Origin of the sequence: Dawidia cretensis (assembly GCF_018598175.1) — a bacterium.
Taxonomy (GTDB): Bacteria; Bacteroidota; Bacteroidia; order Cytophagales; family Cyclobacteriaceae; genus Ohtaekwangia; species Ohtaekwangia cretensis.
The window spans coordinates 1-57671 of sequence record NZ_JAHESE010000009.1; the positions used below are offsets into that span (position 1 = coordinate 1).

Annotated in this window: 43 protein-coding genes, 2 tRNA genes and 1 pseudogene (1 of these 46 running past the window's edge); 16 read left to right on the forward strand and 30 right to left on the reverse strand. The window is 50.7% G+C overall.

Going from position 1 to position 57671, the window contains the following annotated elements; all coding sequences use genetic code 11:
• Positions 1-101 precede the first annotated feature (101 nt).
• The 3 genes from eat to eutC are packed head-to-tail and all read left to right on the forward strand — an operon-like array spanning position 102 to position 3593.
• The gene (gene eat / locus KK062_RS11180) at positions 102-1430 is read left to right on the forward strand and encodes an ethanolamine permease (protein WP_254084382.1); all 1329 of its coding nucleotides are present in this window, start codon (positions 102-104) and stop codon (positions 1428-1430) included.
• Complete coding sequence (locus KK062_RS11185; RefSeq protein WP_254084383.1) at positions 1417-2793, forward strand: ethanolamine ammonia-lyase subunit EutB; 1377 nt, start codon at positions 1417-1419, stop codon at positions 2791-2793. Before eat ends, KK062_RS11185 begins: the two co-directional genes overlap by 14 nt.
• The gene (eutC, locus tag KK062_RS11190) at positions 2790-3593 is read left to right on the forward strand and encodes an ethanolamine ammonia-lyase subunit EutC (protein WP_254084384.1); all 804 of its coding nucleotides are present in this window, start codon (positions 2790-2792) and stop codon (positions 3591-3593) included. Before KK062_RS11185 ends, eutC begins: the two co-directional genes overlap by 4 nt.
• Positions 3594-3595: 2 nt before the next feature.
• On the opposite strand, the gene KK062_RS11195 is transcribed toward eutC, so the two are convergent.
• The 8 genes from KK062_RS11195 to KK062_RS11230 all read right to left on the reverse strand — a co-directional run bounded on the left by KK062_RS11195 (position 3596) and on the right by KK062_RS11230 (position 20473).
• On the reverse strand, positions 3596-4423 hold the full coding sequence (locus KK062_RS11195; protein WP_254084385.1) for an SDR family oxidoreductase: 828 nt from the start codon (positions 4421-4423) through the stop codon (positions 3596-3598).
• 39 nt (positions 4424-4462) lie between these two features.
• Positions 4463-5515: a DUF6807 domain-containing protein gene (locus tag KK062_RS11200; protein ID WP_254084386.1), complete on the reverse strand. Its 1053-nt coding sequence runs from the start codon at positions 5513-5515 to the stop codon at positions 4463-4465.
• Positions 5516-5707: 192 nt separating this feature from the next.
• Positions 5708-7072 (reverse strand): hypothetical protein, encoded by a 1365-nt coding sequence (locus KK062_RS11205; RefSeq protein WP_254084387.1) that lies wholly within the window; start codon positions 7070-7072, stop codon positions 5708-5710.
• Positions 7073-7096: 24 nt separating this feature from the next.
• Complete coding sequence (locus KK062_RS11210; protein ID WP_254084388.1) at positions 7097-8683, reverse strand: RagB/SusD family nutrient uptake outer membrane protein; 1587 nt, start codon at positions 8681-8683, stop codon at positions 7097-7099.
• 12 nt (positions 8684-8695) lie between these two features.
• Complete coding sequence (locus tag KK062_RS11215) at positions 8696-11854, reverse strand: SusC/RagA family TonB-linked outer membrane protein (RefSeq protein WP_254084389.1); 3159 nt, start codon at positions 11852-11854, stop codon at positions 8696-8698.
• A 75-nt stretch (positions 11855-11929) separates the two neighbouring features.
• Positions 11930-14758, reverse strand: coding sequence for a TIM-barrel domain-containing protein (locus KK062_RS11220; protein ID WP_254084390.1), 2829 nt, complete (start codon positions 14756-14758; stop codon positions 11930-11932).
• Between the two features lie 731 nt (positions 14759-15489).
• Entirely contained in the window at positions 15490-19638 is a 4149-nt protein-coding gene (locus tag KK062_RS11225; protein WP_254084391.1) for a hybrid sensor histidine kinase/response regulator transcription factor, read from the reverse strand.
• A gap of 34 nt (positions 19639-19672) precedes the next feature.
• Positions 19673-20473, reverse strand: coding sequence for an RMD1 family protein (locus tag KK062_RS11230; protein ID WP_254084392.1), 801 nt, complete (start codon positions 20471-20473; stop codon positions 19673-19675).
• 122 nt (positions 20474-20595) lie between these two features.
• Here KK062_RS11230 and KK062_RS11235 point away from each other — a divergent pair, with 122 nt between their 5' ends.
• Positions 20596-21357, forward strand: a complete 762-nt coding sequence (locus KK062_RS11235; protein ID WP_254084393.1) for a S1/P1 nuclease — start codon at positions 20596-20598, stop codon at positions 21355-21357.
• Here KK062_RS11235 and KK062_RS11240 read toward each other — a convergent pair whose 3' ends face one another.
• On the reverse strand, positions 21358-21723 hold the full coding sequence (locus KK062_RS11240) for a winged helix-turn-helix transcriptional regulator (protein ID WP_254084394.1): 366 nt from the start codon (positions 21721-21723) through the stop codon (positions 21358-21360). It abuts the gene before it with no gap.
• 359 nt (positions 21724-22082) lie between these two features.
• Here KK062_RS11240 and KK062_RS11245 point away from each other — a divergent pair, with 359 nt between their 5' ends.
• From KK062_RS11245 to KK062_RS11255, 3 genes are all read left to right on the forward strand, one after another.
• On the forward strand, positions 22083-22982 hold the full coding sequence (locus KK062_RS11245; protein ID WP_254084395.1) for a helix-turn-helix domain-containing protein: 900 nt from the start codon (positions 22083-22085) through the stop codon (positions 22980-22982).
• A gap of 428 nt (positions 22983-23410) precedes the next feature.
• Positions 23411-23881, forward strand: coding sequence for a hypothetical protein (locus KK062_RS11250; protein ID WP_254084396.1), 471 nt, complete (start codon positions 23411-23413; stop codon positions 23879-23881).
• A 17-nt stretch (positions 23882-23898) separates the two neighbouring features.
• Entirely contained in the window at positions 23899-24153 is a 255-nt protein-coding gene (locus KK062_RS11255) for an Atu4866 domain-containing protein (RefSeq protein ID WP_254084397.1), read from the forward strand.
• A gap of 1 nt (position 24154) precedes the next feature.
• On the opposite strand, the gene KK062_RS11260 is transcribed toward KK062_RS11255, so the two are convergent.
• From KK062_RS11260 to KK062_RS11330, 16 genes and pseudogenes are all read right to left on the reverse strand, one after another.
• Positions 24155-24457 carry a DUF1330 domain-containing protein gene (locus tag KK062_RS11260; protein ID WP_254084398.1) on the reverse strand — a complete coding sequence of 101 codons (303 nt, stop codon included), beginning with the start codon at positions 24455-24457 and terminating at the stop codon, positions 24155-24157.
• Positions 24458-24474: 17 nt separating this feature from the next.
• Positions 24475-25320: a hypothetical protein gene (locus tag KK062_RS11265; protein ID WP_254084399.1), complete on the reverse strand. Its 846-nt coding sequence runs from the start codon at positions 25318-25320 to the stop codon at positions 24475-24477.
• Positions 25321-25371: 51 nt separating this feature from the next.
• Positions 25372-26784, reverse strand: a complete 1413-nt coding sequence (locus KK062_RS11270) for a T9SS type A sorting domain-containing protein (protein WP_254084400.1) — start codon at positions 26782-26784, stop codon at positions 25372-25374.
• Between the two features lie 24 nt (positions 26785-26808).
• The gene (locus KK062_RS11275) at positions 26809-28581 is read right to left on the reverse strand and encodes a phage tail-like protein (protein WP_254084401.1); all 1773 of its coding nucleotides are present in this window, start codon (positions 28579-28581) and stop codon (positions 26809-26811) included.
• A 155-nt stretch (positions 28582-28736) separates the two neighbouring features.
• Positions 28737-29888, reverse strand: a complete 1152-nt coding sequence (locus KK062_RS11280; protein WP_254084402.1) for a T9SS type A sorting domain-containing protein — start codon at positions 29886-29888, stop codon at positions 28737-28739.
• A 103-nt stretch (positions 29889-29991) separates the two neighbouring features.
• Complete coding sequence (locus KK062_RS11285) at positions 29992-31866, reverse strand: phage tail-like protein (RefSeq protein WP_254084403.1); 1875 nt, start codon at positions 31864-31866, stop codon at positions 29992-29994.
• Positions 31867-32121: 255 nt separating this feature from the next.
• Positions 32122-36300, reverse strand: a complete 4179-nt coding sequence (locus tag KK062_RS11290) for a hybrid sensor histidine kinase/response regulator (protein ID WP_254084404.1) — start codon at positions 36298-36300, stop codon at positions 32122-32124.
• Between the two features lie 53 nt (positions 36301-36353).
• Positions 36354-38132 carry a response regulator gene (locus tag KK062_RS11295; RefSeq protein WP_254084405.1) on the reverse strand — a complete coding sequence of 593 codons (1779 nt, stop codon included), beginning with the start codon at positions 38130-38132 and terminating at the stop codon, positions 36354-36356.
• Entirely contained in the window at positions 38129-38758 is a 630-nt protein-coding gene (locus KK062_RS11300; RefSeq protein ID WP_254084406.1) for a hypothetical protein, read from the reverse strand. The genes KK062_RS11295 and KK062_RS11300 overlap by 4 nt, the downstream gene beginning before the upstream one ends.
• Positions 38748-39296, reverse strand: coding sequence for a hypothetical protein (locus KK062_RS11305; protein WP_254084407.1), 549 nt, complete (start codon positions 39294-39296; stop codon positions 38748-38750). The genes KK062_RS11300 and KK062_RS11305 overlap by 11 nt, the downstream gene beginning before the upstream one ends.
• A 48-nt stretch (positions 39297-39344) precedes the next feature.
• Positions 39345-39656, reverse strand: a complete 312-nt coding sequence (locus KK062_RS11310; protein WP_254084408.1) for a hypothetical protein — start codon at positions 39654-39656, stop codon at positions 39345-39347.
• A gap of 257 nt (positions 39657-39913) precedes the next feature.
• Entirely contained in the window at positions 39914-40570 is a 657-nt protein-coding gene (locus KK062_RS11315; protein WP_254084409.1) for a response regulator transcription factor, read from the reverse strand.
• 52 nt (positions 40571-40622) lie between these two features.
• Positions 40623-41852, reverse strand: a complete 1230-nt coding sequence (locus KK062_RS11320; protein ID WP_254084410.1) for a PAS domain-containing sensor histidine kinase — start codon at positions 41850-41852, stop codon at positions 40623-40625.
• A 550-nt stretch (positions 41853-42402) separates the two neighbouring features.
• Positions 42403-42714, reverse strand: coding sequence for a hypothetical protein (locus KK062_RS11325; protein ID WP_254084411.1), 312 nt, complete (start codon positions 42712-42714; stop codon positions 42403-42405).
• A gap of 81 nt (positions 42715-42795) precedes the next feature.
• Positions 42796-43158: pseudogene (locus tag KK062_RS31045) on the reverse strand (PAS domain-containing protein); the annotation flags it as partial.
• Between the two features lie 347 nt (positions 43159-43505).
• Positions 43506-43579: transfer RNA gene (locus tag KK062_RS11330), tRNA-Asn, on the reverse strand.
• 193 nt (positions 43580-43772) lie between these two features.
• Between KK062_RS11330 and KK062_RS11335 the strand changes: the two genes are divergently transcribed.
• From KK062_RS11335 to creD, 5 genes are all read left to right on the forward strand, one after another.
• A complete protein-coding gene (locus KK062_RS11335; RefSeq protein ID WP_254084412.1) occupies positions 43773-44612 on the forward strand; it encodes an alpha/beta hydrolase in 840 nt (279 codons plus the stop codon).
• A gap of 111 nt (positions 44613-44723) precedes the next feature.
• Complete coding sequence (locus KK062_RS11340; RefSeq protein WP_254084413.1) at positions 44724-45347, forward strand: hypothetical protein; 624 nt, start codon at positions 44724-44726, stop codon at positions 45345-45347.
• 16 nt (positions 45348-45363) lie between these two features.
• Entirely contained in the window at positions 45364-45666 is a 303-nt protein-coding gene (locus KK062_RS11345; protein WP_254084414.1) for a winged helix-turn-helix domain-containing protein, read from the forward strand.
• Between the two features lie 50 nt (positions 45667-45716).
• Complete coding sequence (locus tag KK062_RS11350) at positions 45717-47135, forward strand: B12-binding domain-containing radical SAM protein (protein WP_254084415.1); 1419 nt, start codon at positions 45717-45719, stop codon at positions 47133-47135.
• A 19-nt stretch (positions 47136-47154) separates the two neighbouring features.
• Complete coding sequence (creD, locus tag KK062_RS11355; protein ID WP_254084416.1) at positions 47155-48621, forward strand: cell envelope integrity protein CreD; 1467 nt, start codon at positions 47155-47157, stop codon at positions 48619-48621.
• A gap of 80 nt (positions 48622-48701) precedes the next feature.
• Here creD and pruA read toward each other — a convergent pair whose 3' ends face one another.
• The 3 genes from pruA to KK062_RS11370 all read right to left on the reverse strand — a co-directional run bounded on the left by pruA (position 48702) and on the right by KK062_RS11370 (position 51555).
• Positions 48702-50333, reverse strand: coding sequence for an L-glutamate gamma-semialdehyde dehydrogenase (pruA, locus tag KK062_RS11360; protein ID WP_254084417.1), 1632 nt, complete (start codon positions 50331-50333; stop codon positions 48702-48704).
• A gap of 63 nt (positions 50334-50396) precedes the next feature.
• Complete coding sequence (locus tag KK062_RS11365) at positions 50397-51074, reverse strand: YjjG family noncanonical pyrimidine nucleotidase (RefSeq protein ID WP_254084418.1); 678 nt, start codon at positions 51072-51074, stop codon at positions 50397-50399.
• A 79-nt stretch (positions 51075-51153) separates the two neighbouring features.
• Positions 51154-51555 carry an ArsR/SmtB family transcription factor gene (locus tag KK062_RS11370; protein ID WP_254084419.1) on the reverse strand — a complete coding sequence of 134 codons (402 nt, stop codon included), beginning with the start codon at positions 51553-51555 and terminating at the stop codon, positions 51154-51156.
• Between the two features lie 87 nt (positions 51556-51642).
• Between KK062_RS11370 and KK062_RS11375 the strand changes: the two genes are divergently transcribed.
• The 4 genes from KK062_RS11375 to KK062_RS11390 all read left to right on the forward strand — a co-directional run bounded on the left by KK062_RS11375 (position 51643) and on the right by KK062_RS11390 (position 54135).
• On the forward strand, positions 51643-52284 hold the full coding sequence (locus tag KK062_RS11375; RefSeq protein WP_254084420.1) for a carboxypeptidase-like regulatory domain-containing protein: 642 nt from the start codon (positions 51643-51645) through the stop codon (positions 52282-52284).
• A 158-nt stretch (positions 52285-52442) separates the two neighbouring features.
• A tRNA-Pro gene (locus tag KK062_RS11380) sits at positions 52443-52517 on the forward strand.
• A 314-nt stretch (positions 52518-52831) separates the two neighbouring features.
• Positions 52832-53407 (forward strand): RNA polymerase sigma factor, encoded by a 576-nt coding sequence (locus KK062_RS11385; RefSeq protein ID WP_254084421.1) that lies wholly within the window; start codon positions 52832-52834, stop codon positions 53405-53407.
• 2 nt (positions 53408-53409) lie between these two features.
• Positions 53410-54135: a tetratricopeptide repeat protein gene (locus tag KK062_RS11390; RefSeq protein WP_254084422.1), complete on the forward strand. Its 726-nt coding sequence runs from the start codon at positions 53410-53412 to the stop codon at positions 54133-54135.
• A 13-nt stretch (positions 54136-54148) separates the two neighbouring features.
• Here KK062_RS11390 and KK062_RS11395 read toward each other — a convergent pair whose 3' ends face one another.
• Both KK062_RS11395 and KK062_RS11400 read right to left on the reverse strand, forming a co-directional pair.
• On the reverse strand, positions 54149-56773 hold the full coding sequence (locus KK062_RS11395; protein WP_254084423.1) for a CHAT domain-containing protein: 2625 nt from the start codon (positions 56771-56773) through the stop codon (positions 54149-54151).
• Between the two features lie 110 nt (positions 56774-56883).
• On the reverse strand, positions 56884-57671 hold the end of the coding sequence (locus KK062_RS11400) for a PKD domain-containing protein (protein ID WP_254084424.1). It continues 1186 nt past the right edge of the window; only the last 788 of its 1974 coding nucleotides appear in the window; its start codon lies beyond the right edge, outside the window — the gene reads right to left on this strand; its stop codon occupies positions 56884-56886.

Sequence of the window (57671 nt, forward strand, 5' to 3'; positions counted from 1 at the left end):
TTTTTTACACCGCGCCTGGCGCAAGTCTTCCGACCGAAGGGAGGGCGACTTGTGCCTGTCTAATGCCAGTCTTCAGACTGGCGCAGAAAATTATATAGCATATGAGTCAACCCGTACTCCAAAAAACACTAAGCGCTATCCACCTCTGGGCTATCTCCGTTGGCCTGGTCATCTCCGGCGAATACTTCGGGTGGAACTACGGCTGGGGCGCCGCAGGCACCGTGGGATTTCTACTCGTAACCTTAGTCGTCACCCTTCTATACATCACCTTCGTCTTCAGTTTCACCGAGCTCACCACCGCCATCCCAAACGCCGGTGGTCCCTTTGCCTATGCCCATAAAGCCTTTGGTCCTTGGGGCGGGCTTGTAGCGGGCTATGCTACCGTGGTGGAATTTGTATTTGCCACGCCTGCGATAGCCGCCGCGCTGGGCAGCTATGTTCACTTTTTATATCCCGCCATCACGCCGCTTGTCGCCGCGGTAGTTTGTTATATCGTATTCTCCTGCATCAACCTTCTCGGCATTAAAGAGTCGGCTACGTTCTCGCTTGTCGTAACACTGCTCGCCGTCGTAGAGCTCCTCATCTTTATGGGCATTGTAGCGCCCGCCTTTTCGTTTGAGAACTTTACGCGCCACGCATTTCCCATACAGTGGGGCGGGCTCTTCGCTGCATTGCCGTTTGCCATTTGGTTTTACCTGGCCATTGAAGGCGTCGCGATGGTGGCCGAAGAAGTAAAGGATCCGCAACGTCATATCCCGCGCGGCTATATCGCGGGTATTGTAACGCTGACGGTGCTGGCGCTGGGTGTCATGATCCTGACGGGCGGCATCGGCGACTGGCGTACACTTTCCACCATAGACTATCCCCTGCCAGAGGCCATTGGCCTGGTGCTGGGCAAGGATAATACTATTACCCGGCTCTTTGCAGGCATCGGACTGTTCGGGCTCATTGCTTCTTTTCATGGCATCATCATCAGCTACTCGCGTCAGCTGTTTGCGTTGGCGCGCGCGGGATTTTTACCGGGTGTACTGGCGACCGTGAACCGGCGATTTAAAACACCGCATGCGGCATTGCTGGCCGGCGGTAGTGCGGGAATGCTGATGTTGTTCTTTGCCGATACCGGGCAGATCATTATTCTCTCCGCGCTGGGCGCCGTGGTCATGTATATTATTAGTATGTTAAGTTTATTTCGGTTAAGGCGCATTGCGCCAGACCTTGTCCGGCCTTTTAAAACACCGTTCTATCCCATCTTCCCGGGCACTGCCCTGGTGTTGTCGGTGGTTAGCTTGTTGGCGATCGTGTATTACAATCCATTTATCAGTCTCTTGTTCCTGGGCGGCCTGATATTGACTATACTTGTATTCCGGGCCTCCGGTCGGGCACTTCGTATACCGGTAGAAACAGGCCCGCAGCACCATGAGCTATCGTGAAACGATCGGGCACACGACCTATACCTTCGCAGACCTGAAGGTACTGCTTGCCAGGGCTTCTCCTTTCCGTTCGGGCGATGCTTTGGCCGGCGTAGCGGCCGAACGGTATGAGGAACGCGTGGCGGCACAAATGTGCCTGGCCAATGTACCGCTGCAGAATTTTCTACAGGAGCCCATTATACCGTACGAAGAGGACGAGGTTACACGACTGATTATCGATACCCATGATGCCCCTGCGTTTCGTGCCATAAGCCATTTTACCGTAGGCCAGTTTCGGGATTGGCTCTTGTCGGATGAAGTAACCACGGCCGTATTACAACAGCTTGCGCCCGGACTTACACCGGAGATGGTGGCGGCCGTATCCAAGCTGATGCGCAACCAGGATCTGATCGTAGCAGCACGCAAGTGTGAAGTTGTGACCGCCTTTCGCAATACGATAGGCTTGAAGGGACGTCTGGCCACGCGCCTGCAACCCAATCATCCGACAGACGATCCGAAAGGCGTTGCCGCCAGCCTGATCGATGGGTTGTTGTATGGCAGTGGAGATGCCGTGATCGGTATAAATCCTGCTACGGATAATCCGCGGGCTGTACGGACCTTGCTCGAAATGCTCGACGAACTCATACGCCGTTTTGAGATCCCGACGCAATCCTGTATTCTTTGCCACCTCTCCACCACGCTGCGGCTCATGCAGCAACAAGCGCCCGTGGACCTGGTGTTTCAGTCTATAGGGGGCACGGAGAAAACAAACCGCAGCTTTGGCATAAGCCTGGCGATGTTGCAAGAAGGATATGAAGCGGCCCTGGCGTTGCAGCGCGGCACGGTAGGAAAGAACGTGATGTATTTTGAAACGGGCCAGGGGTCGTCGCTTTCGGCCAATGCGCATGGCGGGATAGACCAGCAGACATGCGAGGTGCGGGCATATGCTGTGGCACGCCGGTTTAAACCGTTGTTGGTAAATACCGTGGTGGGTTTCATCGGTCCCGAATATTTATACGACGGCAAGCAAATCATTCGCGCGGCGCTGGAAGATCACTTCTGTGGAAAGCTGATGGGACTGCCCATGGGCGTTGACGTTTGTTATACGAACCACGCCGAAGCGGACCAGGACGATATGGACAACCTGCTGACCTTGCTGGGCGTGGCAGGGTGTAATTTTATTATCTGCGTGCCGGGAGCCGATGATATTATGCTGAACTACCAGTCGTCGTCCTTTCACGATGCCCTATACCTGCGCCGGGCGCTGGAATTGGCGCCGGCCCCCGAGTTTAACGATTGGCTGATCCGGCAACGGATCTTTGACGCAGGTGGTAATCACCTGCCGGTGACCTCTGCACATGCGCTGCTAAAACCGCTTGTATGAAATCCGATCCGCCCTGGTTTATTTCTTCCAATGGTTCCCTGCCGGACCCCTGGACGTCGCTACAGCGTTTTACGGCAGCACGCATTGCCCTGGGGCGGTCAGGCGTGTCCATACCGTTGTCGGAGTCGCTGGGATTCCGGCTGGCACATGCTCATGCACGCGATGCGGTATACTCATCGTTAGATACCGCGGCATTGCAAGAAGGTCTGCAAACCTTCGCATTGCCCATGCTGTCGCTCCACAGCCAGGCCACTTCCCGTCAACAATATCTGCAACGACCCGACCTGGGACGCAAGCTGAACGAAGCATCACGGAAGCAAGTGCTGGCGGTGCGTACACAAAAAAAATATGATATAGCCTTTATACTCGCCGATGGTCTTTCGGCCATGGCGGTGAACACGCATGCACCGGCGGTGCTGACGCTGGTGCTTCCTACGTTGCTGGCGGATGGCTATACGCTGGCGCCTTTGTCGTTTGTCGGGCATGGACGCGTAGCGATCAGCGACGAGATCGGCAGCTTGTTGCAGGCACGCCTGGTGGTAATTCTGCTTGGTGAACGGCCCGGCCTGACGTCGCCGGATAGTATGGGAATCTATAGCACATATAACCCCACGGTGGGATTAACCGATGATGCCCGGAATTGTATCTCCAACGTGCGCCCGGCGGGATTGTCGTATGTCGCCGCCGTGCACAAGTTGCGTTACCTCATCCGGGAGTCGTTGCGATTGAAGCTCTCGGGCGTGGCGATCAAAGATCTTTCGGAATCTGGTGACACACTACCGGGTCTTACCGGTATATAACGCTACACTCCACAAAAAGCATTAAAGCCACCATCCACGGGCACATTGACTCCTGTCACGAATGCCGCGGCATCTGAGCACAACCACACCAATGTACCGATCAGCTCTTCCGGACGACCGAACCGGCCAAACGGTGTTTGATTGATCGCGGCCTGGCCCCGGGCGGTATAGGTACTGTCGGGGTTTGTCAGCAAGCTTCTGTTTTGTTCGGTGATAAAGAAACCCGGCGAGATGGCGTTTACGCGCAGTCCTTCACCAAACTTCCGGGCCATTTCCACTGCCAGCCACTGCGTGAAGTTATCGATGCCGGCTTTGGCGGCCGAGTAGCCCACCACGCGGGTAATGGGCCGGAACGACGACATGGAGGCGATGTTGATCACAACGCCTTTGCGGCGTGCCGCCATGTCTTTCGAAAATACCTGCGACGGCAACACGGTGCCCAGCAGATTCAGGTCTACTACTTGTTGAAAGGCGTCGATGTCGAGGTCGAAGAAGTTTTTGTCGGGGGCAATGACAGCACCGGCCATGTTTCCGCCGGCAGCATTCACAAGGATGTCGATGGTACCAAATTCTTTTATCACATGTTCGTAGGCAGCGTCGAGCTGGTCGCGTTGCAACACGTCGGCGCCCACACCGAGTGCTTTACCGCCTGCGGCGCGCAACTCCCTGGCAATATCCTCGGCAGCGTCCTTGCGACGTCCGAGAATGACGACCGACGCCCCCGCGGCGCTTAGGCCTTTTACCATAGCCTGTCCCAGCACACCCGTGCCGCCGGTCACTACAGCGGTCTTGCCCGCCAGTGAGAAAAGTTGATTGGTTTGCAAATTCATCCTGCTCTATTTCTGTATTCTATTTATATACTTTGCCTGTTACCGCTTTGCGAAGTCGTTCGCCAGGGCATCGATCTCGGTCGGCGCGAGCGTGCTACCCTCGTGCACGACGACGCGATATTTGAGATTGACAGTTTCATCTTTCTTCAGCGTAAAGTTTAGCGCCTCTTTGCCTTCGCTAAAAATCTTTTGTCCGAGTGGGTTCGCGGCAAACAGGCCGTAACCACGTGCATGCCAATATGTGGGATAGCCTATATTCCTGGGGTGGTCAATGATGGCAATGGAAACTTCTTTCCCGTCTGTCTTTCCATTTAACGTCGTCCATACAGAACGTTTGGCCCAGGTTGCATCGCCGCGTATACCTTCTTTGTTTACATACATCCCGGTGACACCTTCGGCGTCCATTTTCTTGACCGTGGTGACATTGCCCTGGGCGTCAACAAAACTGTCCTCCTGATTGGAGGGCATCTCCAGCGATCGGGCTACACGCAAGCCCAGCAGTCCGTCCTTTACATCTTTAAATATAACTTGCTCGACACGCGCTTTCAGTGTACAGGCGCGGTCGATAATCAGGCTGTTGTTCTCTACCTGGAAAGTATAGGTCGTAATTTCTTCCAGCAACACATTGCCGTTGATGTCTACCCAGTGGCTGAGCGTTTCAAGTTTCGCCTCGGGTTTTCCTTTGTGCACCAGGGTATTGGCACTCAGTATACGCTGGTGGCGAATGGACCCGTACTTCGGTTTCTTATCCGCCGCAATAGCGTCACTGTTATTCCAGAAGTCGAGGCCATTTACGCTTTCGTAGTTCAACCACAGGCCCACATGGTGGGGGTGGTCTGTACGTTCACCGGCGCGTGGCGCAATAGGGAAGCCACGGGTGATCGTGGTGCCCGATACCGTCTTGATGGGATACAGCACGGGCTTCTCGGTCGAGTCAAAATAACAATAGGCCGTCAGAAGCTTTCCGCCATACCATACCTCGATTTTCTTCTTTTCATCGAGGCGGACAAGCGAAAATCCTGTTGTTTGGGCAACCGTGTGGGCTATCGCCGCGCACAGCAGCAGGGCCCCGATCAGACATCCTTTTATCATAGAATAACTTGTTTTTTTACCTAAACTAACGTTTTCGGTCACCAATTATACTAAAATAATAGTAAGGGGGACACACAGAGGATGAGCGGAATGTAAAAAAGAAACAGCCCACCGGCGGGGTGGGCTGTTTCATGCGTTGGGAACGGTACCAGCGTTATGCTACTGGTACTGTTAAAATTGTCGCAGGAAGACCTATTCCGGAATTACATAATGGAATGCAAACCATTCATCTTTGGCAACATCATAGCTTGTTCCAAACCAGATGCCTTTTTCAGCGGTCTCGCCCGGAAAGGCTTTTACCACCTTGAGCGTTGTGGCCGAAGGAGTCATCCAGCTTCCCGCGTTTTGCAGCAGTAGACCGTCGGTCAGCGTGATCTCGTTTGTTTCTTCGTCGATAGCAAAGGTACCTTCGGTCAGCGTACCATCCTGGTAACGGCTATATTTCATCCCCAGACGCTCGAAGCGGATCCAGGCTCCGTCTACAGCGTCGTCCCAGGTATCATTCCAACCCCAGTCCCGTGAGCTGGTGTGATCGACGGTCCAGCCACGGCCTTTACCAATCCAATCGATTGGGTTACCGGCAGCGTCGAGTACCCAGGTCTGCGATTGTCCAGGACCACCGGCCAGCAGCATCAGCAATTCTCCCGAAGCAAATTTCGGATCGAAACCTTCGTCAGGGGGGAGCGGGCCACTCGGCACCCAGTTGTCGGAGTATTCCTTCGACAGAAAGTTGTACGTAACAAGTGCAGGGCCCTCACCATCTACGTCACGGTCGCGCAATACGCCGAGTTGCATAACATCTTCTGTCAGTGACAATACCACGTAATGCTGCCAGTCGCTGATGCCCGTCAGTCCATTCTTGGCAGGCTTATAACCACGCAGAATGGTACCATCATTAATGGTCAGCATCATTGTTGCGACGTCGAGGACATAGGTGCCGTTCTCTTCCACACCGCCTTCCATGGGTTTGGTCGCATGGAAACCTGCGCCGTTCTTGAGGTCAAAGGTCATGACACCATAGTCACCGTCAAGCATAACACCCGGGTAAACATCCGTAAGTCCAGGCGCCCACCACAGCGTGGCATGGTTGGCGGGGTCATAGAACGATATAGGACCAGGGAAAAATTTAGCGTCGGTATCCAGCACCCAGGACTTTTCGTTGCCCGGACCACCGCTGAGCAGTGTCCAGGTAGGATCGTTGACATAGGCAAGATTGTCTTCTGTTACCTCTACCGTCTTTGAGTCGACCTCCACCAGGCCGCCGGCCGTCAGGACCGAAAACTTGATCGTATAGCTTCCCTTGAACGGATAGTGTACAGTGTCGACCGCGCGAGTTGATTTACCGGTTTGGTAGTCCCACATGGAAATCGTGCCAGGCGTCGAGTTGGTTAGGATAACCGTGTTGCCGCCCGGATCGATGTTAAGCGCCTGCTTCACATCAAATGTGACCTGAGTTTTATCCAGCTTGCCGCCCAGACTGTAATCGTCGTCCTGGCAGGATGTGGCCAGGAGCAGGATGCCCAGGAGTACATAGAGTATGGTTTGTATTTTTTTCATATTGAATGCTTATTTAGGCTCGCCTTACCAACCGTTGTTTTGTTTCAGCACGTTGTTCGACAGCGTGATCTGTGTATAGGGAATTTGCTGCAGCCCCATCGTCTGGCGAACGTTGTCCGCCGCGATCTGCTTCTGAGTATCCACACCGCCGTTCTGTACAGTCACCGTTGTGTTAATCGCATTGGCGGCCACCTCGATGCCCTGACGCAACAGGTCCCAGTAACGAATACCTTCCAGGGCGAATTCCAGGCGACGTTCCTCCATCAGAGCAGCCTGCGTCACAGGAATCGACGCAAAATTTTCCCGATAGGCACGCTCCCGCACGTCGTCGAAGTATGCTTGCGCATTACCACTGCCAAGCTCGGCTGCCATCAATAATACATCGGCGTAACGGATGGACACATAATCCTGAAACTGGCCGATCATAAAGTCGGTCGCACCGTTCACAACCGCAATGCTTTTGCCGTCTTCATCCACCATCGGTATATATTTTTTACCGTAATAACCGGTGTATTCACGTTGGCCTTCGGTCGGTACGGAAATTTCTTCATCGACTACCGAAATGATCGAGGCTGCACGACGTGTATCAGTCTCGGAATAGGCGTCCCACAGTGCCTTCGTCACCGTTGATCCGCCCCAGCCATTGCCGTACGGGTATGAAAACTTGTCACGTATGCCAAGCAGCACCAACCAATGGTTACCGTCGGTGTCGCCGCTGTAATTACTGGTATACGTATATTTGATGGCAAAGACCGTTTCGATGTTATCTTCACCGGCATATGCCGTGACCGATGCCGCAGGCCATAGTTTGGTAAAGTCATCTACCAACGCATGACCGCTTTTAGCAATACAGTCTTCCAGGTATTCCAAGGCCTGCGCCTTGGTTACAAGACCTACCAGGTCGGTCTTGCCATAATAGCCCGTATAATACAGGTATACCCGTCCGAGCAACGCTTCGGCAGCCCATTTCGTAATACGGCCGCGCTCGGCCACCGGCTGCGCCGAATAGGCCACGTCCGGCATATTGTCGACGGCGTATTTCAGGTCTTCGGCAATCACACGGTATACATCGTCTGCCGGTGACTGCGAAACGTTTTCGGTCGAAGGCTCTGTCAGCAGCGGAATATTACCCCACAGGCGCACCATGTCGAAGTACAGGTATGCACGCAGGAAACGCGCTTCTGACTCGTACTGCGGGCGCAGATCCCCGTCGGTCCCCCACTCGATCTGGTCCATTTTACCGATCAGTACGTTGCACCGGTAAACGGCCTTGTAGTAGGCGATCCAGTTCTGATCGAACAGGTTCTGATCCGAGGGTGAACGAAGCCGGTCGAACTCGTCGAGGGCCTGGTAGCCCCAACCGTCGGTCGCACCTGTGCCGCCAAAAGTATTATCGGATAGGACTTCCGCAGCTACCGGCAAACTAACGCCGCTTGCCCACACCGACTGCAAACCATCATAGCATCCGACCAGCGCACGATATGCCTGCTCGGGCGTGCGGTAGTATGTATCACCGCTGGCCAGGGTCTCCGGCTCTACTTCCAGGAAATCGCCGCAGGCACTCACCAAAAGGCCCGCAACCAAAACGATATATAAAGTGAATTTCTTCATGGTCATCATCTCTTAGAATTTAACATTAACCCCTACCATAAACGTACGTGGCCGTGGGTAGTAGCCCAGATCGATTCCCGACGAGAACTTGTCACGCTCGCCGTTGTCGATACCGTAGCCAATTTCCGGGTCCATACCAGTGTACTTCGTGAACGTCATCAGGTTCAACGCAGACGCATACACACGCACCTGGTTGACATACTTCCGTTTCAGCAGCGTGGAAAGGTCGTAGCCCAACGTCACGTTGCTGATGCGCAGGAAATCACCGTCTTGGATATACAGGTCGGAGAACTGGATCCAGTTACGATTGTCATCCGTTACACGTGGCATCTCATTGGATGTGCCCGGCCCGTGCCAGCGATCCAGAATGGCCGTAGTATAATTGGCAAACTGGCTGGCCTGGTTACGGTACGCTTGTACGATCTGGTTGCCGGCCACACCGTTCGCCTGAATCGTCAGATCGAAACCTTTGTATGTAGCCGATACATTAAAACCGAATGTAAAGTCGGGCAGCGGGCTACCCAGCTCGGTTCTGTCCTGGTCATTGATCACGCCATTGTCGTCGCGGTCTACATATTTCACATCACCCGCTTGCGCCGTAGGCTGAATAACGGCCCCTTCCGACGATTGATACGCGGCAACTTCTTCTGCCGTCTGGAAAATGCCGTTCGTCTTCAAGCCCCAGAAGTAACCGATAGGGTGGCCGTTCTCCGCGCGGTAGAACTCCAGCGCGTTGTTGTACAGTTGGTTCGTGCCGCCGTGAATGATACCGTCTTGCGTCGGAATCCGGCCCACGCTGTTCTTATTGTACGCGCCGTTGACGCTGACATTATACTTCAGGTCGCCCAGGCTGTTATTGTACGCAACCGCCAGCTCGATACCGGTGTTCTTCACATCGCCACCGTTAATATACGGCGCGTCACCACCGGCAGTCGCCAGGATCGGGGCAACGATCAGCCAGTCTTTCGTTGTCTTTTTATACCAGTCGGCCGACACATTCAGTTTTCCACCGACCAGCTGCGCATCGAACCCGATGTCCACTTGCTCGGAGGTTTCCCACTTCAGGTCCGGGTTTCCTAAACGGCCCGGGTATGCGCCCGGAACCAGCCCGTTGGCACCTTCCACGTTCCCAAAGATGTAGTTGGTGCGAGAGAAAATAACCGGCGACATATACTGATACGCCACCGTGTTCTGGCTCCCCACCTGGCCCCAGCTCGCACGCAGCTTCAATGCCTGGAACAGGTTTTGATCCGCCAGGAACGCTTCGTTGGTAAGTAACCAGCCTGCCGATACCGACGGGAAATAACCCCATTGGTTAGACGCTGCAAACTTCGAGGAACCGTCAGCGCGCAACGTTGCATTCAGCAAGTATGTTTCCTTGTAGTTATAGTTCAAACGACCGAAGTACGACAGGCGGCGCTCGTTGTAAACCTTCGGACCTTCTGCCGAAAACGGCCGGTCGGTCGGACCACCGCCTACGGTAATGGTTGTACCGTTACGGTTGATGGCGTTGTCGAGCCAACCGTGGTCGATGTCGAAGAACACCAGGCCGGTGTTGCTGGCCCAAAGGCCCGAACGATCGTACATATAGGCTGAAGTACCCACCATCACATCGAAGCGGTGGTCGGTGTTGACGTTGAATCCGTAGCTCACCAGGTTGTCCCAGATCACCGTGCGGCCCTTGCCCATGTATTGGTCGGCCTTCGCCAGATTGTTTAAAGAGTAGGTCGAGAGCTTATACTCCGGCAGGAATGAGCGGGACTCGTCGGAAAAGTAGTCGATGCCGATGCTCGTCCGGAATTTGAGACCCTTGACCGGCTCTACTTGCAGGTATACATTGCCCAGCAACTTTTGGTTGTTGCCGCGGTTCTGGTTGGTATACACCATTTCGGCATACGGGTTGGCCTCCGAGCCACCGGTCCAGTCGTCGGTTGTCACGACGGTATAATTTCCATCGGCATCATATACCGGCAGCAGCGGGCTCACGTTAAAGGCCGCGCGCAGCGAGTTGTTGTACTGGTTGCCCACTTTCAGGCCGCGATCGTTTACGTACGCGAACGTAAGGTTCTGACCGAGTGTAACGAGCTCTTTGAAGAGCTTGTGCTCGGTATTGATGCGAAAATTGTAACGCTCGTAGTACGAGAGGTCTTTGCCGCCCATGATACCTTCCTGCGACTGGTAGGATATCGATGTGGAGTATATCGAGTTTTCCGAGCCGCCCGTCAGGCCGAGCGAATAGTTTTGGGTCTTCGCATTTTTTACGGACATGGCGTCCACCCAATCCGTGCCGCCACCCAATAGCGCCGACGTCGCATCGATCTCCTCATTCGTAAAGTGCAGAGCCTTGCCCGAGTTGACGGCCGATTCGTTCATGATCGTCATATACTCGCGGGCGTTCAGCATCTGGGCGTCGCGGTAGGTGTTCTGTACGCCATAGAAGGCATCGAACGTTAGCTGCGGCTGCGTCTTGCCACGACCGGATTTGGTAGTGATCAGCACCACGCCGTTCGCGGCCTGCGAACCGTAGATGGCCGCCGAAGCAGCATCTTTCAATACGTCGATCGACTCGATGTCGGCGTTGTTGAGGTACGTGATGTCGGTGGTTAACACCCCATCTACCACGTACAGCGGCCCCGGGGCACCTACTGTCCCGACGCCACGAATCACGACACGCATCGGCTCGCCCGGCTGACCGGACGTAGACGATATCTGCACACCGGGCGCCTGGCCCTGCAGGGCTTGCAACGCGTTGGTCGTGCTCATTTTCTGGAGGTCGTCGCCCTTCACATGCAGGTTGGCGCCGGTGTTCAGTGCCTTCTTCTGCTCGCCGTAGCCTACTACCACGATCTCATCCAGCGTCGTCAGGTCTTCCGATATGGTAACGCTGATCTGCGTTTGATTGCCCACAGGGACTTCCTGCGTTTTGTAGCCGATAAACGATATCACCAGCACGTCGGTCGGAGCGGCCTCCAGGGTAAAGCCGCCGTCGACGTTGGCTGTTGTGCCGTACGAGGTACCTTTTACCAGCACATTGACCCCGGGTATAGGTGTACCGGTCTCATCCGTGATCTTGCCGGTAATGGTTTGCTTCTGGGCATGTGCTGTGGAAAGCCCCGCCAGAAGAAAACATACAGAAGCAAACCACAGGCTTCGGTAAATTTGTTTCATCATAGGTTAATTTGGTTTTCGGTTATTGATTGAGTATATCTCCCATTCCCTTGCGGGAAGTGAATTCATCTTCCCGGGTTATTTGATTTCCAGCGCACTGCCGGTATATTCTACCACCTGGTCGGGGCGGACGTCAAGTCCTACCCCGGCAGCGTGGTCTTTTTTAACCCAAACTATTTGTATTTTCCGCTTCTCGGGCATGCCTTTGTACGTACCCTTGCGTGCACCTATTGTAAGTGTGCCGGTTGACTCTTTGTATAACAGAGGTATGGTAGCATACGCGCCCTGTTCGTAGTTGTAATTGATGCCCTCGTCTTCGTACAAGGTAAAGGTAGCGTCTTTGCCAGTGAACACATAAAGTGTCAGCGGGTCGGTAACTTTCTCGCCGGTATATTGCAACGCCGGGCCGGCGGGCAAGATCGATCCTTCTTTTACATAGAGGGGCATGCGTTCCAGCGGCGCTTCGGCTTTCAGCGTACGGCCGCCGGCGTAGTAAGCGCCGGTGTAAAAATCGTACCATCCGTCAGTAGCCGGCAGGTACACTTCTCGTGAGCGTTCTTTATACGTGTGCACGGGATTGATCAGCAGTGCAGGACCGAACATGTATTGATCCCCGATGTTGTGTACTTTACCGTCGGCGTTAAAGTCCATGACCAGGCCGCGCATGATAGTATAATCGTTCCAGTAGCTCTGGCCGGCCAGTGAATAAATATAGGGTAGCAAGTGGTAGCGCAGCTTGTCGTAGTAGACCATACTGTTATACTCGGGCGTGCCGGCGGGCGCGATGTTGTAAATCTCCCGGAAGGGATACTGGCCGTGTGAGCGGAACAGCGGACAGAACGCGCCGAACTGGAACCACCGCGTGTTAAGCTCACGCCACTCGTTGAGGGTCTCGCCGCCGGTAGCCTGCTCGTAGCGTTTCTCGACGGAGAAACCGCCGATGTCCATCGTCCAGTACGGAAGACCGCTCAGGCCGAAGTTTACACCCGCCGCAATCTGGTCGGCGAAGTCGCTCCACCGCGAAACGATATCGCCGCTCCAGGTAGCCGCACCGTAGCGCTGCTGGCCGGCGAAGGCCGAGCGCGTAAGGATAAAGACACGTTTATCGGGGCTGGACTGGCGTTGTCCCTCGTATACCCCCTTGGCGTTCATCAGCGAGTAGGCATTGAAATATTTCGCGCCGGGGCCAAGTGCCGTGGGACTCATGTTTACCTTGCGCTCTTCGATCGACAGGTTCGAGTGCATGTCGGGCTCGGTAGCATCCAGCCACCACGCGTCGACGCCCAGGCTATTGAGGTGAGTGTCGATTTGGTGCCAGAACAGTTTGCCGGCTTCAGCATTAAAAGGATCGTAGAAGGTAGACTCGTAGCCGGCACCGACCCAGTCCTTGCGTTTTTTCTCAGCGTTGCGCACAAAGAGGAATCCTTTGCTGTTCATCTCGTCGTAGTTCGCTGTGCCCGTATTAAACTTCGGCCACACCGAAATCATGAGTTGTGCGTGCAGGTCGTTGTGCAACTCCTTCATCATGCCGGCCGGATCGGGAAAACGCTTCAGGTCAAATTCGTGCGAGCCCCACTTCGGATCTTCCCAGTATTGCCAGTCGAGCACGATGTTGTCGAGCGGGATGCCACGCTTGCGATATTCTTTTACCACGGCCACCATCTCCTGGGCGTTTCTATACCGCTCACGGCTCTGCCAGAAGCCCATGGCCCATTTCGGCGCAATGGGGGCCTTGCCCGTGAGGTAACGATAGCCTGCAATGACGTCGTCGGCATTGTGACCTTTAATAAAGTAGTAGTTGATCTCGTCGCCTACTTCGGACGATAGCGTGATTCGGTCCTGGTCTTCCTGCGGATAGGGGTCGAGATGTTTGACGGCAATATAGGCGCCGCCGTCGGGCGACCACTCGATCTTGATCGTGTGTTTTTCGTCGCCGGTAATCCGTACGTTAAATTTATTGGTGCCGGCATTCCAACCCTGGCGCCACTTGTCGAACAGCTGCTCACCATCGACCCAGACTTTAAAATAGCCAGAAGCATATACCAAGAATTTGTGATTGCCGGGGATAGCCGATGAAAACGATCCTTCCCATACTACTTTGCCTTGCTGCGCTACATCTTTCGGGAAGTTGTCCACCTGCGGTGTTTCGAGAAACTCGTATTCGATCCGGTCCTCTACGGTGGTCTTCACAACGTTATCTTTTACATAGTAGCTGGCCGTCAGTCCACCGGCTTTGCCGTCTTTGTCGTATAGCGTTAGACCGTACAACCCCTGGTAGGGACGCGGATCGCCAAAGCGGGAGATGGAATAATTATCCCACAGAAGGCCGTAGTTGCGGCTGGAGTATAAAAATGGCACCACGTCGACGATGTTCTGCTGGATCAGCTCGACGTCTTGTCCTTTATAGTTCATCTGGCCGTTCTGGTGGGCGCCGAGACCGTAGAGGGCTTCATCGCCGGGCGAGTCGAATACCTGTTGCACCTGGTGGGTAGCCAGTTTGTCAATGGTGGTCGGGGTAAATGTTTTACCGCCGCCGGTTTTTTCCTGGACGATCAGCTGACCGGTGGAGTCGGCAAAGGATACTTCGCCGGTGGTGCGCTTCACCGTGGCCCGCAGGGATTTTGTCACCAGCACCAGGGCGTCGTTGGTTTCTTCCAGCGTCCAGTCTTTTTTACCTTCCAGCCCGGGCAGTACGATCAGGCTTTGGGCGGTAGCGAAGGTGTCGGCCGTGCTGGCGGTAACATGGATGATATTGTCTGACACAACCTGAAGGCGGACCGCCCGGGTAGCCTGACCCTGGGTGGGTTTCAGGACGATGCCGTCGGCGAGCTTTTCAAAGTTTTTTTTAGGCTCACAAGAGATGAGTCCTGCCAGTACAATAAGGTTTGCGAGTATAACTTTTTTCATAGTATCCTATCCATTTCTCCTTTCTGCAACCGGTTCCTGGAAAACAATATTTCGCGCAATCGGTTGCGATAAAGGTAGTAGGGGAAGGTGCTTTGGGCGGGTATGGAATTGTCTGATCGTGGAGGCTCAAACGTTTTCGGAGGGTATCAGAATGTTTCAGAACAGGGGTTGAAATCGCTTCAGGCGGGGGAATGTCGGGATTTTGGAAACGGTTGCGGTGCAAAAAAGCGAAGCCGTCACAGTGCCTGGTGGGAGCGAAAAAGTAGGCGCGGGATACTCCCTATTAAAGCCCTACTAAAGCCGTACTAAAGCCCTATCAAAGCCCTATGCGCACAACGCAAAAAATACTGCAGCGGAGGCCCGGGTAAACAGACAAAAACCACACATAAGCCCTGGATGGCGTAATACCAATAGCCCAGGCCAGAGCGGCAGCGGAGGCCTGGCTAAACCAGACACAACCCCAGAATCTGAAGGGGCGTAACAATAACCCCTGCGCTTATTGTCTTAAAGTCTGGATTAATAGAAAATAAGAAAGGATAACGAGCCGGCGATCAGGATGTAGATCGTGATTTCGACAGCGAGCATGATGCGGATGGAGCGCTTGATTTTTTTATCGTGTGACATCGGCCTGGTTGAATGGTTCAAAGCTAAGAATCGAACCGGCGGCACATGGTTACGGAATCGCTTATAGATAGTATCGGAATGTTTCTTTTGAAGCTTTTCGACCGGCCTTACGCGGTGCCTTTGCGTTTTCCGGCGGCGTAGGCTGAGGGAAGGACGTCGTATTGGTCTTTGAAGTAGCGGGCAAAATATTTGGGGTTGTTGAAGCCAACGCGGTAGGCGACCTCCGCTACGGTCAGCTGACTCTTCTCCAACAACTGGGCGGCCTGTTGCAGGCGGATGGTACGAATGAATTCCAACGGCGATTTGCCGGTCAGGGCAAGTATTTTTTTGTAGAAGTGGGCGCGGCTGATGCCGAGCGCGCGGCTGAGGTCCTCGACGGAGAACTCGGGCGAGGCGATGTTGTCCTCCACACATTTGATGGCGTTCTGGATAAACTTCTCGTCCAGCGGTGTGATCTGCAGCTCGCTGGCGCGGACATCCAGCTGGCGGGGAAAGGCCTGGTGAAACTTCTCGCGCCGGGCGATAAGGTTGCGAATGCGCGAGGCCAGTATTTCGAAGTTGAAGGGTTTGGTGATGTAGTCGTCTGCGCCGGTGCGGAAGCCTTCGAGCTTTTGTTCTTCGGCCGCCCGCGCGGTTAATAGAATAACGGGGATGTGCGACACGCGCTGGTCTGTCTTGATGTTGCGGCAGAGTTCGATGCCGTTCATTTCGGGCATCATGATGTCGCTTACCACCAGGTCGGGTAGCTGCTCTTGTACTTTCTTCCAGCCTTCGCGGCCATTGCGCGCCTCGAGTACCTGGTACTCCAGCTTCAGGTTGTCTTTGAGGTAGAACCGGAAGTCTTCATTATCCTCTACCAGCAGCAGCAGCGGCTTCTTTCCCGCCATTTCGCCATCCTCGGCTACTCCTGTCGGTTGTCTTATTGCCTCTTCCGTTACATCTTCGGCTTCCTGATCCACATCACCCTCCTCTATACGCTTCACTTCGTGTAGGGGTAGCGTAACGGTGAAGAGGCTGCCCTGTCCGGGATCGCTTTGTACGGTGATTGTACCACCGTGTATTTTGACAAACTCCCGTGTGATGGCCAACCCGATGCCACTGCCCTGGTTGACCATGCTTTTCGGAAGCTCGTGCTGGAAGAAGCGTTCGAAGATCCGTTCCTGCTTGTCGGCCGGGATGCCGATGCCTGTGTCCTGTACGCGAATAGCGATACGCTGACCGGCCCCCTCCCCTGCTTGTAGCGATACCGTTACGGTCACCGCGCCATGCTCCGGCGTAAACTTGAAGGCGTTGGACAACAGGTTGAACAGGATCTTTTCCAGCTTATCCTGATCGAAAATGGTCTCGAGGGCCGCCACGCCGGTGTGGAAGTCCAGGCGGATATCTTTCTTTTCGGACAGGTCGGAAAAGGAGTATACGGTGTCGCGTATAAACGCAATGATGTCGCCTTCCGAGGGATTAAATTTTACCTCTTGCACCTCGAGCTTGCGGAAATCGAGTAGCTGGTTTACCAGGCTCAGCAGGCGACGCGCGTTGCGCTGAATGACCTGGAACTGTTGCTGCTGCCCGGGCTCGGTGGCCTGGCGCAGCATTTTTTCCAGCGGTGTGAGGATCAGCGTGAGCGGCGTGCGAAACTCATGGCTCACGTTGGTGAAGAATTTTATCTTCATCATGTCGAGCTCGTGCATGCGGGCAGCTTCCTGACGCTCCTGCTCAATGATAAATTTCATCTTTTCGCGCTGCTGGATCAATTTACGTGTAACGAGCAACGCTGCAATGACAAATACGAAATAGAGCAACAAGGCCGTGCGCGTTTTCCAGAAGGGCGGTAGCACGGTGATTTTTAGCCGGGCACCTTGTTCGTTCCACACGCCGTCATTGTTGGCCGCTTTGACCCGGAAGGTGTATTCGCCGGGGTCCAGGTTGGTAAAGGTTACGCGGCGCGAGCGGCTGTCGGCGGGTAGCCAGTCGTTGTCAAAGCCTTCCAGTTTATAGAGGTACGTATTGTTTTCGGGGTGGAAGAAGTTGAGGGCGGCGAACTCGATCGAGAATACGTTTTTGTCGGGCGGCAGGACGATGGCCTGGCTTTCGGTAATGGCGGCGGAGAGTACTATCGTACCGTCGACGGATTCGTCGGGATGAATGCTTTTGTTAAAGAGCTGGAAGTCGGTCAACACCACCTGCGGTGGTATCGTGTTGCGTCCCAGCTGGCCGGGCTTAAAGATGTTGAAGCCACTGGCGCCACCAAAGACGAGCTCACCACGACGCGTTTTGAGGGCGGCGTTTTCATTGAACTGTTTTGCTTGCAGACCCTCCGCCTCACCATAATTGCGAAAGGTATACGTGACGTTGCCGCCGGGCTGCTGCCGAACCTCCAGCTGTGACAGGCCATTGGGTGTGCTCATCCAAAGGTAGCCCTGGTCGTCTTCGAGAATGGTGAGCACGGCGTTGTGCGGCAGACCGTCGGCGACGGTGAAGGCGCGGAAGGTTTTGGACTTTTTATCGTATAGGTTTAATCCGCCGGCGGTGCCGATCCAGAGGCGCCCGGCGGCGTCTTCGCGGATATCGTATACGTTGTTATTGCTGAGGCTGCCGGGGTTGTTCTTTTCGCTTTCGTAGTGTAGGAAGCGTCCGCGCGCGCGGCTCAATACGTCGATGCCCAGCGATGTACCGATCCAGACGTTGCCTTCACGGTCTTCGGTAATGGCGGCGATGTAGTCGGAATGGATGGCCTGGGGGTCGCTGGTTTTATAGTGCGCGAACGTATGGGTGCGGGTGTCGAGCAGGTCGAGGCCGCCGTTGAGTGTGCCGATCCAGAGGCGCTGGCGCGAATCTTCAAATATTTCCCAGACGCTGGCGGCAGCCAGGCTGGTGGGATCTGTGGAATTGTGCGTATAGCGTGTAAAGCTCTTGCCGTCGAAGCTGTTGAGCCCCCCCAGGTACGTGCCGATCCACAGTGTCTTGCGGTGGTCGATCCATAAGCTCACGATCACGTTGCTGCTCAGACTGTGAGTATTACCGGGAATATTTTTATAGGTGGTATAGACCCCCGTGCTACGATTGAAGTAAATCAGGCCGCCGCCGTTTGTACCAATCCAGAGATTGCCCTGGTCGTCTTCTATAAAACGGTTTACATCGCTGTAGGGTAGTGCGCCGGTGCCGGTGTGGTCATAGCGCGGAAAGCGCAGCAGGTTTTTGTGGTAGTAGCTGATGCCGCGCTTATAGGTGCCGATCCAGAGAATGCCCTGATCGTCTTTATACAAAGCATTGATGCTGTTTTGGCGAAGGCTTTTTGGATCGTCTTCCTGGTGGACAATGGTCTGAACGGTGTGATTCTTTTTGTCGAGAATGTTGATGCCACCATGGTCGGTGCCAATCCAAACCCGCCCCTGATCATCGGGTATAATGGCACGCACGAGATTGGTGCTGAGTCGTGGTTCCGGGCCGGTAGCCGTGTAGTGTTGCAGCGTGCCCGTGACGGGATGGACGTGGTATACGCCCAGAGCCTCATCCTGTGCGAAGATCCAGAGGTCGCCTTCGGGATCGACCGCCATGCGATAATCGAATTTGGCTCCCCGCAAGGCTTTGTTCCGGTAGTCTATCCGGTAGCCATCTTTTGTGATGACGATACGCTCGAGCGTGCCGTTGGCGTGGAGTGCCCAGTAGCGGCCGGCGGCATCTTGTAGAAAGCTTGTAACGCTATCAGACTCGAGGGTGTTCGTGTCGCCGGGCACATGCCGCAGGGACAGGCTTTGGCGGGTAGTTGTATCGTAGCGAACCAGGCCGGCAGTAGTGTGTACAAACCAATAGTGGCCGGCGGCGTCCTTCACGACGTCGCGCAGGCGGTTTAGCGGCAGGTGGTAGGCTTGAAAAAAAGCCTTGGCGTTGGTCTGGAAGCTCTCCTTAACGGGATCGTATATATTAAAGGTATCGGCGGTAATTACCCCCAGGCGGCCACCGGGCACCTCCACGACGGCGTGAACAAGGTTCGCGGCGATGGTGGTGGAATCGCGGGCGTCGTGCTGGAATACTTTGAAGCTGTAACCATCGTAACGGCTCAGGCCAAAGGCCGTGCCGACCCAGAGAAAGCCGCGGCTATCTTTGTAGAAGCATAATACCTCGTTGTGGGAAAGGCCCTGGTTCACGTCTACGTGCATGAACTGGTAGCGGCCGGGCTGTGCTTGCAGCCGCGGCAGCGCGGACAGCAACGCCAGCCACACCCAGACGATCCTGCACTTTGTGATTGCCGATACCATATACCTGTATGCAAGGTAAGGAAGTATTCGGATATCACCCGGCGATCTTGAGGATCTTGGTGATCAGGAGATCAAACACTTCTACCAGGATGAGGATGATAATGATATATTCCAGCACGGTGTTTTCACGCTGGTGGATTATTTCGCGGAAGACGGAGAGGTTGTCTTCTATGATGCGCAAGGTGTATTCTACTTCGCTGAAGCGCACGCGCAGGTCAAAGTGTTTGGCGAGCCCACGTTGTAATGTGTCAAGGTATTCATCATTCCACACAAGCTCGGGTGCGTCGAAGATGTATATGTTCTCGGCTATTTCGTTTTGTGTGCTCAGCGCCTTGCCGATAAATCGCATCATGTTATTGCGGCTGATCTTGAGCTTACCGGTAAGCTGCAACTGGTTGGCAAACCCTTTTACCTCGGTGAGCAGCGTTTCGCTGACGCCGTGGTAATAGTCGAGCGCTACCGACTGCGCCAGGTTGAACATGGCGATGCGGATAACCCTGTCGTCGAGCCGGCCCAGCACCACTTCGTCAAACTGAAAGGCGATGTCGTTGCGTTCTTCCAGCCGCAAATCGTGGTCGTCGCGTAGCCAGGTAACGGGCGGGCTTTTCTGGAATTTGTCAATGGCCTTGATGGCCCACTTCATTTCGTCTTCGTTATAGCCGGCAAAAACCATTACACCATAGTTAAAATAGTATTGGTATTTTTCTCCCACGAAGTTGTAATACAGCTCAGACGACGAATCGGCCAGGGGTTTGATGTCCAGGAAGGCTTTGATACCTTTTATATCCAGCTGGTTGGCAACAAGAAATGCGGAAAGTTTTACCGTGTGCGGCATACGATTTTCAAATCTATAAAGTTAAAACAATAAGATGCGTGTAAAAGGTGTCATCTTTTACAAAAAGTGTGTTTGAAAAGCTGATTTTTCGTTGAGATTTGCGTGCTTATTGCTGATATACTATGAAAAAAATCATCATTCTGCTATTGTTTACCGTATGTTATGCCCACGTTAACGCCTGGGGACCTACCGGCCATCGGGCGACGGGCTGGATCGCCGACAAGTACCTCAACAAAAAAGCCCGCAAGGAAATCGAGCGCGTGCTGAGCGGACAATCACTCGCCATGGCCAGTACCTGGATGGACGAGATCCGGTCGGACTCCGCGTACGACTATACGGCCGACTGGCACTGGGTTACATTGCAAGACGGGCAGACCTATGAGCAAAGTGAAAAGAATCCCAAGGGCGATATTATCCAGGCCCTGGAAAAAATCATTACGGAGCTGAAGTCGAAGACACTGACGCCGGAAGAAGAAACCAGGCGCGTGAAGATGCTGATTCACCTGATCGGCGATATTCACCAGCCATTGCACGTAGGCGGTGGTAGCGACCGCGGTGGCAACGATGTGCGTATCTCGTGGTTCCGCAACGAAAGCAACCTGCACCGCGTGTGGGACAGCGAAATGATCGACGACACCAAGCTTAGCTATAGCGAGCTGGGACAGTCACTCGACAAACCTACCCCGGCGCAACTTACCGGCTGGCAAAACTCTTCTGTTAAAGACTGGGCTTACGAGAGCATGGCATATCGCAAGCAGGTATATGATTACGGTAACGGCAAACTGGGCTACCAGTATTCGTACAAGTATTTTCACATCGTGCGCTATCGTCTGCTGCAAGCCGGTATACGCGTGGCCAGCGTGCTGAACGAGATCTACGGTTAATCAGGCTTCTTGCTGTTGCAGGGCCTTTTGTTCTTTGTGTTGCTCGCCCCAGGTAGAAATGCTGTGCAGCAACGGTTCCATAGTCTGCCCCAGCGGTGTGAGCTTGTACTCCACCCGGGGCGGCACTTCGGCATACGCCATCCGTTCGACCAAACCATCGCCTTCCAGTTCTTTTAGCTGTGTCGCCAGCACGCGCTCGGACACCCCCGCGACGATTTTGCGCAGTTGGCCGTAACGCAATATACCGTTGTTTACCAGTGCCCACAGTATGGCGGGCTTCCACCTGCCTCCTACCAGCGACAATGTATAGGCCATGCCGCAGCTCTGTAATATCTGCTGTTCGTTGATGGCATTGGTTGAATTCATTTTTCGCATACTTACTTTTTTATCAGTGTCTGATCCTTTTAGCCGTTACAGGGCGAACAAAAGTACACCCCCCGCTTTTGAAACGAAATCATGGCAGGATTAATCCGTCAGACCATGAAAATTTTAATTGTTATTCATTGGGTAGACGTTGCGGGGCCGCTCGTTTGCGTGCTGCCGGTGACTATTTTATGGACTGACCGCCATTTCCTCCTGCACATTTCCTTTTAAAGGACTTAATTCGTGTTTATCTTGGCTTACAGAGGAATGTTTGAATTTTGCAAGCTTCGCTTTGATCCGCGTAAGCGCCGCGGGCAAATCGTGTTGCATCTTTACAACCGCCAGCATCCGAAATTACCCGTATGGAAAAGACTGAAACACTCGAAGATTTTTATCAGCGCAAGCTGCAGTGGATGCCCGAGAACCTGAAACAGGACATCGGCCACTTTAATGTATTCCGCCTGGAAGATTTTATGGCCCACGGCTCGGCCGGGGCATACAGCCGCCGGTCGTTTTATAAGATCAGCCTGATCCGTGGCCGGAATGTTTTCCACTATGCCGAGAAAAGCCTGGAGGTAACGGGCTCGACGTTGATGTTTTTTAATCCGCAAGTGCCCTACACCTGGGAAAGTTTGAGCGATACCAACACAGGGTTCTTCTGCATTTTTAAGGAAGCCTTCTTTACCGAGAAGATCCGCGGCAGCATCAGCGACTTTCCCATGTTTGCCCCGGGAGCCAAGCCTGCTTACTTTTTGAACAAAGCGCAGGACAAGCAGGTGACGCAGATCTTTAAGAAGATGCAGGATGAGATTGCGTCGGACTATACGTACAAGTACGATCTGATCCGTAACTATGTGACGGAGGTCATTCACTATGCGCTCAAGTTGCAGCCGTCAGAGACGCTCTATCAACATACGAATGCCAAGTCGCGCATAGCGTCGATCTTTACCGAGTTGCTGGAACGCCAGTTTCCGATCGAGTCGCCTACACAACGATTTACGTTGCGCTCGGCAAATGACTTTGCGCAAGCGCTGGCGGTGCATGTCAATCACCTGAACCGCGCTATTAAAGAGACTACGGGAAAGACCACTACCGAACATATCCTGGATCGGCTGGCGATCGAAGCCGGTGCGTTGCTGAAGCATACCGACTGGAATATATCGGAGATCAGTTATGCACTTGGATTTGAGGAGCCTGCACATTTCAACAACTTCTTCAAAAGGCATTTTTCGATGACACCTACGGCCTATCGCACAGTATAGGGTTGGCAACGCCCGACGAATTGCCGGACGGTGCCAGTTTAAACCTCACCCTCACCTGCCTGATGCCATACCCGACCTTACGATGTTCCACCCCTTTTATAGCGTAGATCATCCGTGGTTCAACCGTGGAACATCTATGGAGGAACCCTGTGGGATACTCGAACTATCCCCGGCAGAAAGCCCCTTTTCCCGGTCCCACTTTCGACTCGCTGTCGATCTTTTTCGACTTTCCGGAACACCTCCCGGCCACTCCGTGAACGTCATTTTTCAAACGAACGAAATTATTTCCTAAACAACCAGTCAAAACTGATACAACACGTGGTGAACATGTGATCCGGTACTGCTCCATAAGTGATCATGGCTTGAATCCTGCAAGCATCGCTTTGAATATTGCAAAGATGCCGCGCCCGCCGGGGGTACCTTTGTGTATGGTTCGCGACACGACTAACTTTTATGCTTACCGGTTGCAAGATGCGCCGCCACTGGAAGCACTGCCGTTACTGCATAGTGCGGAAGAATTTTATACCATCAGCCTGCTGCAAAATGCGCCACGCTGCCGGTACCTGGATTCCGCGCAAAGCGGGCCGGAGGCATTGTTAATGTTCTTCCATTCCCGGATGCCACACATCCCCTGTGATGCGCGTTCTGGATTCTTTTGCATGTTCAAAGACTCATTCCTGACGCCCGGCATGCAGGAGAATCTTCATGCCTTGCCGATGTTCCATCTTGAAAGCACCCCGGCGTTTCCGTTGCTTGCGCAACACGAACGTTACCTCACCAACGTCTTTGAGAATATCACGGAAGCGCTGGCGTCAGACTATACCTTTCGCACAGAGCTCTTGCAGAACTATGTCTTCGAGTTGTTTCACTACGCGTTGAAACTCCAACATCATGTTTAATATCTAATACATATTCTATGAAACCGAATGAACCTTTTTACATCGGCACCTGGGTAACAGCCGATGGTCACATCCGCCACACGCTGTTACCCAACGGCCGCTACGACGAAGATCGCGGCCGTCGCAAGAGCGCCTACCGGGGCCGTTATACGATGACCGGCAACCACATTGATTATTTGGACGACACGGGGTTTACAGCCGACGGTGATTTCCGCGAGGGTATTTTATACCATGCAGGGATGATCCTATATAAAGAAGAGAAGAACGATTGATCTACGCAACACCGTCCACAATCACACCGTTGGTGTGCGCGCAAGCCTGTCGAAGCGCCTTGAGCGGAGCATACTCTTCGGAGTTGTAAAAACGCAAGGCCGCCTCGCGGCTATCGAACTCGTGCACGACCAGTATTTTGGGTTTCCAGTCGCCTTCCAGGGCGATGGGATTCACCTCACGAATAATGGTACGGCCTCCATACCGGGCAATCATCGGGAAGGCCTGCTCTTTGTAGCGTGCCATACCGGCAGGATCGGTTACTTCGAGGTCGACAACGAGATAGGATTTTGCAGTCGGATTCATGGGCATAATATACGAACCTATCCGATCTTTGCACGCAGGCTTTCAACCATCTGTACGACCTGTCCGATCTGTGAATTAGAAGATTTCTTCAACTGCTCCAGCACTACCGCCGAAATAAGCCTTGGCCAGAAGAGCGATGAGTTCACGTCGCCGGCTTTCGTTTCGATCACCGTGATCTGCTCGGCCAGTGCCTGCTGAAGCGCGGGCGGCACAGCCGGATCTTGCGAAAGCGCTTTGAGCTTAACCAGCCCTTCCTGTAAACGGTTATGTTGAAAATCGTCGATGGCATCGGTCAGCTTATACGGCCAGTGTATGCCGGTCTCGTTGGCAAACCCCGCAAAGTAGAACTTAGACTGTGCAAAGTCTTTATCGTACGCCTGCGCCAGTCCCATGAGCACGTAAAATGTAGCCACTTCGTATTGTGCATCCGCATCAGGCTTCAGCAGTTTTTTCGATTGCTCAGCTTCTTCATGCGCCAGGCTATCCCACCCTTGCTCGTACATGGCGATGGAACGCAACGACCGCGCCAGGTACTGTGCCGTGGTGTCGCCTCCCTCCTGCGCCAGGTCCGCTTCGGCGAATGCCATGGCATGCTTACCCGAGACGGTCCAACCGTATCCCAACAAGAGGTGTGCATAAGTGGGATCAATGGGTGGCAGTGAGTCCGTCTTCTGGCTGTTGTATAGCGTTACGGCGGGTCCTACGGCGGTAGACGACGTGGTTTTGTAGGCGCGGAAGGTTATGCCGCTGGTGGCGTCCTCATATTGCTCGCGCTGTGTTTTCTCATCAGAACAAGCACTGAAATACAGGACGAAGAGAACAGGCAAGAGGATCGTCTGCCTGAGGAATGAAATTCGATACATGGGCGCAAGATAACAACGCGCGCCTCAATCGCAATTACGACATGCGATGTTCTATTTCACCATAATTTTCAGCTCGAAGCCAGACTGCGGGCTGGTTGTTCGCAGCATATATACGCCTGCCGGTGAGTTTTCCAGATCGACGGGGTAATAACGTGTACCTGCAACCACCACGGAGCTGAATATTATTTTTCCTACCAGGTCAGAAATTGTAACGAAAGTATCCTGCTTCAATGGACTCTTGAAGTCAATAGAGAATTGACCGCCTTCCACAGGGTTGGGGTACACGGTCAAACCCGGAGGGAACTCATCCATCTGCACCATTCGGATAGCTAAAAACTCCATGGTGCCGTCCAGGTCTGTTTGCTTTAACATGTAATACGATTTACCGGGTAAGGGGTCATGATCGGTATAGTCATATTTCTGAACATTGTGCCCATTCGGGCCGGCTGCTACCGTTCCAACATCCGAAAAAGTACGGCCGTCCTTACTTCGTTGGATGGTGAAATAGTCGTTATTCCTTTCGCTTGCCGTTGTCCAGTTCAGCTCGACACGTGTCTCTACGCCCTTCGCAGTAAAGACAAGCAATTCCACAGGAAGTGGCGCATTATTTCCGGACAAGGTCCACGGAGAAAAGTTTGTTACATCCGGAACGGTGACGCCCGTTGCATTACTGGTTTGACCCGGGAGAGGGTTTTCCCAGGTGCCCGTTGTGCCGTTCCAGCGTTGTGCCTGCAGCGAGGTAATAGTACCAACCTCCGCGGGGGCGGCCTGGAATGTTAATGTGGCGGTCCCGCTGGGGCCGTCCTTGTCGATTTGCCAGAACCTGTCTACAACGTTCGCGCTATTGTCGACTCCCAGCCGGTTCATGTCGGTGACAGCTACCGGAACCGTTGGGTACGGCGTGTTATTTGTGGCTGTGGGAAAGGTGGAAACCGTTACGTTCCCCAGATTTCCGGCTGTTGGCAACACGGTAAACGGTATGTAAACTCCTGTGGAAGTGCCGAATGGAAAAACGTGCGCGGAAGTGTTTGTACCGATTATCCATCGCAGCTGACTGGTATTGTTCGTCTTCTCACTCAAAATATACCCGCCGGTTCGGCTTACCGCAGTCGGCAAAGCATTTTGTATAGTCAGGCGCCGGGAATTTAAGTCGAGCGCGCCTGCGGTAAGGGTTAGCGTATTACTAATATTGACATCCGACTGCAGCCTTACATTCATAGCATTATCCGCAATGAAGTTATTAAACGTAAGGGTGGTGGATGCGAAAATGAATTGATTGGCCCCGCCTCTGAAAGAGATCGATTGTGCCGCATCTGTAAATACTCCATTATTGACGAAATCGCCGAAAAAGGAGATTGTCGCCCCGGGGAACGTTCGGAAATTTCCGGTATTCGTAAATTGGTGCTGAGCCTGGGCAAAGGTGCAGACAAATATCAACGCTATGAACAGTTGTGAGTTTCTCATCGTACGCGGATTAAGTAGGCGCGTTTATTTGGTTTCCGTAAACCACTGAACGTCCCGAAAAACGGTAGTGCCGGTGATGGCCGAGGTGCAGTAAATTTCAAAATAATCGCCAGGCCCGATATCCGTCAAATAGATTGTTGTGGCGAATTGATACGGATCGTTCGCCGTGGTCAGGCGAAGATCAGTCTCACCGTACCGCGTGGTGGTAATCCCATTTTTGACGATGGCGATGGAGATGGTTCGGTTGTTCGCGGGGACCGTTATATTACCGGTAATCATGGCCCAACCATCACTTCTGTTTACGGGCTGATAGGTGATTCTGTTCGTACCAATGGTCCATTTCGTAGTAATAGACGTCTGCGTACCAGCGGTCCAGTTGGCTTTGTACCACGTGCCTGCAACGGCAATGTTTGTGGTTGCACTGTTGTTACTGACGTTGATCCGGCTATTGGGATTTCTATCTTGTCCGCCCGAGTTATTCTTAATGAATGTATTGGCATCCCTTCCCGACGCCAGCGTAAAATCAAAGCCACTCATAAATGTGCCGGTGTTGTTCCAACTGTTATTGGTTACAAAAACACGAGACAGCGAGGTAAAAGTAGCGGGAACGTAGTTTATGCCAATCTGCCCACCGCTATTGTTATAGAAACCGCAATTCAAAATGGATACTACGGGATTTGTCCCGGATAACAGGTTGATCCCTTGGGCGCAATTTAAAAAATCAGTTTCCGATATCTTAAGCGAGACGCCACTTAAACCGCCGGCGGCAATTTCAATGCCGGCCGTTGTAGCATTCAAAATATCGAGCTCAAAGATCCACACCTCGACATTGCTCAGCGCCACGATGCCCTTGTCAAAACCGTCAATAGTACAGTCCTTTATTTCATAATACTCATTCGTACTGGTTAGATGAATCGCATTAATACCGGAGACACCACCGGCATCGAATGCCAGCATTTTAAAATAGGTTTCGGTTGTACACTCAAACATACTCCCCGACACCCCCGGGCCGGCCGTAATCGTGGCGGCGCCGTAGGTGCTTCCCTGAATGGTTAAGGGAAACGGCAGATCAATGGTCTGGGTTGCTTCAACGACGTAGTCGCCCCCTACCAATCTGACAACAGAAGGTTGTTCCATGTGCACGTCCAGAAATTCCATTATTTCCTCGATTGTCGTCCAGCTTCCGGTTTCGGATACTTCAAAGACATTATCTGCTCTGCCTTCACTTAGTTTTATCAGCCAGTCGCCCCCGGAGGCCACATATGTTTTAGATACCCAGCGGAAGTGCTTTGAGATCACGGCACCATCAATCGTTGAAGCGCCGGCGGGTACAACGTCTACCTGGTGTAGATGCGTACCAACGTTTTTGACCGTGATCGAAAGACCATTGTCGGCAGCCGTAATGGCGGGAAGTGTCAGTGTAATATCGTTGCTTGCGAGGATGAATGTCTCGTTTTTAGCGATCGAGCCGGTAGCTGTTTTGGCTGTAAGACTGGTCTCACCGAGGCTTATAAACGGAACCCATTGCGTTGCATTCCAATAATAATACCCATCCGCCACTGTACCACCGCTGCTGTAAACAAGCATTCCGGAGGGTACGGTGCCGGTCAGTGGCGTAACAGCGTTTAGATCGGTTAACGCCACCCGTGGCGGAAGAAATCCCTTATTTGTGCTTTCCAGCTCAAGAAGTGAGTTGGCATCGATAGTCGCGGCATTGTCGCCTATTTTAACTTGCGCATCGACCTGAGCAGTAAAAGAGCATATCAAAAAACCAAAAAGAAAGATTTTACTTTTCATAGTCACTAATTCACATATTCGTTTCAGAAATTGTAGAGATAAAAGATCGGAATGATTTCCCTTAAGTAAATCAGGGAAAAGCTGACCCTTATAAAATCAGGCGCTTTGTAGGGTTGGTGAAATAAATAAGTGAGTCAATCACACCTATCATTTTATTATCTTATTACAACGATCTGCTGAAAGTTGGACTGAGTACTGAAGGCTCTTAACATGTATGCCCCGGCCGGTGAACGGCTCAGGTCGATGGTGTAAAAACGTGTCCCTGCTGCTACAGTTGTACTGAATACAACCTTCCCCGCGAGATCAGAGATTGTAATGGAGGCCTCGCTTTTAAGTTCGCTATTGAAGTCAAGGAATAATTTACCATTTGTCACCGGATTGGGGTAGGCCGTTAACCCGGGGGGAAGCTCGTCAAGTTGCACCATGCGGATATCCAAAAACTCTACGGTACCGTCCAGGTCGGTTTGCTTTAACCTATAATACGATTTACCCGGAAGGGCGTCGAGGTCTGTATAGCTGTACTCCTGCGCAATGGAACCCGTCGGTCCGGCATCCACGGTCGCGATATCTAAAAAATTGATGCCACCCTTACTTCTCTGAATAGTAAAATAATCATTATTCCTTTCCGACGCGGTGATCCAATCGAGCTCGACATACTTGTCGATGGCCTTCGCCGTAAAACTTATCAATTCAACCGGAAGCGGCGCATTATTTCCGGATACAGCCCACGGAGAAAAAGTTGTTACACCCGGAACCGTTACGCTGGTCGCGGTACTTGTTTGACCGGGAAGAGGAGCGTCCCAATTATTGGTTGTGCTGTTCCAGCGCTGGGCGCGCAGCGTCGTGATGGAGCCCACTTCGGCCAGGGCAGCTTGAAATGTTAACGTTGCCGTGCCACTGGGGCCGTCTTTGTCTATTTGCCAGAACCGGTCCACTACGTTCGCGCTGTTATCTACTCCCAGTATATTCACATGCGTTACGGTGGCCGGGTAGGGTGTATTGTTCGCAGCGGTCGGATAGGTAGAAACAGCTACGTGCCCGATGTCACCCGCTGTCACTTGTAAGGTAAAGGGGACATACACGCCAGCGGCCGTGACAAAAGGGAACACATGCGCAGACGTGTTCGTACCGATACTCCACTTCAGCTTGCTCATGGTATTGGCCTCGATCTTAATATAACCGCTGGTTCTGGTGATGGCATTCGCAGCCGAATTCTCAACCACTACGTACCCCCCATTGGTGATATTAATAAACGCTCCGTTGTCCAATATCAACCGCGCCTGGGAAAACCCATTGACGCCTGCCATGGTCATACACAAACCAAAAAGCAAAAACCTATACCTATTGCGATAAGACCTGGCCATATTTTCAATTTATCAAATCCCGTACCCTCTCCTGCCGACAAACCGGTCAACGTATGCGGTACCAGTTATTACCATCCGATTGAATCGTTATACTGCTGTTGGCCGTGATGGTCGTTGCACCCGAATTCGCAAAATCCCGATAGCTGCTGATTGTCCGCGCGCCGTTGGTTTGATTCACGATGACATATACTCTTCGTGCATTACTCGCGGCAGCGGCGGGCAATGTTACAGAAGGTGTACTGCCATTGGTCAGAATCACCGTAGAATGTGTTGCGTTTAGCGTAATATTCGAGTTAGTGGTTGTTATTTCCTGCCCCGTAGACCCGTTCACGTCCAGGGTCGAGTTAGGACTATTCGTGCCTACCCCCACGTTGCCGGTGCCGCTAATGCGCATTCTTTCATTGGTAGCCTCGGAAGTACCGCCCGTCATAAATATCAATGACTTTGCGGCCGTACCGGTAGCAATCAGCAAATCCTGCCCAATATTATAGAGGTATGCGTCGTTAGGTCCGCCCATGACGCCGCTGGCATTCGTACTGCCGTTGATCCCCATATCGATATAATTGGTAGTTTCACTTCCGTTATCAGCGGTCGCTACCACATCCGAGGACGAGCTGGTTCCGCTGGAGAGATTCTGAATATTAAGCTGCAGGTAGCTATTGATACTTCCTCTCCCAACGATAGCATTGACAGAGCTGGTCGTACCGGCGTCCACTAAAAATGCCTCCGGATAGGTAGCATTAAATGTCGTTGACCCAATGGCTACATCCCCCGTGCCACTGATTCGCATGCGTTCGTTCGCGGCGGCAAATCCACCGGTGAAAAAACGAATAGGCTTTGTCGCGGTACCATTACCAATCACAAAATCATTTCCGGTAGCATAGAGATAGGCCGTGTTAGCTCCGCCCAGGACCGGAAGACTGGTGTTGGTGTAAGACCCTGAGTTAATACCCATGTCGATGTAATTGACCGACTCGTTTCCATTGTTCGCCGTGGCTACAACATCCGAGCTGGCACTTCCGGTGGCCGAGCTATTCTGAACGTTGATCTGAAGATAATTGTCAATACTGCCCTTCCCCGTCATCAGGTTATAGGACGTGGTCACGCCTGCATCAATCAACAGTTTCTCGGGATTGGTAGCGTTAAAAGAGTTAGATCCCACCGCCATTCTTCCGCTCTGCAGGCGCATGATCTCCGACATTCCGTTGAGGTAGTGGTAACTTTTAAATACCATCGGCTCATCGCCATCATCGCCGATGACGAATTCAAACCCGCCACTATTGCTGCTACCGGTAGAGCCGAATTCAAAAAAGTCCGTACCGGCAGAGCTTCCCTTGATCCTGAAATTTCCATCAACATCCGTGTACATCTTCGGTTTATAGAAATTTGCGGCGGCAGCTTCGAACTGCAAGGCTGAACGCACATAGGTCACTTTCTCGGTCGCATTATCATAATCCGGATATCCCTGCGTTAATCCCAGCGTTCCACGATTTCCGAACTCTAAAAAGGAGTTATTAAAAGATTTGAAAATAAGCGGTTTGTCGTCGGTAGTCCCAATAAAATGGATCGCCGGGTTCAATCCGGAATTTCCGGTAAGGGTCCAGGCTGTAGTACTGGCAGTCGAAAAGATGATCCATGTCGTACCGTTCCAATAATAATACCCGGGCACCACATTGTTCGGGGCGCTACCTGCCGTGGCGGTGTTGTACACCAACAGACTTGTGGCGGGAGATGTAATAGGGCCGGCCGCATTGGTTGCTGTCAATGCCACACGGGGCACCAGGAGGCCTTTGCTGGTAGAGGCAACGTCAAGAATAGCAGACGCATCCGGAGCCGCCCCCGTAGCATTAATACCTACGTTTTGTGCATGTGTATACCGAGCTGTCACCAGGGTGATCAGCAAGATTAAAATCCTTTTCATGATGATAATTTTTGGCCCGAAGGTCCTCACGAAGGTATGGAAGGGGCCAATAAAAAAAATCAGCAAAAGGCTGAGTTGGAAAAAATCAGGCAGAACAGGATATACTGTAGAATATACGCATGGCTACACGCCAATATTAAGTGTATAATAAAAATCTTCCTGAAAAGGCTGTTATGCCGTACATCCGCACACTACTCATTGTTACAACAAAGGACGGTAGGCCTAACGTGGGCATGCACAATGGGTTGTACAATCCTACTCCTCGACTTCCCGATGTATAAATTCGTAACCCTTTTCCAGGGCAACAATTACCGCTTCCAGTTTAATGGGCTTACTGACATAATCGTCCATTCCGGCCTTCATGCAGATCTCCCGATCACCCTGCATGGCATTGGCGGTCATCGAGATAATGTAGGGTTGATGGTATTGTTTTGCCCTGATCAGCCGTGTTGCCTCCAATCCGTCCATCTCCGGCATTTGCACATCCATTAAAATTACGTCATAAAATTGCTCATGAAATCGCTCGACCGCCTCCAGGCCATTCGGAGCGATCACGATCTCTGTATAACCAAGTTTGTTCAGTACCCGCGTGGCCAGTTTCTGATTTACCGGATTATCTTCCGCTACGAGAATGCGGAGCGGGTACCGTTCTGCAAAATCCGTTGAAAGCACCTGTTTTGATTTCTTTTCTTCCACCAACACCCCCTCGTCACCCGTCCGGAGAACCGAATGGAGTACACGGCTAAATTGCTGCTGCTTAACCGGCTTATTGAGAACCGCCGCAAAGAGGTCGGGGTGGTTCTTTTTGCTTTCATCGCCAATGGAGCTTAGTAATACAACCGGCAGGTACGCATGGTTCGCTTTAATCAAATTTGTGAGCTGAACGCCATCCATATCGGGCATTTGCATGTCCGAAATGACAAGGTCAAAGTTGTCACCACTTGCCAGGATCTGCAAGGCTTCGGCTCCGGAAGATGCTAATGTTGGTACTAGCTTCCACTGCTCAAGCTGGCTTTTCAAGATGTTAAGATTCGTCCTGTTGTCATCGACCACCAACACTTTCTTTCCTTCGTTCTCTGTAGTGTTGGTATGTACATATTGGCGGATAGACTCCTGACTCACCTGTCCTTTTATGGTAAACCCAAACGAAGTGCCCACTCCCACCGCGCTTTCCACAGCAATAGAACCACCCATTAATTCCACTAATCGCTGGCTGATCACAAGCCCTAACCCTGTGCCGCCATACTTACGCGTGGTGGAAGAGTCCACTTGCGAAAAAGCTTTGAACAACCGCGACAGCTTATCCTGCGGTACACCGATGCCCGTGTCTCTTACGTGGAAGGCAAGCTCAATCTGGCTGTGGTCCATTTTCAACAGCTCGATGCCGACGAAGATCTCGCCCCGGTCTGTGAACTTCATCGCATTGCCGATAAGGTTAAGCAATATCTGCCGGAGCCTGTGACTGTCACTTATAATTTGTGCAGGAATTTGATAATCGATCTGATACACGAGATCAAGTCCCTTTTGTGCCGCCTTTGTCGAAAAGATATCCATCACCTCTTCCACGCACTGCCGTAAATCGAACGTGTGATTGTCAAGTTCCAGGTTGCCGGATTCTATTTTGGAAAAATCAAGAATGTCATTAATAACCCTGAGCAACGCTTCGCCGCTGCCCCTGATCGTATCAGCATACTCTTTTTGTTCTGCCGTAAGAGAAGTCTCTGCCAGCAATGACGCCATACCAAGCACGCCGTTCATGGGCGTTCTGATTTCGTGACTCATGGTGGCCAGGAAAACACTCTTCGCCTGATTTGCTTTCTCTGCTTCACGCCGCGCGTTTTCTGCTTCTTCACGCTGCGTTTGAAGCTCATTGTTGATCTGTTGCAGAAATGCCGTTTGTCCTTGTAATTGATCGTTCAGCGTTTGCATGTCCTCGGTCTGGGCGACCAACGCCTCTTTCTGCCCCATTATTTCTTCCGTGCTTTTTTTAATCTGCTCTTCCAACGTCGCTTTCAGTTTTGCGGCATTTCGATTCCGCGCCATCACGAACGAAGCTACTCCCCCTATCACAACCACTGCCAGGAGGGTTCGGAACCACCACGTACGCCAGTAAGGCGGTGTAATAATAATGTTAACAGCGGCTTCTTTTTCGTTCCAAAGCCCGCTGTTGTTAGCCGCAATTACCCGGAACCGATATTCCCCCGGAGCCAGGTTGGTGTAGGTTGCTTTCCTTTCGTTTCCGGCTTCGATCCATTCGTCCTGAAATCCCTCCATTTTGTACCGGTAACGGTTCTTGTCCGCTTGAAGATAATTCAACGCGGCAAACTCGAACGAAATAATATTATCGAGATAACTTAACTCGATCTCTGACGTATATAGTATATTTTTCTTCAGAATCTCATTTTCGCCGATCATAACCGGTTTATTCAAGACCTTAAATCCGGTTATGTACACGGGCGCCTTGGTTGTATTTACCTTCATGCTATCCGGATGGAACAGCGTAAAGCCTTCGGTCCCACCAAAAAGCAACTCGCCCGTCGATAGCTTCGCAGATGCCCACCGGTTAAACTGGCTTCCCGGAAGACCATCGTGAACGGTGTAATTTTTAAAACTAGTGTGGACCGGATCGAAACACGTGATGCCGAAATTCGTACTGACCCACAATTTACCCGACCCGTCCTCTTGTATACCGACAACAGCATCGTTCGGCATGCCGTCGTACACATGATAAGACTTAAACGTTTCCGTCACCGGATCGAAAAGATTTAATCCGCCAAATGTTCCGACCCAGATTCTTTTTTGGGAGTCTTCAAAAATAGCCGTTACAAAATTATTACTTAACGCACCCTCTTCCGAGCTCCCTCTAAAATGCTTGAAGGTGTTCGTCGCCGGATCATACCGATCTACCCCGTTGCTCTCGGTTCCAATCCATATGCGCCCATTCGAATCTTCTAAAAGATAGGCTATCCCAGAGTTGGCGACTGAATTGACATCGTCGGGATTATTCGTGATACGCGTAAAATCGTCCGTCTTGCGATTATACTTGCTAATGCCATTACCCCATGTGCCTACCCAGATGTCGCCGTTTCGCATCCGGCGGATATAAAATACGTTGTCATCGCTCAGCGAATTTTCTTTCGACGGCTGGTGGCGGTACTTTTTCACCTTTTTCGTAACGCGGTTATAATAATTCAATCCCCCGCGCCACATCCCCACCCACAAACCTCCGTCGACATCTTTTTCAATGGCCAGTATTTTCTTATTGGAGAATATATCTCCGTATGACGTAAACTTGTTCGACTTCCTGTCGAGATAGCTAAGCCCGCCACCATCCGTAGCCACCCAAAAATTGCCATGCTTATCCTCCTCGAAGTGAGATACGACGTCATTACCTATACTATTGGCCCCGGAGGGATCGAACTTGTAATTATTGAATGAATACCTGTTTTTATCGTAAACGTTCACCCCGGCATAGCGCGTTCCCAGCCACAGGCGATCGTCCACGTCAATCATCAATGTGGAAATGGTATTGTTACTGATGCCGCTTCGGTTCCGGGGATTATGATCATATAGCGCGAAAGAATCATCTGCCGTGTTCATTCCCATTAATCCGCCGTCTGTACCGATCCATAAATTTCCAGCAGCATCCTGCCCGATCTGATATATGTAGTTATTGGATATACTGCTCGTATTTTTTTCGTCGTGCATGTACTGGGTAAAGGTCTTTTCGATCTGCATTTTTTTATTCACCCCCCTGTCAATGGTACCGACCCATAATGTCTGTTCCCTATCTACAAACAAACATGTTATGGCATCGCTGCTAAGGGTGGTCGGATCATCCTTACGACTTAAAAAATTCGTAAATGTTTCTTGGTCGCGGTTCAATAAGCTGAGTCCCCCCGCTGTTCCAATCCATAGCTGATGCTTATCGTCTTCAACGATCGCCTTTATAGAACTGTTGACCAGCGACCGGTCGTCACCCGCTTTATGGAAAAACTGCTTGATTTTTTTTGTTTGGGAATCATATAAATTAAGCCCGTTCTCAGTGCCCACCCATAAATTACCTTTTGAATCGATAAAGACGCACTTGACCGCACCATTGCTAAGGGATCCAGGGTCATTCTTATGGGAGATAAACCGCTCAAACCGATCCGCTTCCCGATTGTAAAAATTCAGGCCCTCCTTTGTGCCGACCCACAAATTGTTATTTATATCGCTAACGATACTGGTGACGCTGTTGTCGCTGATGCTCGAGGTATCCCGAATGTCGTTCCTGAAAATTCTAAAGGAATATCCGTCATACATGTTCAGGCCATCCTCCGTACCAATCCAGACAAAGCCGAACTTATCCTGTCCCAGGGCGCTGACGTTGCCTTGTGACAATCCCTCGTTCACGGACAGGTTTTCGAACCTCATACTATGGATCTGTGCCATACCCGCTCCGGAAAACAGCAAGACCATAACAGCGAAAACAAAACCGAACTTCATCATTTTTTTGCCTTTACCTGCAGCGCCCATTTTTCCAGTATAATAACCAGTTCTTCAATGTTCACGGGTTTGCTTATATAATCGTCCATTCCCGCATTAATACACTCCTCGCGATCACCCTGCATGGCATTCGCCGTCATCGCAATAATAATCGGCTGATTGGCGAGGCATAAACGGATCATCCGCGTTGCTTCAAGCCCATCCATCTCGGGCATTTGAACATCCATGAGAATGAGATCGTACTCTACTCGGGTCACTTCTTCCAATACCTCCTTGCCATCTTTCACGGTGTTAGGTTTGTAGCCCAGTTTTCCAAGTACCCGGAGTGCCAGTTTCTGGTTCACCACATTGTCCTCGGCGATGAGTATGGTGAGGGGATATTTTATAGCAAAGTCGTTGGTCAGTTTTTGCTTTACGATAGCCTTTTCAATGCCGGCAATCTGGCTTTCATGAATGAGCCCTGTTAGCAGGTGTTGCGCGAGAATATTATAGCGAATCGGCTTCGCAACCAGGGAGCTGAGAATTTCCGGATGCTGCTTGCTGCCTTCGTCGTTCACGGCGCTGATCAGGATAATGGGGATCGCCGGATAGAGCGTCCGAATGGACTGTGAGAGCTGCATCCCATCCATTTCGGGCATTTGCATTTCTGCTAACACTAAATCGATTCCCCGCTTTTCTGATAAGATCTCCAGCGCCTGCGCGCCGGATTCCGCCAAAATCGGAACAAGCTTCCAATTTAGTAACTCCTGCTGGAGAACATTTCTCAGGGTTAGGTTGTCCTCTACAATCAACACCTTTTTACCCTCCACACCCATCATCTCGACATGTACCCGCTGAGGCTCTGTGCTGACGCTCACCAAAATATTGAACCGGACTACGGTCCCTTCGTTGACCCGACTATCGATCGCAAGGCCTTCTCCACCCATGATGGCCACTAACCGGTTGCAGAGAAACAGCCCAACGCCGGACCGCTGTGCACCGGCTTGCGAGATGGAATGCATTAAAAATTTAACCTCGTTCGGAGGAATTCCGATTCCGGAATCACGTACCTCAAAACCCAAATCCAGGATCCCGCCTTCCTCGCTCCGAATCCACACGTCAATATATATTTCGCCATGGTTGGTGAACTTGACAGAATTCTCTAAAAGATTCATGAGCACCTGCCGTAGGCGGCCGTCATCTCCCACAACATGCGCAGGTATCTTGTTCTCCAGGTGATAAATCAACTCCACATCCTTCTTTGCGGCCTGGCTTGCAAATACATCAAAGACCTCCTCGATAGCATTTCGAAGGCTAAAATCCTTATTGGAAAATTCGCCCGAATCAGATTCGACCTTGGAATATGCCAACACATCGCTTAACAGAATATCGTTAATGACCGTTAACAGATTCTCGCTACAACTTCGTATCGTTTCGTTATACTCCTTCTGCTCGGGTGTGAGCGTGGTTTCTGAAAGCAATGCAACCATTCCGCTAACACCGTTCATGGGCGTGCGGATCTGGTGATTTATCCTGGAGAGCAACTTCTTCTTCGAGTGATCAATCTCGACAGCTTTTTCGACCGCCTTTCTTTCCCGTTCAACGGCATAAGACCAAAGCTCCGTTTTTTCGACAAGCATACGCTGAAGCTCCATTTTCTCATGTGTCGATTTTTTTATCCGGCTCCAGAAATATAGTATCAGACCAAGCATGCCGCCGACTATCGTGGTGACTTTAGCCCACAGGGGTAGTACCATGAATACTTCCATTGCCATCGGAAAAGTAGACGCCGCCATCATAGATTATCCTTTTTTTTCCGTTCTATTGTAAGATTGATGCCCAGAATAAAATACCGGCCCGCATTCTGAAGATTAAAGCCATAAATCGGGAATGACCAATTTCCGGTCTCAAAGCCAACAAAAGCCCCCGGATCCGCGACGGTATTGCCGTGATGCGTGAAACGCGTAAGCTGCACACTGCCTCCAAAATAGAACCAGCGCACGGGCGCATACCCCAACTCCGTCCAGCTAAACAGAAAATGCGCGTCACCATCATCGCGCGAAAGTGTACACTGGGATTGCGATGAAAAAAAATATTTACGAAACTCCGCCGCCAGCAGCAGCCCCAGGGATACTCCATTCAATTCCCCGACGACCACACCCACGACCGGCGTCAGTGAATACGAAACAAGCTTATACTCCCGCGGAAAGTTTTTCCCAACGTAGAGCGAAAACGTGTTAACCTCTTCATAATTATAGCGCGCCTCGGCATACCAATCCCTTGCATTCTGAAAATGGATCACGGGCATAAACGTCGTTTCGTTTTTATCCTTCCAATAGTAATAATGCTCAAACCCCGTCTGACCGAGCGAGTATGTCACCTGCACAAAAAGAAACGCGCCGATGGGCAACACTCTATTTCCCATTGTCGATTATGATTAACTCAGCCGTGGAAAGTTTATTCAATAATAAAATATCCTTTAGATGCGGATTCCAATAGAAAAGAAGCACGTCAATCGGACGCCATAAAAGTACCCAGCTAAAAATATCCAGGCTGTTAATGAAAGCCGTATGAAAATGATTCTCCGGATCTAACAGGAGCGGCACGAACCCCTGGCATATAAGCACGACCACCAGGCTGAGAGCCAGTAAAATCCAGCTGCGGCTTCTGAATTTCTTGAATTCTTTCTCCCGCACCTTTTTCTTCTGTAAATAATGGCGCCTGATGGCATACATCAAAGGCAATGCAAACTGTTTATCAACTTCGCTGGTACACTGAAACTTGTACAATATAGCTGTATAGCGTTTTGCCGGAACCACACATGTTTTGATATACTCCTCCAACTGATGACTAAGCTGACGCTTATAAATAGGAGCTGGATCATGAATATTGAAATAGCTATTAATTGTTTGCCTGTCGACGGTAAGAAAAATATCAATTTTATCGAGTACCTCATCTTCCATATATATACAAATACTGTCGTCCTCTGTACAATGTTCTGGGGGCGGCGACTATGCTTTTTTAAGACTTTGAACGATACCTTTACATATTCTATTCAATAAAGTAATGCTCGCGGGGTCGGTGACAACAACTTTCAACTTACCCACGGTGTCGAGGAGCTCGGCGTCGGCAAGCATCTCGAGTGTAGGCTTGATTTTATGGCATACGCCCTGGAAAAGTCCCGCGTCATTACGCTGCGACGCTTCTTGCAGCACTTGCTGCATTTCCACCAGGTTATCGATCATCGAATCAATCAGCTCTTTTTTAAATTCTTCATCGCCGTCGGTGTACAATTCGAAGTCGATAAAAAGGTTTCTGGACACAGAAGATCCGGAAATTTCATCAGGAATCATTTGGTAAGTATTTCGGTATTCCAAAGGTCTCCTTTTGACGAATTGAAGGAATCAGGAAAAAGCTGATTTCCGAAATATCAGGAATACTGATCAACCCGAACAAAAACAGTAATCACCACTTCTCATTGCCGCAACACTTATTGTTTCACCCAACATAAAACGTGTTAAAATAACACAGACTACCCCGGCGTGTAGGCGTGCCTCAAACATTCCGGCGAAGCAATATTCTAAATGAGCTTGTGATCTATCGCATACTTTGTCAATTGCGCCGTATTCGAGAAACCCATTTTGTCCTGAATGTGAAGCTTATGCGTTTCAACCGTTTTTATGCTGATGAAAAGCTCCTCGGCGATTTGCTTCAGGCTCTTTCCACTCGCAATCAAAACGAGAACTTCATTCTCGCGCCGGGTAAGCTCCTTTGACTTTTTAGTAGGAAGCCCCCTACCTTCAGTTTTTTTTAGATAGAAGTCTTCAAAAACAAGTGACATAACCTCCTGGCTAAAGTATCTGCCGCCGTTAAAAACGGTTCGTATCGATTGGAGCAGGTGTTCCTGATCAACATCTTTCGGTAAATACCCGTCTATACCCGATTCTACCCCCGCCGTAATGAAATCCTTATTCACTTCACTTGATATCAGAATAACCTTCGCATCCGGATTTTGCTCCTTGATCCAACGGGTTGCTTCTATACCGTTCATTCCTTTCATGACAATATCCATGAGGTATACATCCGGCTGTAGCATATCCGGCAGATTAATCGCCTCCTCTCCACTGCTAATACTGGCGAGCACTTCAATATCAGGGGCTGTATTCAACAGCGAGCGTAAACCATGTCGTAAGAGACCATGATCGTCAACAATCACAACTTTTATCATTTTTTGCATCACTAGAACGAAGTGCTTAAAAATCATTCCCTTTCTACCGCATCGTTGCGTTTCATCCCAATGCAGAGACTGAGTAACGCTGTTTGTGCATTCGCGGCAAAGTAACGGTGAGCTCGGTTCCTTTTCCGACTTCACTTTTTATATCGACGTATCCATGAAGCAAATTCACTGCCTTCTGTAATATCGACAATCCTAACCCGGTACCCTGAATGGCGTTCGCATTACTGCCCCGGTAAAATGGTTCGAAAAGCTGTTTCATGTCTACATCTGGAATTCCGATGCCGTAATCACGGACATTAAGTGTCAATGTTTCGTCATTGCAAGAAAGCGTTAGGTCAATATGCTTCGCACCAGGGGAAAATTTAATTGCGTTTGTCAACGTATTGATGACTATATTTCGTAATAGCTTCTCATCAGACTCAATCGTATCGAATAAAAGATTATATATCAGTCGAATCTTATGTGTGCCGCCTGTATTCTGTTCAATCTCCTGGCTTAGGCGTCTGAAAAAATCGCGAATATCGATTACACATAATCGCACCGGGATTTTTTCACCTTCGATCTTTCCAATCGTCAACACATCATCGAGTAAATGCGTCATGTGCGCAACTTGCTTCTCAATTTGGATAAGTTTCTGCTCAATTTCCAACGGCATATCCTGCTGCTTAAATTTCTTGATAAACTCGGTGGCGGAGGTGATGGTTGACAATGGCGTACGGAATTCATGGGAGGCTATTGAAACAAACTTACTCTTCATATTGACAAGCTCCTTTTCTTTTTGCAAGGCTTGGTTTAACTCACGTGTCCGGTCTTGCACCATCTTTTCAAGGTTTCGCCTATACTCTATAAGCTCCGTAATATCCTGTGCTACAAAGATGGCTCCATTGATTATTTTTTCCGCGTCTCTTCTCGGAAAAGCACTTAGCAGTAATACCAGTCTTTTATCATTTTTTGTGAACACGGGCAATTCAAAATTGCTAATGGCGTCGCCCTGCAGGACACACGCTATCATGTGTTCAGTCGCTTGTCTATTCTCTATTCCAACGAATTCATTGACCCAACATTTGCCCAATAGGTCCGATTTGGCAATTCCAGACAGGTTTGAAATCACCGCATTCCATTCGTTAATGTATCCGTTTCGATCGATCCCAAAAATCGGAACGTTGGCATTCTCAATCAAACTTGCCAACTCTCTGGCAACTGCCGAAATCCTACTTTCAAACTCCCTCTGCTGGGATATGTCAAACTGCATGAAATGATTTCTTTTAAATTTGCGCACCATCTTTCATAATTTAAACGGCATATTTCTCTAACGTACTGCAGTTCCCAGAATAAGATGCTTACTAAAAGTATATAGCTTCAGGAGTCACGTGCCTCATACGCATTGATATCAAACAGTGAGTCGACAGACAGTACAATATCGGCATCAAATCCATGGAGCTCATGTAAAAAAATATTCGTTTAACACCCGAAACAAATCGGACAGAAGGTTGCCCTACGCATTCCTCTTCAACTAACGTAGCGTCTGCAGGCAATCCTTCCCGTTGCGTATCAAAGATTATCTTATTGAAGATAAGTAAACTGAGTGCTTTTTGCAAGGAGTCCGCCACTGTGTCGCTACTGTGCCGTCAGAAAAGCCATCTACTCACAGGTAATCGCGCGACAATTTGCCATGTGATTTAAACACTTATGAAATTATTACATACAGATAGGCATACTATACCCAGCGATTGCCACGTATAAGTGTAAAGAACACAAAATTAATGATCCGATAAGGCAACGTGAAACTTTAAAATAATGACGAGCGGGAAGAGCGCGCTACACACCGGAACTCAATACCGCGAGTAGTGACTATCCCTGGATGGTACTTCGCTCCCGATGAGATGGTGACTGAGCAAGTCAGTAACATCCTTCACGACAGTATATACATTCACAGCACTCGTGTTGATTGCCGATTGTCCTACCGTTGAGTATTTCAGAATGTCGTTTATCAGAAGCCCGAATCTCGTCACCCGATCCTTTAATATGTCGATGTTGATACTCCCCTCTGATAAAGACAGTCCGGTATCTTCCTGCAGCCAAAGGATAAGATTGTAGATAGCCTGTAAAGGAGCGTTGAGCTCGTGAGATGTGAGATACTTCAAGTGGTCCGGTACCGTACTGGCATTAAGACGCCTGGTATACACTGCAATTTTCTGTTCAGCAATCATTTTATCGGTCAAATCACGGAGGAGGATGATTTTAGAAAAAGTAATCCCATCCGGATTTCGAAATTGCAAACAAGAGTACGAGCAGATAAAACTTTGACCATGCCGTGTTATGAACGTATCCTCGCAGTTGTATAAATGACTATTCATCCCCATCAACCAGATTATTTTCTCGGCATTGCCTGGATATGCATAAAGACTGCGTATATGTTTTCCTTTTAATTCCGACGGCGAGGAAAAACCGAGCAATTTCAAGGATATGTCATTACCGATTTCAATACAGTTATCGGTATTAAGAACAAGCAATCCGTCCACCAGAAGTGGGATGATACTCTCCATCAGTTTACCTGGTACAAATAGGTCGGTTGATTGAATCTGCATAAAAATTCCTTGTTATAGGCGAGCGTAAACAAAAGTGCACCTTATTAAGACTATTTACGTGAGGGAAAACCTGATTCGTTAAAAATAAGGACGGCAGTATTCGCGCTGTTGCAATCGATTTCCCCGACTTCATAGCGGTGCGTTGGGCATGGCGAGACCGGGCCGCGTGAGCCAACCTGTTCGTGCAATGGTGTATGTATTGTTTCTGATCCCTTATCCTTAGCGGGACTGTGTAGCCGCCGTAAATGATTACCGCCAAACGCTGCTTTTTCCAGGAAGAGATTTATCGGCACAAAAAAAACCGCTTAAATGTTTAAGCGGTTTTTGATATTCTGGACTTGCCAGGGCTCCTCCTCTTGGACTTGAACCAAGGACCCTCTGATTAACAGTCAGATGCTCTAACCAGCTGAGCTAAGGAGGAATGTTAAATTTGGGAGTGCAATATTAATCGGTTGAGGGGGAATAATCCAAAACTTAAGAGGATTTTTCTGACAATTTTTAAAAAAGTGTCGTGCAGGACACCGTAGCCCAAAAAAATGAACATCTTCGGAAAAATTCAGGGTCTAGCTATGCGCCTCATTTTGAAATCATTCCACACGCTATCGGTTCTTTTTATGGCTTTTTCCGTCCTGGGACAAAAAATTCCGTTGTATCCCGCCACGGAGAAAACGACGATCGATGGGTTTGAAAAAGATAAGGAACCGCCGTACCTGGAGCTCTTTAAGGCGCTGCCCGACTCCACCAGAGGCACCACCATTTTGGTATGCCCCGGAGGTGGCTATTCACACCTGGCCGACCAGCACGAGGGGCGTGATGTCGCCGCCTTTTATAACCGGCACGGCTACGATGTTTTTGTGCTGCACTACCGCCTGAACTCGCCCGACCAACGTGGCCACCGGTTCCCTGACCAATATCGCGATGTGACGACGGCCCTGCGCGTAATCAAGTCGCGTGCAAAGGAGTGGACGTTGAACCCCGAGCGCATCGGCATCCTGGGATTTTCGGCGGGAGGTCATTTGGCTTCTATGGCCACCACCATGCACCTGCCGGCGGTGAAGAAAGCAAAGCCCCCGTTGGAACAATACAGCTCGCGGCCGGCATTCTCTATTCTGATCTATCCGGTCATTGCGTTGTCGGGGGCGGCGGCGCACCGGGGCAGTTGCGAGATGTTGCTCGGTAAGAACCCTGACGATGCACTGGTTGACTCGCTCTCGACCTATAACCGCATAGATGCGCACACTCCGCCTACCTTCCTGGTACACTCTACCGACGACCAGGCCGTGCCACCGGAAAACAGTATCCTCTTTTATCAAGCGCTGCGCAAGTACGGCATACCTGCCAGCCTACATATTTACGACCACGGCGGCCACGGTTACGGCATGGCACCCCAAGATCGCACGTTGAACACCTGGCCGGATCTGAGCGTTGCCTGGCTGAAAAAACTCGGCTATTAGTATACTCTGATTATCAACACATTGCATCAGGTGTAGAAAAATATCAGCTGATTTGGCAACTCTGATCCAAATTGTTCGTAAGTTTACTTTGTTACCCAAAGTACTTTAGTAATGAAGAAAATCCAGGAGTATGAAAAGGATCTCGCATCGATCCGAACGATGATGGAGCGATCCGCCAAGTTCATCTCCCTGAGCGGTCTGTCGGGTGTATTAGCAGGCATCTATGCCCTCAGCGGCGCGGTGGCAGCTTACTTTATTGCGTATTACCCGGTGTCGCCGTTGCGGTACCGTATTTACTCCGTACAAGATCCGGCCACATTGCTGAAGCTGATCGCCGTAGCGCTTGTCGTGTTGATCGCTTCGCTGACAACGGGCATTATCTTGAGCAGCCGCAAAGCACGACGCGACGGCTCCAGTCTTTGGACGCCTGCCAGTCGCAGATTGTTGCTCAGTGTATCGATACCGTTGCTTACAGGTGGCATATTTGCCCTGATCATGCTGGGTACCGGGCACTACGGTCTCGCCGCCCCGGCCTGTCTCGTTTTTTATGGGCTGGCGCTGATACATGGCAGCGCGAATACAGTGGACGAGATCCGATACCTGGGTTACTCGGAAATTATTCTCGGACTCATCGCCACGAGCTTTCCGGGATACGGCTTGATCTTTTGGGCAATCGGTTTTGGTTTATTACATATTTTCTATGGCAGCATTATGTATCGAAAATATGAGAAGTGAGTGAAGCAACGACGACGTGAAAAACCCTTTTGAACAACTCGATAAAGTATTAGAGCACAGCACGCGGCTGCAGATCATGTCTATGCTGCTGATGCACGACGCTATTGACTTTAATACGTTTAAAGATGAGCTGAAATTGTCGGACGGCAGCCTGGCCTCGCACATGAAAGCGCTGGAAAAGGAAAACTATGTGGCCGTAACAAAATCTTTTGTCGAGCGAAAGCCAAAAACAAAATACAAGATCACAGCTAACGGACGGCATGCCTTTAAGAAACACATCGACGCCCTCGAGGCGGTGGTAAGGCAGCAACGCGACTGATTTTTTTTTATTAATACACTTTCAATTTAAAAGTACTTCTGTAGTAATATATGAAGGTTAAAATGATATTGCCTGCACTGACGGAAGCAGAGAGTCCGTTCTGGCGCCCGATCAAATATTCGCTCTTTCCTCCCCTGGGATTGGCGACGCTCGCCGCGTATTTGTCGCCGTACGATACGGTCGAGTTGCAAGACCAGCACGTGGAGCGCGTCGACCTCGACGACCGGCCCGACCTGGTCGTGATACAGGTATATATCACCAACGCGTATCGCGCGTATGCTTTCGCCGATCACTACCGGGCGAAGGGTTCGTATGTTGTACTGGGCGGATTGCATGTAACATCATTGCCCGAAGAAGCCGCGCCACATGCCGATACGATCTTTCTCGGTCCGGGTGAAGAGACTTTTCCGCAGTTCCTGCGCGACTTCCGCGCCAAAAGACCGCAGAAGCGCTACTTCTCTGCGGTACGTACGCTGGAAGGTATTCCACCCATACGACGCGACCTGATTAAACGCCATCTGTACCTGGTGCCCAATTCCATCGTGGTGACACGCGGCTGTCCGCACCACTGCACCTTCTGTTATAAAGATGCTTTTTTCGAAGGCGGCAAAACGTTCTATACCCAGGCCGTGGACGATGCCCTGGCAGAGATCGACCGCCTGCCTGGACGCCACCTCTATTTCCTGGACGACCACTTGCTGGGCAATGTGAAATTTGCTTCCGCGCTCTTCGAAGGCATGAAGGGTATGAACCGGGTGTTCCAGGGCGCCTCCACGGTTGACTCCATTCTGCGGGGTAATCTCATCGAACAGGCGGCAGAGGCCGGGCTGCGCAGTGTGTTTGTAGGTTTCGAAACATTCTCGCCCGAGAACCTGCGGCAGAGTAACAAAAAACAAAACCTGCAAAAGGACTATCAACGTGCGGTCAAGCGCCTGCATTCCCTGGGCATTATGATCAACGGCAGTTTTGTATTCGGCCTGGACGACGACGGTCCGGATGTTTTTAAACGCACCGTCGACTGGGGCGTCAGCAACGGTATCACTACCTCCACCTATCACATTCTAACCCCTTACCCCGGCACGGCGCTGTATACAGACATGCAACGGCAGGGACGTATGCTGACAAACAACTGGGATTTGTACGATACCCGGCACGTGGTCTACCAAACGCGTCGCCTGTCGGCCGAAGCCCTGGAGGAAGGATATCATTGGGCATATCGCGAATTCTATCGCTGGAGCAACATTACCAAAGCAAGCCTGACGCACGATTCTGCCAAACACATGCTCAAGCATTTTCTCTATAGCGGCGGTTGGAAAAAATTCGAGCCCCTGTGGAATGTCCTGATCAAGACGCGCAGCCTGGAGAATATGCTACCCTTACTGGAGGCCATTCTCGCAAAAGTGCGGACAAAACCTGAGCCTGCGGTCGAGCAGCCACTACCAACCTCTACAACCCTCACCCTTCAATAGCATTAACAACTAACTTCTTATGGAAACTACACCTTCAACTCTCAGCATCTTTGACCGCATTGGCGCCTGGTTCCGCGAATCGGTCTTTGTAAAGCTTTTCACCATTGGCTTCCTTACGCTTATTTTGCTCATTCCGCAGTCATGGATCGAGTCATTAGTCCGCGAGCGGCAGTACCGGGCCAGCTCTGTTGTAAATGAGATCACCTCGAAATGGTCGGGACCGCAAACACTGGCCGGCCCGGTGCTCATCATTCCATTCACGAACCGCGAACGTATCGACAAGGGCAAAAACGGCGTGGAGATTCGCGAATGGAAACAGGAAGCATACTTCCTGCCAGAACAACTCGATGTCAACGGTAACGTCTCCCCGCAAGTCCTGCACCGCGGATTGTTTGACGCTGCCGTGTACGAGTCGGCCATTGATCTGAAAGCAACTTTTGTAAAACCTAATTTTAAAAAGCTTGGCGTCGCCGCCCAGGATATTCATTGGGGTGAGGCACAACTGGCTTACTGTCTGAGCGATCTGCGTGGCATTAGTGACAATCCGGTGTTTATGAACGGGAAAGCCGTATTGAATGGCGAGCCTTCCAACCAAATCGGATTCTCTACACCCAGCGCGAGTGTGTCTTCGTTTTTGGATGACGATCGTGACGTTGAAATATACACCACGGCTGTTTCGGCCGAGAGCGCGGGGCCGAGCGGAACCGGTATTGTTACTACGTTGCCGTGGCAAACCGAAGCCGACTTTAACGGCACGGTTACCGCAAAGCTTAACCTGAAAGGCAGTAGCTTGCTATACTTCGTGCCTGTTGGAAAGACTACGGACATAAACCTGAAAGGCCCGTGGGCTAATCCCAGCTTTGATGGTGAGTTTTTGCCGGAGAAGCGTGAGATCACAGACAAGGGTTTCAGTGCCCATTGGAAGGTGCTGCATTATAATCGTCCTTTTGCACAAGAGTGGACGGGCACCAACACCGTGCTTTCCGGCGCCAGCTTCGGCACACGCTTGCTGATTCCCGTCGATCAATATCAGAAAAGCATACGCACGGCAAAGTATGGCATCCTGATCATCCTACTGACATTTGTCTCATTGTTCCTGGTAGAGATCATTCGTAACATCCGCATCCACGCTTTTCAGTATTTGCTCATCGGCGCTGCGTTGATAATCTATTATACCCTGCTGCTGTCACTGTCAGAACACGTGGGCTATAACGTCGCCTACTTCATTGCGTCTGGTGCTACGGTACTGCTGGTAAGCTTGTATGCGGCCAGCTTCTTGCGTAAGGCTGGCATGATCGCCTTCTTCGGCGCCATACTGATATTCTTTTACGGTTTCATTTTTGTGATCATTCAGTTGCAAGACTATTCCCTGTTATTGGGTAGCATCGGACTGTTTATTGTTATCGCGTTGGTCATGTATTTCTCCCGCCACATAACGTGGTACAAGGAAGAGGCGCTTGCACAAGATACCCCTATGGGCTCGTAGGGTTTCATACCGTTGTATATAAAAAAAACAGCAGGCCATGGAAGGGGGCCTGCTGTTTCTGTTTTCAGTGTATTGTATTCTTATTCTTTGTCAAGGAACGGGTAGCGATAATCTACCGGTGGCACAAACGTCTCCTTGATGGTGCGCATAGACGCCCAGCGCAGCAGGTTTACTTTGGCTCCTGCCTTGTCGTTGGTGCCTGAACCTCGTGCGCCACCGAAAGGCTGCTGGCCTACTACGGCACCGGTGGGTTTGTCGTTGATGTAGAAGTTACCCGCCGCATTCGACAGCTTTTTCGCTGCCAGCTCGATGGCGTACCGATCTTGCGAGAAGATCGAGCCGGTGAGTGCGTAGGGAGACGTGCTGTCTACCAGCTCAAGCGTTTCTTCGAAGTTATCTTCGTGGTATACATAGATTGTCAATACCGGGCCGAAGATCTCTTCGCACATGGTAACCGATGAAGGATCTTTCGAGACAACAACAGTCGGCTCTACAAAGTATCCTTTTGCCTTATCATACTTGCCACCGGCGATGATCTCGTTCATCGGGTTCTTACGGGCCTGCTCGATGTAGCCGGTGATGGTATTGAACGCACGCTCGTCGATGACAGCGTTGATAAAGTTACCGAAGTCTTCGGTGCCGCCCATCTTGAACGTCTTCAGATCTTCCAGCAAGAATTTCTTCACGTCTTCCCACAGGTTGGACGGGATGTAGGCGCGGGATGCGGCCGAGCATTTCTGCCCCTGGTATTCAAACGCACCACGTGACAACGCCGTGGCTACTTCGCGCGCGTCGGCGCTGTTGTGCACCATCACAAAGTCTTTGCCACCGGTCTCTCCGACAATGCGGGGATAGCTTTTGTATTTCTCGATGTTCTGAGCAATGGACTTCCACATGCCGCGGAACACTTTGGTGCTGCCGGTAAAGTGCAGGCCTGCAAAGTCGGGGTGATTAAATATCACCTCGCCCGTTGCGGGGCCATCGGTATAGATCAGGTTGATGACACCGGCAGGCAAGCCCGCCGCGCGGAACACTTGCATGATAACGTTGGCCGCATAGACCTGTGTAAACGCAGGCTTCCACACCACGGTGTTACCCATGAGTGCCATGCTGGCGGGCAGGTTCCCGGCAATTGCGGTGAAGTTGAAAGGCGTCAGCGCGAAAGTAAAGCCTTCGAGCGGACGGTATTCCATGCGGTTCCAAACCCCGGGAGACGACTCGGGTTGCTCCTGGTAGATCTGCGTCATGAAGTATACATTGAAGCGCAGGAAGTCGATGAGCTCACACGCAGAGTCGATCTCTGCCTGGTAAGGGCTCTTCGATTGCCCCAGCATGGTAGCGGCGTTGATCTTATAGCGGTACGGACCAGCCAGCAGGTCGGCTGCCTTCAGGAAGATGGCGGCGCGATGTTCCCAGCCCAGGTTGGCCCACTGTTCTTTGGCGCCCAGGGCGGCGTTGATCGCCTGCTCTACGTGGCCAGCGTCGCCTTCGTGGAAGTAGCCCAGGGTGTGTTTGTGGTCGTGAGGCGGTGCCAGGCGCTTTTTCTCGCCGGTGCGCACTTCTTCGGCACCGATATACATCGGTATATCCAATTCTTGTGCACGTGCCTCTTCAATTGCTTTCTTTAATGCTGTGCGCTCTTTGCTGCCGGGGGCATAGCTCAGCACCGGTTCATTTTTAGGATAGGGAACCTGAAAAAATCCTTTTGGCATAATTCGATCCGTTAAGTAGGTATTAGACTAATGCGTTATTCAGGGGGGCAAAGGTAATCGAAATCACAGAATCTGACGCAGTTCGGAAAGACAGGTAATTTCATGTGTTACAACGGCCTGGTGGCTGTTTTTTTCAGGATTAAAGAACACATGATCGATGGTGGCATCGCGTGCACCGCCCATGTCGGTGACGAGGTTGTCGCCGATCATAATCGCCTCGTGACACACGGCTGCATTGCTGCGCAAGGCAAAGTCAAAAATTCCGCGCGCGGGCTTTTTGCAGCCGGCGGTTTGCGAGGTCACAACATGGTTGAAGTAGCGATGCAGGCCTGCGGCGCGCATCTTGGTATGTTGCATTTCGTCAAAGCCGTTGGTGACGATCGTCAGCGTGTAGCGGCCGTGCAGGTACGCCAGAATTTCGTGTGCGTGCGGCATGAGGTTGGCTTTTTCGGGGCAGATCGCCAAGTAGTCGCGGTTAAGGTCGACCAGCAGTGCTTCACTGTAGGCGCCAAAGGGTTCAAGCACTTGTTTGAAGCGCTCGCGGCGGAGTGTTTCGGTGTCGATGCGACCAGTGTCGTAGAGGTCCCACAGGGCCAGGTTCACCGCGCGGAAGCTGCCCATGAAGCTTTCGAAATCGGTTACACCGCGGGCGGCGAGGTTGTATGTGCCATAGAGCTCTTCCAGCGTCTCGCGCGAGTTGGTCTCGTAATCCCACAGGGTGTGGTCGAGATCAAAAAGCACACATTTGTAGTTTTTCCTTACGCCTCCGGCCGTCTGCATATTTTTTTCGTTCATCACTTTCGTTCCGCTGTTGTCATTCTTACACCCGGGGCCCACCCCGTTGCTGCCACTCCTGGATCTGCCGCTTGTTGACGGCCAGTTCGCGGTTGGTAAACATGGTTTGGTACACCTGCAGATCTTTTTGCAGTTGCACATCTTTACGCAAGAACTGGAAGATCTGTTTGATGATGTCGCCGACTTCGTCTTTTATGTAATAGAAAACCCAGTGGTTGTCGCGTTTGTGGCTGAGAATACCCGCGTTTTTTAAATAAATGAGGTGGCGTGAGGTTTTGGTTTGTGTAAAATCGAGGATTTTTTCCAGGTCGGTGATACACATTTCGCCGTTCACAAAAATCAGGTGCAGAATGCGCAACCGGCCTTCGTCCGCGCAGGCTTTAAAAATCTGCGATCCGAGGGTGAGATTAAAACTTTTCAGGCGCATGGTACATCCTTCCTTTACCGTCAAAGGTATTGAAATTAGGGCGTTATAGGGCTTATCTTTATATTTGAAATCAGAGTTCAAGAACACGTGAAAAAGAACCAGCAGAGACTCCTATTCGCCCTGGCGCTGATCCTGACAGTCCTTGGTGGCCTGCAGACGGCCGAAGCGCAGCAACGAAAGCGGGTTATCCAGCTTTCCGGGGTGATTTTGGGTGAGGACAGCGTTTCCGGCATTCCCGGAGTGCACATCTACGTGCCCAAAGCCGGCCGCGGTACGACGTCCAACAGCGTAGGCTTTTTTTCCATGCCCGTGCTGGTGGGCGATGAGATCGTCATCAGCTCCATAGGCTTTCAACACCGCTACTTTACAGTGCCCGAGAACGCCCCCGAATACCAGACCATCATTGTCAGCCTCGTACAGGACACGACCATGCTGCCCGAAGTCGTGGTTGTGCCGTTCCCGACAGAAGAAATTTTCAAGCAAGCCGTTCTTGCCATGAACCTGCCTGCCGATGATGCGCGCATTGATAAAAGGAATTTCAATGACGAGCTCCTGGCACTGATGCTTAAGACCACCCCCATGGACGGCTACCAAAACCAACGGTACTACCTCAACCAGTGGGCCAGCTCTACCAGCGACAAGTTCCAGCCCGTTACAAACCCCTTCCTAAACCCATTCAACTGGGTGAAGTTTTTCAACTCGCTGAAAAAGGACAAGAAAAAGAAGTAGCGCCTGCCAATCGGCTTTTGAGAGTTGATCTTTCTTAGTATTATTGCAGCCGTTTTGCTTGAAACGGGTCGAAAACGGTGCGGAAACGCAGCTTTTGACTCAAAGAGAAGTAGTAACGGCTCTGGACATTGAATCTTCAGTCGACCAGATAGATTTTTCGGGGTGTAGCGCAGCCCGGTTAGCGCACCACGTTAGGGACGTGGGGGTCGGATGTTCGAATCATCTCACCCCGACCTAGAAGCCTCAGTGAAAACTGAGGCTTTTTTGTTTCATAACTACTCTTGTCAGGAGGCGAGATAAGCCGTACTTAAGCCCTATTAAAGCCCACCCAAAGCCGTCGAATATCCGAATCATCTCTAGCTATCGGTTTGGTTCGAAGGGAGACTGAATCTATCTTTATAAGCGATGTTGAAATATAAAAAACCAGTGCATTGTCAGCACATGCACCGTTGCGTGGCGACGCCTATCTACACACGATGCTTCTGACGACCATTAAATAGCCAGCACCACCCATATTCACAAATCACCTCATTTTAGACCCATTTCCATGGAACGGAAGAAGCCACATGCCGACCAGCGCTACATCGACGCTATACGCGAAAACAACAGTGAAGTGATTCGGGAGATCTACAAAAAATTCTCCGGCAAAGTGATTGCCTTTATTCATAAAAACAGCGGAGACAGCGATGAGGCCAGAGACATTATCCAGGAAACCCTGATTACCATCTATCAGCAAGCGGGCAATAGCCTAACGCTAACATGCCCGTTTGACGCTTACTTTTTCCTGCTTTGCAAACGCAAATGGTTTAATAAACTAAAAGAGAATAAAGGGGTAACAATTACAGAGGAGGCTTTATCTGTTCATGACGACAGTATGCAGCACGTGTTGGAAACAGAGGCCTTTGAAGCGAAAAAAGATCTTTTCGAGTCTAAATTCGAGGAACTGGGAGATAAATGCCAGGAATTGCTCCGTTTGTCTTTTACGTTATCCTCGCTGGAAGAGGTGGCCAGCCAACTAAATGTGACGTATGGGTATGTCAGAAAGAAGAAATCGCTGTGTATGGGAGCGCTGACGGAACTGATTCACAATTCTCCTGCCTACAAGGCGTTAAAAAACATTTGAATATGAACGAGGAAACCTATCTGTCTTTTGATCGCTATCTGGCCAATGAAATGCCTGCGGACGAGCGAGCTGCTTTTGAGTTAAACCTCAAATCGGATACAGTGCTTGCAGAAAAGCTGCGCATCTATCAGGAGGTGCAGGAAATAGTCGGACCTCGCTACCAGCGACAGGAACAGGAAATTGCTTTCCGGAAAAACCTGGCAGTGATCGGCAACGAGGAGCTCGTGGAAAGGACGGGACGGACTGTGAAGATGAACTGGTATATAGGCGCCGCTGCCGCCAGTATTGCGCTCATTTGTGCATTCTTCTTTTATACTTCTTCTTCCACTCCGGAATACAGTGACTATGCACATTACGAACCGCTGGCGTTGGTAGAAAGGGGTAATGAAGACGCTTCTATCCTAAAGGCACAACAAGCTTTTAACACCCAGCGGTATACAGAAGCCGTGGAGGCAATCGATGCCCTACTAAAACATGACGATGAAAATGACGCGCTCAAGATATACAAAGGAATTTCGCTGCTTGAGCTTGACCGTGTAACAGAAGCCAATAGGCTGTTTACGGAAGTAAGCCATTCACCATCCGTCTATAAAGACAAGGCATTGTGGATGCTTGCTCTTAGTGCCCTGAAACAGAAAGACTATAAAACATGTGAAAACTTTCTGAAGAAAATCCCCGCAGGTTCGCCGGAACATAAACAAGCACAGGATCTATTGAATAAGCTCTAACGAAAACTACATCCTACACTGTGGCATTATACCTGCGCTTGTATATACCATATATAACAACAAAAACGATAAGCAGAAACACCGCCAGTGATCCAAAAAGCAGCGGTGAAAATGCTGTATCTACGGGTTGTGTTTCCAGACTTCCATAGTACACAAAGCCGGCCCAGTAGTAAGGCGATTTACTTGTATTGCTGATGACCTCGTCATTTAAATAATCTTGTCTTGCCAACCGCAGGGCTTCTGCTTTGTTGCCACTGGCAAAATACTGACGATAAAAATTACCCATGAGGGTCGCGGTTGAATTGTCGTTTACTTTCCAGAGGGAGAAGATGGCATTGCGAATACCCGAAAACTGGAAGCCGTGTGCCAGGCTGATGGCACCTTCTCCTTTTACCAAAACACCGACTCCCGTTTCGCATGCGCTTAGTACCAGCAGATCCGCCCTTAGATTTAGGCCATAGATGCGCGGCAAGTACAGGGTGCTGTCGCTAAACATAATGGATGGCGGTGCGGCGCCCGTGCCTGACGAGGCGTGTGTGGAAAGATGGATGATTTGAAACTGACTGGCATGTTCCAAAAACGCATGTTGTGTGGCGGCCTGGTTGAGTAGAAACAAGCCATCTGTTTGATCCTGAATGTCACCGGCCTCTTTTACGGAATAATCCAACTGCAGCGCACTGTTGTGAAAAACAGGAAAAACTCCCAATACACTTTTTCTATTGAGCGCAACAGGATGCCTTGCGGTACTTGTATAGATAGACGCCGAGGGCTGGTAGGCTATCGTGTATTTTTTCAGCAACCACGGAAAATTTTGATATGTAGTACCGGATGCTTTTTCGTACAGTAGTGCATCGAACGGAATGAGGTTCAATACGCCATCGGGCACAAGGATAAGATGCGGAGTGGCAACTTGTTTCGTCAGGTGAAGCGACCGGGCTACTTCAAATGCCAGATCTTTATATTGCTCAACCTGATTATTGATAGCGGATGCGTTTACAAAAAAATTATGCAGTGCGAGCACGTTTTGTTTCAGCAATTCAATTGTCTCCACTTTACTCATCTGCACCGAGTTCTGATCGACGCGAAATATATAGAGTGCACGCGTACCGAAAAAATACTCCACTACCGTAGCGTGGTCGGTTTGTAGCAGGCGCTGAATATTCTGTATTACTTCCGGCTGAAAAGAGTCGGCTAACATTCGCGCTGGATACTTTTTCTCAAGCGCTTGCGCGATTTCCTTCTGCGTAATGGCATTCGCCGTCTGTTGTGCTGTAAGCTGGTGGATATAGGCTACATCGGCTTGTTCTTGCCTCATTTGCTCGGTTACGATCTCGCTGGCGAGAATTGCCTGCTTATACCGCAATTTGCTCTCCGCTTTTACCAGCGTATCCTGCTCCTGACGTTGCCGCCAATGACGATCTTCACTATTCTCGCGAAGTATCATTGCTTTTGTTCGCTCTGCAAATTGAAAGGCCTCTATTGCATACCGGCTATCTTTCGTTTCTTCGAACAGCACATACAAAAGTTCCAGCGCCTTTTCGGTCACATTTCTATTTTCGGCTTGCTGAATCAATTTGGCTTCTTCGTAATTATAGGTATCGCGTAACAGATCCTCGGCTTCAAACCGTAGTTTGTAACAGGCCAGGGACTTTCTCGCGTCATTCAACTTTGTGTATGCCTCGGCCATACCGTCCAACGCTTCTTTTATTGCGTTCTCGGCATAGAAAGCGCTTGCTTCGGGTAATTCATTTTTTACTGGATCATACTGCGGAATGAGCCATGTGAATGCATGCTGATATCTGGCGAGTGCTTCGCGGTATTGGCCGCAGGCCACCAGAATGCCCGCATGAGTATTAACGAGTTTAGCCAGCTCGCGATTTTTAAAAAGCTTGCTGTTGGCTGCGGCCAGCGTTTGTGCTTTCTCTATCCACGTAAGCGCCTTTATGGACTGAGCATCGGCGAGGCTAATAGCGGCCAGTAGCGTGTAAACATTGACGAGGGTAGGAAGAGCATCGGGCCACTGGTGTTGACGAAATATTGAAGTAGCGAGATTTGCGTATTGACGGGCCTTTGCAAGCTCTCGAAGATCGGCATGATTTCTGGCCAGGTTGTAATAAACCAGCATCTTCTTTTCGGCAGGCACTGGAGACATGGTTAATGCCTGCTGTAACAACCGTATTGCTTCCTGATATTTACCTGTGTCGTGGTAAATAATGGACAGATTAATACAGGCAGACGTGCGCTGCTTATCATTGCCTTGTTGTTCAGCCAGGTAGAGATAGCCTTTCACAATGTTCGCGGCGCTGGTGTAGTCGCCCAGCATACTATAATTATTACCCAGTGGTTTCAGACAATATTCGATGATATCAAAATCGGTGAGCGCCTGGCTGGTAAATAAACGGGAGGCCTTTTCGTACGCATAAATACCTTCATACACATCGCCGTATCTTGTGAGGTAATAGCCCTGGTTACAAAGTAGCACAACATAGGCCAGGTATTCTCCGCGGGAAATTAACGATCTCCAGCGCTCTTTCTCGTAGGTAGTAAAAAGAACAAGGTTCTCTTCCGTAGGATCCTTTAAATATTCATCGACAAACGCGTAGGTGTAATTTTCAGCGTCGTCTTTTTGGCGCAGCACAGAAAGGCTTTTTTGAAACGCATAATCCGATGGTTGCTGGGATTGGGCCAATCCGGAGGTAATTGAAAAACTCACAACCAGCAAATACCAGGACAATTTCATGGCGGGCATTAAAATTTCCAAAGTACGTAAAACTGCCACTGCTCTCTGGGGGCGGTGAAATAGTACGCATATCGAGCACCGGCTGTGGGGCCGATGCGGGCAGCACCCAGTGTAATATCCGCGAACACGGCCGGGCGGAGGTTGGTGAAGGATGCGGTCTTCTCTTCTGTGCTATTAAAATTCAGCTCCCGCCTCGGCTCTCTGAAATTTTCCTTTTGTCTTACAAAATAATTCTCGTGGAGTGCTTCCTCCTTTATCTTCTCCGAAAGATTGACACTAAGCTGAACACCCATGCCTAAACCAATAAACGAGTTGATGGTGTAACGGTAGGATACTGGCACGACGTAAAGTTCCACACGGGTGAATTTGTTTCGCTGCGACACATCGAAAAGATTGACTATCCCATTGTCTACCGACACGGTGTCGGCGCGGTAAAGTGAATCGGAATAGGTGTGAATGCCCACCATTAATTCGACTTGGAAGTAACCATGCTGTGATTTGAAGGGGGAAAGTGTAACTCCAACAAAACCGCTTTTTGAATCATTCCGCGTAGGGTTATATATATATCCAGCCTTTGCGCCAATGGATGTACCCGGTTTAAAACGCGTGGTGGCGCGGTTCGTTAGAATAGGATCGTTCTTATCGAAGATGATTGCTGTACGACTCTGCGTTTTAGATTTAGCGATCGATTCGCGAAAGCGCAACGTATATTTTACAAATCCTTTCGTAGAATCATAATCGACTTCTTCCTTCTGGTTACTGCCGGGCAGGTAAATGTTTTTAAAATGAAACAGGA

Bases quoted from the DNA above. Each gene is read 5' to 3' on its own strand.
- KK062_RS11285 (WP_254084403.1), bottom strand. From the start codon at position 31,866: ATGAAAAGGATTTTAATCTTGCTGATCACCCTGGTGACAGCTCGGTAT.
- eat (WP_254084382.1), top strand. From the start codon at position 102: ATGAGTCAACCCGTACTCCAAAAAACACTAAGCGCTATCCACCTCTGG.
- KK062_RS11280 (WP_254084402.1), bottom strand. From the start codon at position 29,888: ATGGCAGGCGTCAATGGGTTTTCCCAGGCGCGGTTGATATTGGACAAC.
- KK062_RS11225 (WP_254084391.1), bottom strand. From the start codon at position 19,638: ATGGTATCGGCAATCACAAAGTGCAGGATCGTCTGGGTGTGGCTGGCG.
- KK062_RS11315 (WP_254084409.1), bottom strand. From the start codon at position 40,570: ATGCAAAAAATGATAAAAGTTGTGATTGTTGACGATCATGGTCTCTTA.
- KK062_RS11250 (WP_254084396.1), top strand. From the start codon at position 23,411: ATGGTTCGCGACACGACTAACTTTTATGCTTACCGGTTGCAAGATGCG.
- KK062_RS11350 (WP_254084415.1), top strand. From the start codon at position 45,717: ATGAAGGTTAAAATGATATTGCCTGCACTGACGGAAGCAGAGAGTCCG.
- KK062_RS11335 (WP_254084412.1), top strand. From the start codon at position 43,773: ATGGCTTTTTCCGTCCTGGGACAAAAAATTCCGTTGTATCCCGCCACG.
- KK062_RS11295 (WP_254084405.1), bottom strand. From the start codon at position 38,132: ATGATGGCGGCGTCTACTTTTCCGATGGCAATGGAAGTATTCATGGTA.
- KK062_RS11300 (WP_254084406.1), bottom strand. From the start codon at position 38,758: ATGGGAAATAGAGTGTTGCCCATCGGCGCGTTTCTTTTTGTGCAGGTG.
- KK062_RS11320 (WP_254084410.1), bottom strand. From the start codon at position 41,852: ATGGTGCGCAAATTTAAAAGAAATCATTTCATGCAGTTTGACATATCC.
- KK062_RS11210 (WP_254084388.1), bottom strand. From the start codon at position 8,683: ATGAAGAAATTCACTTTATATATCGTTTTGGTTGCGGGCCTTTTGGTG.
- KK062_RS11205 (WP_254084387.1), bottom strand. From the start codon at position 7,072: ATGAAAAAAATACAAACCATACTCTATGTACTCCTGGGCATCCTGCTC.
- eutC (WP_254084384.1), top strand. From the start codon at position 2,790: ATGAAATCCGATCCGCCCTGGTTTATTTCTTCCAATGGTTCCCTGCCG.
- KK062_RS11260 (WP_254084398.1), bottom strand. From the start codon at position 24,457: ATGAATCCGACTGCAAAATCCTATCTCGTTGTCGACCTCGAAGTAACC.
- KK062_RS11305 (WP_254084407.1), bottom strand. From the start codon at position 39,296: ATGGAAGATGAGGTACTCGATAAAATTGATATTTTTCTTACCGTCGAC.
- KK062_RS11220 (WP_254084390.1), bottom strand. From the start codon at position 14,758: ATGAAAAAAGTTATACTCGCAAACCTTATTGTACTGGCAGGACTCATC.
- KK062_RS11290 (WP_254084404.1), bottom strand. From the start codon at position 36,300: ATGGCACAGATCCATAGTATGAGGTTCGAAAACCTGTCCGTGAACGAG.
- KK062_RS11255 (WP_254084397.1), top strand. From the start codon at position 23,899: ATGAAACCGAATGAACCTTTTTACATCGGCACCTGGGTAACAGCCGAT.
- KK062_RS11270 (WP_254084400.1), bottom strand. From the start codon at position 26,784: ATGAGAAACTCACAACTGTTCATAGCGTTGATATTTGTCTGCACCTTT.
- KK062_RS11215 (WP_254084389.1), bottom strand. From the start codon at position 11,854: ATGATGAAACAAATTTACCGAAGCCTGTGGTTTGCTTCTGTATGTTTT.
- KK062_RS11245 (WP_254084395.1), top strand. From the start codon at position 22,083: ATGGAAAAGACTGAAACACTCGAAGATTTTTATCAGCGCAAGCTGCAG.
- KK062_RS11230 (WP_254084392.1), bottom strand. From the start codon at position 20,473: ATGCCGCACACGGTAAAACTTTCCGCATTTCTTGTTGCCAACCAGCTG.
- KK062_RS11390 (WP_254084422.1), top strand. From the start codon at position 53,410: ATGAACGAGGAAACCTATCTGTCTTTTGATCGCTATCTGGCCAATGAA.
- KK062_RS11240 (WP_254084394.1), bottom strand. From the start codon at position 21,723: ATGAATTCAACCAATGCCATCAACGAACAGCAGATATTACAGAGCTGC.
- creD (WP_254084416.1), top strand. From the start codon at position 47,155: ATGGAAACTACACCTTCAACTCTCAGCATCTTTGACCGCATTGGCGCC.
- KK062_RS11385 (WP_254084421.1), top strand. From the start codon at position 52,832: ATGGAACGGAAGAAGCCACATGCCGACCAGCGCTACATCGACGCTATA.
- KK062_RS11185 (WP_254084383.1), top strand. From the start codon at position 1,417: ATGAGCTATCGTGAAACGATCGGGCACACGACCTATACCTTCGCAGAC.
- KK062_RS11370 (WP_254084419.1), bottom strand. From the start codon at position 51,555: ATGCGCCTGAAAAGTTTTAATCTCACCCTCGGATCGCAGATTTTTAAA.
- KK062_RS11265 (WP_254084399.1), bottom strand. From the start codon at position 25,320: ATGTATCGAATTTCATTCCTCAGGCAGACGATCCTCTTGCCTGTTCTC.
- pruA (WP_254084417.1), bottom strand. From the start codon at position 50,333: ATGCCAAAAGGATTTTTTCAGGTTCCCTATCCTAAAAATGAACCGGTG.
- KK062_RS11235 (WP_254084393.1), top strand. From the start codon at position 20,596: ATGAAAAAAATCATCATTCTGCTATTGTTTACCGTATGTTATGCCCAC.
- KK062_RS11200 (WP_254084386.1), bottom strand. From the start codon at position 5,515: ATGATAAAAGGATGTCTGATCGGGGCCCTGCTGCTGTGCGCGGCGATA.
- KK062_RS11195 (WP_254084385.1), bottom strand. From the start codon at position 4,423: ATGAATTTGCAAACCAATCAACTTTTCTCACTGGCGGGCAAGACCGCT.
- KK062_RS11340 (WP_254084413.1), top strand. From the start codon at position 44,724: ATGAAGAAAATCCAGGAGTATGAAAAGGATCTCGCATCGATCCGAACG.
- KK062_RS11275 (WP_254084401.1), bottom strand. From the start codon at position 28,581: ATGAAAAGTAAAATCTTTCTTTTTGGTTTTTTGATATGCTCTTTTACT.